Source organism: Methanosarcina sp., assembly GCF_049706645.1.
Classification (GTDB): Archaea; Halobacteriota; Methanosarcinia; order Methanosarcinales; family Methanosarcinaceae; genus Methanosarcina.
Map to the genome: position 1 here is coordinate 56,037 of NZ_JBNAKP010000003.1, position 57,671 is coordinate 113,707.

The following is a 57,671-nucleotide window of genomic DNA, read 5'->3' on the forward strand; positions in this document are numbered from 1 at the left end:
GGTGACTTTCCAGCTGTAAAGAATAGTCTGACAGCAGGCATATTTGAGGCATATAACAGAGAAGGAATCGAAATCCCGTTCCCCCAGATGGATATAAACATAAAAGAAATTAAACCGAAAGAAAGTGAAAAACACATAACAGAACAAAAGATAACGGTGCAGGTAGAAGCGCATGACGTGGAAGGAGGGCTATACTAGCAGAGCCGATCTATCCTGTGAATAATTTGCCTTTACCTGCCTGACCACCTTATCCCTGTTTATTAGCATGTTATATGGAACATTGCAGTGATCCTGCCCTCGGTTTCGTTCCAGCGTTCAACTGCCCAGGGAGTCGGAAAAAGCTCCACGCCGCACTTCTTTTCCCTGAAAAAATCTTCAGCTTCCTCCGAGAGTTTCACAAAACCTGTCTGTCCGGTTCCTATAATGATTTTCTCTGTTCCTTCCTCATAGATGTATTTTGCTTCCTCAAGCGAAACTTTATGAGAGGTTCCATATAGTTCCTTTGACAGTTCTTTCTCTCTTTTTTCTACCTGCCCATTGAGGCGAATAAGTATGTCATATTTATAGGTCTCCCCATCTACAGTAATCGAACCAAAACTGGTGGAATCAATCTTCGGTTGCATGATTTACCTCTTAAATTAAAACTGAGAATGAGATTTCATATTGTACAATTGTCCCACATACTTCATATATACGTATGTCTTGAGCAAACTTACGTCAAGCAGGTAGGCATTCATTACATGTTAGATTATGATATGCTTAGATATAAGATGTTTAGACTATCCGGAATTACTTAACCTGAGAAAAGACATCAGTTTAAAGGCCGTAGATGCCTCTGAATTAAATTAAAAAGGAAATAAAAGAGCAGATAGAAAAGTAAATTAGAGAATAAATTAAGAAATAATTAAGAAATAATTAAGAAATAAATTAAGAATAAATTAAAAAGACAGTTATTCTATTACGATCTGCCAAAAACGCTCTTAAGAGTCTCATTCACCAGTCCTACTGCACTGCAAGTTGCAGGTGTACCGACAAGTGGGTTCAGCATCACGAAATCGTGTATCGTTCCCAGATATCTAACGACTGTAACATTGACACCTGCCTGGATCAGCTTATGGGCATATGCTTCACCCTCATCGCGAAGAACATCATTCTCATCAGTAATGATGAGAGCTGGCGGCTGTCCTTTGAGCTGCTCAATCGAAGCCTGCAGCGGAGATGCTGTCGGCTGCTTGCGTGTTTCCTCGTCGGGCAAATAGTTATTCCAGAACCACTTCATTGCTTCACGGGTGAGCCAGATACCGGTTGCAAACTGTTGATATGAAGGGGTATCGAAATTCGCATCCGTAACAGGATAAAACAGCACCTGATAGGCAATTCTCGGGCCACTTCTCTCCTTTGCCAGCAGGAGAACAGCCGCAGCCATGTTTGCGCCTACGCTATCGCCAGCCAGAATTAATTTTGAACTGTCCAGGTTAAAATCTTTCCCGTTCTCTGCGATGTATTTTGTTGCTGCATATGCCTCTTCGATCGGTGTCGGATATTGCGCTTCCGGAGATGGCGTGAAATTGACAAATATAACCGCAACATTGGCTCCGATGGCAATTTCCCGAATTAATCGATCATGTGTATTTTTGTCCCCTAGCACCCAGCCGCCGCCGTGAAAGTACATCACAGCTGGCAGGTTTTCTTTACTTCCTTCTGGCCTTACTATCCTGATCGAAACCTGTCCGCCAGGACCAACCGGAATGCTGAGGTCTTCAATGTCTGCGGGTAATTTTGCTACCTCAGCCGCCTGCAAATCGGAAAGAACCTTACGGGCGTCTTTCGGAGAGAGTTCGTAAATTGGGATTCCACCCTGCTTGTTTACATTTTCTACAAATGCTCTGGTCGCTGGTTCAAGTAAGTTAATGGTCTGATTGGTCTGAGTCATACTGAAGTCCTCCTGGCTTGCTTTAAACCTGTATTTAATCACTGGCGCTAACAGATAACGTAAAAACAATGATACAGGTTGTCTATTAACATATAACCGATATTATATATTTGAGCCAATATTTATGAACCTAATGGGAAAAATGAGCACAAGAATCAGATTTTAGTGATGTTACCCTTCTTGTTTTTATCAGCGCAAACTTTCGAGAAAAGTTTGATCAAAAACCCCGATAAGCGGAGTGATCAACCGACGAAACGCAATCTTTTCAAAAAAGGCTTGATCGCAAACCTTTTCAAAAAAGGTTTGATCGAAAACGGCGAAAGCTTGTGATTGAGAAATACTTCTAATCCCCAATCCCTATCCGGCGTGATCAAACGGCCCAGCGGTTGCGGCCCAGCGGTTGCGGCCCAACGTTTGTGGCTCAACGGTTGTGATCCAACCTTATGAGGAAGTCTATTTCCAGGCGAGACCTGAAAATAATACCTTCCTGGAAGTTTTCTTTAAAAATAAGATTAGGGGTTCAGAGGCCTGAGCTTGAAGCCTCATTCCCGCTTGGTGCCGAGATTCGCGATTTCTCGCTCTTTGCGCATTCCATTGCTTCTTCTACGGCTTCCCTTATGATATATCCAGCCTTGTGAAGGATAGTGTCCCCAATCTGGGGATCTTTGTCCATGCTGGCAGTACAGGGGTAGGAGTGATGAGCCCCTGAGATAGTTTCTTTATACCCTGAAATGTCAGTCCAGCCGAGTTTCTTTGCCACAAACCAGGTGGAACCGCAGGGTGCGTCCCTGATAACGCCTGCGCCTATAAACATCTTTCCATCTGGACTCGTTTCGATCCTGAGTACAGGCCTTCCGAAACCAAGGTCAACGAATGAATCTATAACGGGTTTCCCGGTCTTCTCAAGTGAACAGAAAGGCCTTGGCCCTTCAAACTCAACTCCAATGGCTTCAAGCTCTTTTCTGAGCTGTTCAAGGACACCTGCAGGAGTTTTCTTTGAATCTTCAGCAGGTGCAATTACGGCTTTAGCCTTCGTCTTCTGTACAACGTCCGGAAGGGCTATAAGAAGGTCGGGATGGATGCCAATGGCAAGTATCAAGTCGCATTCCGGCAGTTTTTGAGGCATGTACTGACCGGGCTCTTCTATAAATGTGGGCAGGTCTTCGGGAAATTCATGAATACCTACGATCAGGTTCGCATATGACTTCCTGGCCTGTCTGCAGTGGTTGCAGAGCTCCCCGCAGGACACGCAGAAATTTCCCGGGTTGATCAGGTTCTGGATAACTTTTCTCCCAAGTTCGCCTGAATAGAGTACAAGAATCTTCATAACTTACTCCGATTTTTAAATACTTTAAAGGTTAGTTTGTAATTTTCGGTTCCTTTTTGTAAAAAATAATGTTCTGGACTACTTCGCCCCCCCATAATGGAAAAAACAGGGAACGTAAACCTGTATGCAAATCATTGAGAATTGCATGAGAAATCGCAATGTCCAGTTCTGTCAGCACCTATCCTTTAATGCTTATCCCGTTTTTTGCTATACTACCTTATAATTATTTGTTTCAATGTATAAATAATGAGAGTTTCGAAATAGAAATTAGTATCCAGAACTAAATCTCATATATAAATTAAAGGGAACAAAAAGCACCGGAGACGAGAGAAAACAGAAAAAGAATTAAAAATAAAGAAAAAGTTAAGGAAAAAGTGAGAGAGTAAGAAGAGTAAAAAAAGGGTAAGAAAAAGCAGAGAAAAGCAAAGAAAAAGGAATAAAAAGAGGAAACTCGGAAAACCCGGAAAAAGTAAAAAATTGTCAGGAAAAGATTTCGTGATCGAGTCTTCCCTTTGATCATTCTCCCAGTTTCAAAGCCCCATGCGGGCACATTTTGATGCACACGCCGCACTGGATACACTTCTTTTCATCTACCAGGACACTCCAGGAATTATCAAAAGAATAGACATTCATGGGGCAGACCGAAATACAGGCTCCGCACTCGATACATTCTTCTTCATCCCTGTGAATGGGTCTATCCAGAATAGAAACTATCGCCCCTCTGGATTCCAGAGCTCTTTTGATTTTATCGAACCTGAAATCGCTCACATCCGCAATTAATTCCCCGTAGGTTGAGTCGATATTTGCGACCATAATATTAATCAGAATTCCAGTTTCGACTATGGACTCGGAGATGATCGGGTCATGGATTCTTTCGGTAGGGATGGTGATCTTTATTTTCATGCTCAATACCTCCTTGCAAAGAGCTTGCTTATGTTGTCACTTGTTATTATCCCGAGAACCCGCCTCTGAGTGTCGATCACAGGCATTGCAGATACCCCGTACCGGTCCAGTCGCCTAGCTGCAAGGTCCACAGGTTCGTTCGGAGCGCAGGTCAGGACCTTTCTCGTCATAACGCTTTCTACCGAATCAAAACAGTTCTCTGCAACAGCCTTGGAAATGTCCCAGGCAGTCAGGATCCCGACCAGCTCGCCAGTATCGGAAATCACAGCCAGATGGTTAAAAGAATTCTCCCAGATCTTCTTGGCTGCATCCTGGACAGTTTGATCTTTTTTGATAGTCACAATAAAACTGGACATCACGTCTTTTACAAGAGGTACGGCCAGGGTCTGCTTCATGGGTCTGGCAAGCCCTTTAACTTGCAGTCTTTCCACAGGCATGCTGACAAAGAATCTTCCGTGCTTAACCCATTCCTTTAGCTCATTTGCAATTTTTCTCGCGTTCTTGAAACTGGAAAGGGAGGAAGTGGGCACGTCTTTTCCGTTAATCTGCACCGAGCCTGACCTGAGTTCGGCATAATTTACATTTTTGATAGCAGGCTTGTCCCGGCTTCCCACAGCATAATCCTGGATGCTGGTCACGATATCCTCGTCACGGACTGCAGTTGCCGCGGCAAGCTTTTCGTTAAGGATAGGGATAGGGATCCCGATTCCCATGTAGAGGGTGGTTCCGTATCCTGTAAAGGAAGCAGCCCTCAAGTAGTCAGGACTCATTTCCTTCAGGTTACCTTTGAGCATGAGAGTTCCAAAACCGGAAGAAGGAGAATGCTGAGTTCCGCTACCTATAACATAGCCCTGGGCTCCCCCTATGAAGATTCGTGTTCCCATGCCTATAGTTTCATAGTCCGGATCATTTGAGAGAGGAGAGAGTACGCCTGATCCGGAATAGGTTACATTCCCGAAATTGGGCAGAAGCTCACCCATATAAGTGTTCAGAATCCTTTTGGAACTGTTGGTTGCGGCTGCATATTTCTGGTAGGCATTCCTCGGATTCAAAAGAACAGCTTCGTTAAGGTCCTCAATGTTAATTGTCGTATCAAGCACTTTCCTTGGATAACAGTCTGTCCCATAAGAAGTTGCATGAACATTGATTTCTTTGCCCCTTAGGAGATCCTCAATAACGTGAGCTCCACCATACTGGATTCCCCGTGTATCCGAGATCTGGGCAGCCCCCAGGTAAGCGTCTACGGCTGCTAATCCGCTATATGCTTCTACATTGTTGAACCAGATCTTCTGGATTTTAATAGGAGGCTCGGAATGCCCGAGGTTAAGCATTAAACCGGATGAACACATAGCTCCGAATGTGCCTGTCGTAACCACATCCACTTCTTTTGCAGCCCCTTCAGCGCCAAGCTCCTCAACAATTGTGACCATTTCCTCGGCTGTCACAACATTGACGCTTCCATCTTCAATTTTTCTATTAATCTCATGAACTGATTTTTTAATCATTGGGGTCTCCTCTTTTTATAAATTTATCTAAATGGAAATATTTATTAGAATTATATATTACTTGTGATAATGCCAGAGGTAACAGCTCTGCCAGAACAAGTGAAAAGCTGTTTCTGAATATGATTTATTTTCAGATTTCCAGGTGTATGCCCTGAGTTTGATAAACAATAATCATATTTGCGGGCCATATATATTACTTACGATAATTGGAAATTCTCCCATTATACGATCCGACTATAAATAGATCATAACAGTTCAGACCACATACAGTTTGAATAACCCGGGATTCTTTCTGGATCGCAGGCAGGGTTATTTTCAGTAAGTTTCTTATGCTTGCAGGATATACCCGAGGCCAGGTGATCTGTTGACACGTATACTTGCTACCGGGACTTTTGACCTTCTCCACCCCGGACATATTTATTTTTTGACCCAGGCACGAGCTCTGGGAGATGAGCTTTTCGTCATTGTTGCGAGAGATTCGAATGTGACTCACAAGCCAAAACCAATTGTGCCCGAGGAACAGCGGTTGGAGATGGTAAATGCACTCGGGATGGTCGATAAAGCGCTCCTTGGCAGCGAAAAAGATATGTTTGAACCCCTGAAGCAGATCAGGCCGGATATAATTGCTCTGGGTTACGACCAGCGCTTTGACAGCGAGCTTCTGGAAAAAGAACTTACTAAAAGAGAGCTTCCCGCAAATGTGGTCAGGATTCCACTTTCAAAGGAATGTCCACTTTGCAGTACAGGTGCAATCATAAAAGAGGTGCTTAAACGGTATGGGTAAATCTACCCCTACCGTTGCCCGACTCGATCAATACCTGTTATTCTTTATGCCTCTTTTCAGGAAGATATGTTACTATGTGTAATTTATGAAAATACCTTTTCAAGTCTTTCAAGAGCTTCCCTGATTCGGTCAATTGATGTTGCATAGGAAATCCGGATAAAATTTTCGCCAGACGAGCCAAAAGCGATTCCAGGTGTAACTGCCACCTGAGCTTCTTTTAAAAGCCTTTCTGCAACTTCAGTCCCATTTCCATACTCGCTGACATTAGCAAAAGCATAGAAAGCTCCATCGGGCTTTTTGCATTCAAGTCCCATTTTGTTCAGGCCGTCGATAAGGACATCGCGCCGTACTTTGAAACGGTCAACCATTGCTTTAACACTGTCCTGAGGTCCCTGAAGGGCCTCAAGCCCACCGTACTGAACAAATGTGGTTGCACTGCTTACTGAATGAGACTGAATCTTAAGTAGAAGTTTTAGAATTTCAGGAGGAGCAGTCAGGTAGCCAAGTCTCCAGCCTGTCATGGCATATGCCTTGGAAAAGCCATTTACGGTAATGGTTCTCTCCTGCATTCCATCAAAGCTGCCAATGCTGATATGCTCTCTATCATAGATAATTTTCTCGTAAATTTCATCTGAGACCACTGTCAGGTCGTGATCAATTGCAAGATCAGCAATGCATTGCAAAGTCTTTTTTCCGAAAACCCCACCTGTTGGATTTCCCGGACTATTTACAACAATGAGCTTGGTTTTATCAGTTATGTAATCTGCAAAATTGTCAGGAATGAAACCTCTTTCAGGGACTGTTGGAACCCAAACCGTCTCCGCCCCTGCAAAACGTATGCATGCGTCATAAGTTACCCATGAGGGGTCAAACAGAAGAGCCTGGTCTCCATCATCAAGGACACCCATCATTATCTCAAAAATTCCCTGTTTTGCTCCGGGAGTGACAAGCACGCCTGTCTCGGTTACGTCGAGGTTATTTTCCGTCCTCAGTTTTTCGGCAATGGCTGCCCTTAGTTCCGGGATACCTCCAGACGGGGCATAGTGGGTTTTTCCCTCATACATGGCCTTTGCCGCAGCATCGCAGATATTTTTCGGGGTATTGAAATCAGGTTCACCAAGGCTGAAATTGATGACGTCTGTACCCTCTTTAATCATTCTGGTTGCAATGTTGGAGATCCTTATCGTTGCGGATTCTTCTACACGCTTGAGCCTTGCGGATGTCATAGGGATGGTCCTGGTTTGTTAAATTTTGGTAGCTTATTTAAGAGATTATAGAAAGTCACAGCCGCCGCACCAGCTTTACTGCAGCTTCAACTGCCCGTTTTGCATAGTCCACACGTTCATGAGCCGCCATGCGAGTCATGCCTGGGCCAGGAATTCCGAGAGTTACAGGCTTATTGAACTCAAGAGAAAGATCCATGATCTTCCTTGCAGCATGCTGCATAACCACCTGGTCATGATCAGTCTCACCTTCGATTACAGATCCTATAGTAACCACGGCATCGATGTCATCCCTCTGGCAAAGCTTCTTGATTGCAAGGGGCATGTCAAAGACCCCTGGAACAAGAATGGTCTCTTTAACGGTTGCCCCCAGGAACTCTGCGTGTTCTCTTCCTAGCAGTTCCATCTGATAGGTCAGATCCCTGTTAAATTCAGCTACAACAAATCCTAGGCTGATAGTCATCTAATAAGGTCTCCAGTCTTTGTTTTTACTTAAATTGCTTCACATTCTCAATGGGCCTGCATCCTCAAAGCCCTGCCTCTGACCGGTACCGGCCTCTCGAATTAGCTTTTCAGGCTTGAAGAGCAGTTTTATCACGTTTAAGGCGTGCTCACGGGTCCTTCTATCCATAAGGAAAGCAAGTTCCTTCTCATCCTGTCCCTCATTTTCATGGACAAAGACCTCGATAATATGGGTATTGGTCATGAGCTGGGCCATAATAAGGCCCTGAGAAGCTTCATGAGCACATATTTTATCCTGTTCCTTAGCTCCGGGCATACCAAGAGCCATAACGATATCGCACCCATCTTCTTCGATAAGTTTCTTGGCTGCGACCGGAAGGTCTTTTATCCCGGGCACGGTTACTCTTTTAATTTTCACAGATACATTTTTCTGTATCTCGTCAATTGCCGCACGCCCCATATTATAGCGTGCGAATGTGGTATCTGCAATTCCTATTGTGGGCATGTGAATCCGATCGGAATTTGAAGATTAAAATCTTTTTCCGGGTTTTCCTGAAGAGGTCTGGTAGATTTATGGTTTTATCCGGTAAATCTATGATTTTATCCTGTTCAGGCCCTGTCAATAATCCTGGTTGCAGCTTCTGTACCTGCTCCAAGGCAGTCAATGTAACCACGTCTACTCAGTATGATTTCCAGCTGCTGGATGGTTGAGAGCACATCCCTTGCGGTGACATTTCCCATACATCCTATTCTGAAAATCTTGCTTTTAAGGCGTTCCTGGCCGCCTGCAATAATTACGCCTCGCTTCTTCATATCGTTCTTTATATCCTCCCCATCAATGCCTGCTGGAGCTTTCATAGCAGAGATAGTATTGGAGTAATGGCTGTACTCGTTAAGCTGCGGGAACATCTCAATGTTCAGTTCGGCAACTGCCGCTCTTACGGCTTCGGAAAGGGTCCTGTGCCTCTTAATTCTTGCCTCCATTCCTTCCTCTTTTACGATATGAAGAGCTTCCTGAAGTGCGTAGAAAAGAGGAATTGCAGGAGTATAAGGTGTTTCCGGTCTGGGTTTATCCCCACTCTTTTTATATGCCAGGAGATCGTTGTAGTAGGGTTTTTTTGATACTCCCTTCATAGCCTCAAAGGCCTTTTCACTTACGGAAACGACTGAAAGTCCAGGAGGGGCTGCAAGGCACTTCTGTGAACCTACAACTGCAACGTCAACTCCCCATTCATCGACTTTGACATCGTCTCCTCCAAGAGAGGTTACGCCGTCCATGATAAAGAGGGCATCGTGCTTCTTGGCAAGTTTGCCAATTTCTGCGGCCGGGTTAAGAATGCCTGCAGAAGTCTCGTTGTGAACGAGGGTGATAGCCTTTGCTCCTTCTTCGAGTTTTTCCTTGACAATTTCAAGGTCAATCGGAAAACCCCATTCGAATACAACGGGAACAACTTCCGCATAGAGAGCTGCAATATCTTTAAAGCGCTCTCCAAACTTTCCGTTTTCTATGGCAATAACTTTGTCCCCGTTTCCAGCCAGAGACCCGACAGCAGCTTCCATTCCTGCCGTTCCCGAACCACTGAGTAAGAGGATATCATTCTTTGTCTGGAAAACGCTGGAAAGGATTTCCCTGCAATCGGTATAAATTCCGGCAAATTCCGCACTCCGGTGGTTGATCATCGGTTTTGACATGGCTCTAAGGACTCTGGGTGCAACAGGTACGGGACCAGGCATCATTAGAAGGGTATCTTCCAGATCCATATATATTATGCTCCACATTTTCAAAGATTTAATCAATTTTTGTTTTTTATTTGTTTGAACGGGTTTGTACTAATAATTCCGTAGTTTTAAATCCTGCAGGTCTGAAATAATTCAGAGTTATATTATCGTGATACGGTGTGCCTGAAAGGCTCTGCAGTATCTATATCCTGGGATTTCTCAACAGGATTTATTAAGTTAATTTACCTGGAGAGGTTAAGCGTTAAATTCCATTTAGAGTTCAGGTTTAATTGAATCCTAGTATATAATTGATGTGCTTTCCATGCCTGGCCACGGACGCCGCCCTGTCAGGAGAATGGATTCCGATTATTGACCCTGGAGGAGCCTCATCACGTCGTGTTTTGTTACGACGCCGACAACTGTTCCTTTTTCTACTACCAGCACGGCAGGATTTCCTTCCAGTATATGTGAGACGACCGAGATAGAAATGCCTGGAGATACTGCTGGGAAGGACTCTCCCATTATCTCGGAAACTTTTAACTGGGAAATTGATTTTTTCTTACTTTCGGCCATCAATTTCACTATCATGTCTTCCGAAACACTTCCAACCGGGATGCCCCCATCAAGCACAGGAACCTGTGAGAAACCATGAGTATGCATAAGGTTTACTACTTCTTCCACGGAATCATCTGGAGAAACATGAATCACAGGGGAATGCATCAGATCTCTTATAATAATCTGCTGTTCCTTCTCAACTTCCTCAAAAGCATCAAAGATTTTCCTGACAGTCGAAAGCCTGGGGTCCACATCTCCCGATTCAATACGAGCTATAAGGGGCTGGCTCACTCCTGCCCTTTTAGCCAGGTCGCTCTGGGTAAGCCCGAGTTCATTTCTTCTTTTTTTAAGATCTTCGGGTGTTGGAAGCTGCATATATATTACCGATAGTAATTATGATATTTAATATCATTGGTTAACATAATTTTCGAAGTTTAAATATAAATGAATACTTAATTCAGATAATCGTTCTCGGAAAAACTCTACAATATAGCCGGGTAAAAAAGAGAGATATTTAAAACCCGGTCGACTTTAAAGTTTAGTTAATACAAAAACAGTATTTAAAAAATTTCAGAGATTATAAGAAAAATAAGCTAGTAAATAAACAAAAAGCTAAACTAATAGATAAAAAAGAAAAAATAAGTTGAAGAATAAACAGAAAAAAGTAAGAAGAATATAAACCTGCATTCTACCTTTCGTACTCAGATGTAAGAGGGGTTCTCTATTTCTTTGGATTTCCTTGTCCTGAGCTCGCCTTTTATAGCTTCGTAATATTTCATCGTATCCGGAGTAACTGAAGGGCCGGTTTCTGCGATTGCTTTAAGGAAGTGCCTCTGCTTGACATTTTTTGCATGAAGATCCTCACGCAGAGCAAGCCTTCCTGCCTTCTTGCATACAGCTGCAATGTCTGCACCTGTATACTGATCGGTCATGGAAACGAGTTTTTCAATATCGACGTCCTCTGCAAGCGCCATTTTTCCGGTATGGACTTTGAAAATTTCCCTGCGAGCTCCCTCATCAGGGATCGGAACGAGAATCAGCTCATCAAAACGCCCTGGCCGAATAAGTGCAGGATCGATGACATCAGGGCGATTGGTTGCGCCAATTACAACTACAGCCCTGAGTTCTTCAAGTCCGTCCATTTCGGAAAGCAGCTGATTAAGGATTCTCGCCGTAACCTGAGGCTCCCCTATAGAAGCCCCGCGAATGGGCGCAAGCGAGTCAAGTTCGTCCAGAAAAATAATCGATGGAGCAACCTGCCTTGCCCGCGTGAAAACCTCAGCAATTCTCTTTTCGGATTCCCCGTACCATTTGGAAAGCAGGTCGCTTCCCTTGGCTGTGATAAAATTAGCATCAGATTCATGGGCTATTGCCTTTGCAAGCAGGGTCTTTCCCGTACCGGGAGGGCCATAGAGCAGGACACCTTTAGGAGCTTCAACCCCTATATCCCTGTAAGATTCCGGATTCTTGAGGGGCCATTCCACTACCTCTTTCAGGAGCCTTTTTACTTCTTCCAGGCCTCCGACATCGTCCCAGCTAACAGTGGGCACTTCAATAAGGATTTCCCTTATTGCTGATGGCTGGACGTCCTTAAGAGCATTTTCAAAATCTTCCCTTATTACCTGAAGGGAGTCCAGGATTTCAGCCGGGATTTCGGGTTCATTGAGATTGATTTTCGGCAGAACCCGCCTCAAAGAACTCATAGCCGCCTCCCTGCACAGGGCAGCAATATCGGCTCCAACGAACCCGTATGTTATTTGGGCAAAGTCCATCAGGTTTATATCTTCGGCAAGAGGCATTCCCCTGGTATGGATCTGGAAAATCTCTAACCTTCCGTCAGTATCCGGGACTCTGAGTTCAATTTCCCTGTCAAACCTGCCCGGGCGGCGGAGTGCAACATCCAGGGCTTCAGGACGGTTGGTTGACCCGATAACGATTACATTTTTGCGAGCCTTAAGCCCATCCATAAGGGAGAGAAGCTGAGCAACTACTCTTCTTTCGACTTCTCCGGTTACCTCGGCCCGCTTGGGGGCAATTGAATCGATCTCGTCCAGGAAAATAATCGCAGGAGCATTCTTTTCTGCATCCTCGAAAATTTCCCTTATAGCTCTTTCGGATTCCCCGTAATATTTGGACATAATTTCCGGGCCGTTGATAGAAATGAAGTAGGCATCAGACTCGTTGGCAACTGCTTTTGCAAGCATCGTCTTGCCTGTTCCGGGCGGGCCGTGGAGCAGTACTCCTTTTGGGGCATCAATCCCCAGCCTGTCAAAGAGCTCAGGATGCTTCAAAGGCAGCTCTATCATTTCCCTTACTTTCCCAATGGCCTCTCTTACCCCACCCAGGTCTTCATACATAACAGAAGGAATATTCTGCTCAGGGGTTACTTCAGTCGCTTCAGGCAGAAGCTCTACCTGCGTTAAATCTGTGATCTTTACTATCCCTGACGGAGAAGTCGAAACTACCTGCAGTTTTATTTCCCCAAGCCCGAAAGATGGTCCGAAGCCCTGGCCAAAAAAGTCCTGGAAGAAATCCTCGAACATTACTCCTTTACCCAGGGCTTCTCTCTCCCTCGATTTCCTTAAGCTTGTAGTTGAAATAAAGTCTCCTTTTGAAACCGTACGGTTCATGAATACGGCTTTAAGGGTTTCACTTGGAGCATAGATCTGCATGCCTTTGGCTACAGGCGCAAGAGTCACATTTTTTGCTTCTTTCCAATCGGCTTTGCGAATCTCGACATATTCCCCTATACTGGTTTTTGCATTGGTGCGGATAAGCCCATCCATACGTATGATGTCAAGTCCCGAATCACTCGGATACGGGCGTCCTATCAGAGCTGAAGTCGATTTCCCCCCTTTGAGTTCCACAACATCGAAAGGCTTGAGGCCCAGCTTTTCCCGGAAGCTTTCATCTATCCGGACAATGCCTTTTCCTACATCCCGTTGATCGGCTTCCGCAACTTTCAATTTTACTGTTGTTTTATCCCTATCAGTCAAATTAATACCCCCCCATCTCATCAGTAAAAGTGTTCAGGACTTCTGTTAAAAAATCAGCAGCTTTCAGGCTGGTCAGCATCAATCGCTTACCTTCTTTGCCTCCTCATCAAGTTTCTTTAAGTTGGTAGGGATAGGGTTTTTTCTGAGCAACTCTGCAAAATATACGAGATTGTGCGCCATATATCTGGCTGTACGATTTGTATAGAGATGCCTGTCTCCTCCAGCTTCTATGTAACTTGGACCCGGTCCTGCATCACCAACCCAGTAACAGTCTGCATTTGGAGGAACGGTGCAGCCCAGATGGGTAAGGTTAAAGAGTAAGGTTGAACAGACATCATGCGCCCCATCCTCATTTCCGGTAACGATAACTCCTGCGGCCTTCCCATAAAGTGGGTACTGACCGGTTTCGGGATCTCCTTCCATGTAAGTCCCATCCAGCCTTTCAATTACCATTTTCGCCACAGAGGAGAGGACTCCAAACCAGATGGGAGTCGCTATAACAATGATATCACAGGCTTTTATCTTTGTAAGGATTGAGGGCCATTCATCTTCTCCCCCTTCATCTGAAGAGACCCCGAAAGCTACGTTATGATCCACAACCCTTATCACTTCACTTTCAACACCAAGCTCATTAAAGATAGCTGCCGCCTTGTCAATAAGAGCGCGAGTGTTCGATACCCGAGGCGATTTTTTCAACGTGCAGTTCAAAAAAAGTACCTTCATCGCCATAGTATATATGTTTCCAAACTGCTTTTATATATACGGGGGCGCATTATAATTCAGAAATAATATTCCTTAACTACTCGCCGGGCACTTATTCTCAACGGATTCCTGACTGAGATTTGCAACGGAGTAACTCAAGAAGAAGGATGAAAATCGAGAAAAGTCAACTTAAAATGTAGTGGAACCAGAAGAGCGGAAAAAAGAAAAAGATGGGAAAAATTAATAAAAATTAAAAAGAAATGAAAATCCGCTTAGAGCTTGAGTTCCTTAGCCATTTCCTGAAAGACTTTTCCTTTGTCAGTGGTGATGAAAAGTCCATTTTCATGCCTGATAAGCTCTTTTTCTTTCAACATTTCAAGGTATTTCTGGGCAATATTAAAGTTTAGATTAACTTCATATACAATATGAGTTTTCTTTGCCCCGTTCATTGCTACTCTTAAAATATCTACTGCAATATCAGTCCTGCTCCTTCTTTTAATACTGACTCCTCCCCCACGGTAGATTTCAAAATAATCTTTGCAAGAAGTTACGCTCTAAAAATATTAAAGCATATCTTTTTGTAGGTAACAAAGATTCTAAATCTTTATCGTTTTCCTTTCTATATAACCATATCAGTGTTATATATAATGTCAAGTTATAAAGAAAAAAGATTTAAACGGACAGATTCCCATTTGAGGCTAGAAAAAACGGGAAATTGCCAGAGAAAAAAAATAGAAAACAACTCTCGCTTAATCATTCTAAAACAAAAATTAGTGTTAACAAAGAATATGCACTAAAAATATAAAAAAGAAAAACTGAAAATATGAGCAAAAGTATATGCATACTATTACACTGCTTAAAAAATATGAAAAATTCATAATTAATTTACTGAAAAGAGTGTGATGGAAAAGTATTATGGGCCCGCTGAGATTCGAACTCAGGATCCCCGCCGTGTAAAGGCGATGTCATGACCGACTAGACCACGAGCCCATTTTGCTTACATTTACAGAATCGCTCTAAGTGCAAGACCAAAATGTCACTAGTTATATATATCTCTTTTGTTAGGAGAGAACTTCGGGGCTTATCTGGGAAACAGTTATTGCACTAAATTGGGACTCTTAATTATTGGATAAAACTCTTATTGCACTAAATGAGACTGTTTTTAAACTGAATGAGAAAACTCTTACTACACTAAATGAGACTCTTATTGCAATAACTGGGGGATTCCTACTACACCAAAACCTTTACCGCACCAGATGAGATTGTTAGCACGCCAGATGAAACTTTAACTATACTAAGTGAGAAACTCTTATCAGACTAAATGAGACTCTCACTACACTAAAGGAGTCAAATACATCATCTTAGCATCATCCTTAGAGCCCACTTTTTTCCATAAAGGAAACACAGAAAGCGGAAATAAAATTCACTTATTTTCGATGTTATTTTAGACTCGAAACTATCCCTTTTACAGGCAAGCCAGGGATAGTTCTGAATGGAAAACCGTTAAGCAAAATATATTTATATTAGATTAGCATGTTGTAACTTGTGAGCGGGTCCCTCTTTTAGATAACCCCAACCCCCAACACCCCAATTCATACTCCCAAACCCGCTCATTCTGTTCTAATCAAAAACCGAAATATATATATAGGTACTAATCTGCCTATTAAGTATCGGGTTAGATTTCAGGAAGCAGAATTCCAAGTTAAAGAGATTAACCTGAAATTATAGGTCATGATTTATAAAACATAAAATATAAAATGAAAAGCTATTTATAATATGAATAGATATTCATGTCGAGTGAGCGGGTCTCTTTTCCATAGTATAACCCCAAACCCATATCCCCCAACTATTTCCCCCCAACTATTCCCCAAACTCTCCAACCCGCTCACAAACTTTTCTTTGCTTGTTTTTACCGGTTTTCTGAAGATCAGAAAACTTTTTTGTAAAATTGTATTATTTTGTAAGTGTATTTTAATATTTCATCTCAGCCTTGTTTAATTTTTCATATCAGTTCCCTTCTCATCAGTTCTACATAGTCTGAAAAAGCCTTCTTATTATAATGAATTTGAAGAAAAAAATGGTTAAATTAGGTCATATTTAAACAATATGGGAGAAAATTAAAAGGAAACTTACAAAGCTAAGCGAAGCAAGAAAATTAAAACCGAAAACGAGAAAAATTAGAAGTCCAAAAGGGTTTTTTGAGTTTTCGACTCGGTTTTTTTAGGAGGCTCATTGGCCTCGGTTTCAGGATTTACAGGCTTATCAGGACGTTTTTTGATATCTCGCACGCGGTTTGCAGGCTCCTGCGGCTCTGGAAGTTCAGGAGAGGTGGTGTCCCCTATCAATTCATGGACAGGAAAGGCTTCTTTCTCAAAGGATTCAGGCGAAGAGAAGGGACTCTTAATCTTAAGATTTTCAGGTTCTGATGGACTGAACGCGAGGCTGTCAGGTGCAGACCCGATTCCGTCAACTGCTGCCCGGTACTTCTCCGATGTAAAGACGGAAGTAAAAATATCAGGCATGAGAGTACCTGAGGTACTATCAGGCATGAGAGTACCTGAGGTACTATCAGGCGTGAGGGTACCTGAGATAAGATTACGAGATAGAATGGCAGAATTATTATTTCCCGAATTCGCAATTTCTCGGGAAATCTCCGGCAAAATATCAAAGCCAAATTTAAGGGTTTTCTGCCCGCCCTGAGAAGTCCTGGAATCGGGAACTTCAGGTTTCTCAGGAGGTTTTCCGACTTCTTCCTCAGCAGTTTTAACTGCGCAGCCAGAAGACGCCTCTTTATTATTGCCTGAGGGAGCGGGAGCCCTGAAAAACTCCGTCCCATCGGGTTCTTCTTTTCCTTCCAGAAGAAGTTCCTGCGCCCTGTCGTAGATTTTCTGTAACTTTTTGCTGGCTTTTGTGCTTCCTGAGAGATATATCAATTCCTCAAGTTCAAGCCCGAGACCCGCAGTAATTTCAATCGCGGATTCTTCCTCTTTTAACATGCGAGAATAAATTTCCAGCAGGTAATTTCTGGAATAGCGCATTGATTCGAAGCTGCGTTCTCCAACTTTAGAAGCTATATTATCCCTCAGGTCTCGCCTGGAACGTATCTGCCCCATCCTTTTCCAGAGAGAAGGTGACTGGTACTTGATAAATCCGGGATAGGGCCTTGTTTTTGAGATTGCAGCTCCGCAGACCATCAACATGCTGGCGTACCTCCACATCCCATAGTTCTGGCGTTTCTTTACACGCCCCAGGTAGAGATCAGCCCGCGAAAGATAACCAAAGCCGGTCCTGATATCTCCCAGATCCCCGTCCTTAGAGGCATACTGGACAGGCAGGTTTTCATCGATCCAGTGTACAAGGTCTTCAGGACTTTCATCAAGCCCGCGAGCGGCTTCCAGGGCCTTTTTACAGTCTGTGCTCTTGAAAATTCTCTGCATTGCCTTGAAGATATTTTCCTTGACGTCCCTGCCTGAAGTGCTGATGTCCTCGACTTCCAGCACTTTCCTCCCGCTGGCCGCAGCCTGAAGGTCGTTAATTGCGCTCCTGAGATCGCCCCCTGCACCTTCAGCAATCTGCTGGATTGCGTCCAGGCTGCATGAAATCTCCTCGCTCTCGCATACTTTCTTCAAAGCAGGAACCATCGAGCGGCTCTGCACGGACCCGAACTTTATTTCCAGACAGAGATTCCGGATAGCAGGAGTCAACCCATAAACATCGTTTGCAATTAGCACTATGGGCTGATGCGTATTCTTTATAATCCCTGTAATAGCCCGCATTCCACCCCGGTCTGCAGTTCCGTGAAGGTTGTCCGCTTCGTCCAGAATGATCAGGCGCTTTCCTCCAAAGAGAGTATTCATTGAAGCTGCCGATCCCGCAATTTTCTCGATAACACCTGCAGTTCTCTGGTCGCTTGCATTGAGTTCGATTACTTCCCAGCCCAGATCGCGGGCAAGAGCGTGGGCAGTCGAGGTTTTCCCTACCCCTGCAGGCCCGTGAAGGATTACTGCCCTTATATCGGGAATGGCTGAAAGCCACTTCTCAGCCCAGGTTCGCAAATCCTGCACCGCCTTCTTGTTCCCCACGATCTCCTTCAGGGTCTGGGGGCGGTATTTCTCAGCCCATTCAATTGCCAACGTCATCTTAAACCATACCAATAAAAAAAGAACTCATTCTTAATTCTATACATTTTAATCTTTTTACCAGTAGAAAGTCTTTATTCCTACCATCCTCTGATACTGATTTTTTAACTGACAACACTAAATTTACATTTCCATATGTATTAAAGTCTTTTTGCTATCATAAAAATACTTCCAACTGCCGGAACAAGATTAGATAGAAAAAGGGCAATATAAATAGCCCTTTTGAACGAGTCGAAAATGATTCTACTTAACCCATAAGCTACTTCTCCTAGATTAAGTTCGGTAACTTTATTTGTTAGTCCGCTTGAGTAGAGGTTGTTATTACTTACCTCTAAATAAGCCCTCTTGAGCGAACGGAGTGAGTGAAAAGGGCCGTGTACTCCCGAGGCGCAATTCGGGTGCGAAAAGGGCCCCATGCTCCCGAAGCGGAACTAGGGAGGGACAAAATTAATTAATGATCGTGTTTGTACTTCTTTGAACTACTTAAAATCTTACACAACAGTTAGGATGGATATGGAAAAGAATAGCATGGATGCTCTCCTTGAGGCTATCGAAATTCGGGCCAGGGCAAACAGGGCCAGAGTAGCTATGGGAATAAGGGATCCGAATCCCAAAATGCTCGAGAGCGCCTGGAAAGCCCAGGAACTGGGGTATGCACAGGTCGTCCTTGTGGGAATTAAGAAAGAAATCGATGAAATCGGCACAGATCTTGAGGTAGTAGATACGGATGAGCCCGAAAAGGCTCTTGCAGAACTTATGGTTTCAAGAAAAGTCGATGCAGCCATCAGGGGCACGGCAAAGGCATCGGGAGCCCTTGCCCACCTCAAAGAAGCGCTTGGAAAGAAAAGAATCTGCCGGCTTGCCCTGCTCCTCACAGTTGATGGGACACCTTTCTTTCTCGCCCCTGTAGGAATCGATGAGGGGAACACGATTGGAGATAAGCTCAGGATGATAACACTTGGTGCCGAACATATAAGGAGGTTCGGGATAGAGCCTGCTGTCGGCGTGCTTTCCGGAGGCAGAATTGGAGACGTAGGAAGGAACAGACGTGTAGACAGGACACTTGCGGATGGAGAATTCGTTACAAGGCGAGCTGTGGAACTCGGGATCAATGCTAAGCATTACACAATTCTGATTGAAGATGCCATAAAAGAATCGAATTTTATCGTTGCTCCTGACGGGATCTCCGGAAACCTGATATTCAGGACAATTGCTTTCCTGGGTGGGGGTGATGGGCTCGGAGCTCCGGTACTGATGGACGATTTCGTGTTTGTAGACACATCAAGGGTAGGCGGACATTTTACGAAAGCCATAATGCTTGCAAGTGCACTGTCTCACCTGAATAAGGAAAGACAAAAGGTGATTAATTGAAAACCATTGCAGAGAGATGGCCGATAGTCAAAGGCGACTACACGGTAGGAAATCCGAAATCCCGGATCGCGGTAGTAACTCTTGCGAGCCAGATAAAACCCTCGCCTGAAGCGGCTCTCTGGGGAAGTTCAAAAACAGAAAATCTGGGAGTGGAAAAGATAATCGTAAATGTCATCTCAAATTCCAATATAAGGTATATTCTTGTCTGCGGGACGGAATCAAGGGGGCATCTGGCAGGCCATTCCCTGCTCGCGATTCACGCAAACGGAATTGACGAGAAAGGCAGGATTATTGGCTCTGAGGGAGCAATCCCTTTTATAGAAAATATTTCCAGGGAGGCAGTCAAACGCTTCCAGCAGCAAGTGGTGCTTCTTGACAGGATAGGACTGACTGACCTTGCTGAAATAATGAAAATTGTGAGAAAATATAAGTACCGGGGGGAAGCTTATCCGGATGAGCCTATTGTTACAGTTTCTCAGAAGAAAAGGCAGTCTAATTTCGCAGTCCCTCTGTCAGGCGATATAATAATTTCCGAAGAGCTTGTTATGGACGCAGCTGCAGGAATCATCTCCCAGGCAAAAGATTTCTAGTTTCCGTCAGGAAACTTACTTCGAGCGTACGCGTGATTGTTGAAACAAAATACTAGCCTGTAGATTTTGAGGGTATAAGAATGTTTAAGTTCCAGAAAGAACAGGAAATAGTTAATATTGCAGGAGTGAAGATCGGGGGACAACCAGGAGAGCTCCCGACCGTGCTCGCAGGGACTATATTTTATGATAAACATGAAATCGTAGGAAACGTTGCAAAAGGCCTGTTTGATCGGGCTGCTGCCGAAAAACTGATAAATCTGCAGGAATCAAGTGCGGAAGAAACAGGAAATCCACACATGGTCCATGTTTTCGGTACTACCCCTGAAAGCATTATCCGTTATATTGACTTTGTGTCAGAAATTTCAGAAGCTCCCTTTCTTATCGACTCCCCCGTAGGAGCCGTGCGTTCCCATGCCGCAGAATATGTCAGCGAGGTAGGGCTTGCAGACAAAGCAATCTACAATTCTATAAATATGAGCATAAATGCTTCGGAGATCGAAGCTCTTGCCCTATCCGATATTGACAGTTCAATAATACTTGGCTTCAACGCTATGGACTCATCTCTTGAGGGCAGGATGGAATTGCTGGAAAACGGAGCGGGCCTTCTAGAAGAAGGATTGCTTTCAGTTGCTGACAGATGCGGAATAGTTAACAAGCTTATAGATCCGAGCATTACCCCTATGGGAAATGGGGCAGGTGTAGCCCTCAGGATGACAATTACTGCAAAAGCAAAATGGGGGCACCCAACCGGCTCGGGAATCCATAATGCACCCTCAGCCTGGAACTGGCTGAATAAGAAGAGAGAAAAAGACCCTATCCTCTATAAAATTTGCGACGTCGGTTCAACCTGCTTGCAGCAGGCAGCGGCCGGAAATTTCATCCTTTATGGGCCTATCGAATATGCTCCATACGTATTTCCAATGGCTGCCATGAGCGATATAATGATTTCTGAAGCTGTGGCTGACCTTGATATAGAACCTGCTGCCCGGCATCCCGTAAATTTGCTTGTATAATTTACCACCAGAGTCCCGTCTCGCCCGAATTGCGCCTCGGCAGAGTTGCGGCTCTGCAGTGCGCTACCCTTTTCACTCACTTCGTTCGCTCAAGAGGGCTAATTTATAATAAAGATACTGAAGTGAGCTCAAGAGGGCGGATTTAGGAGTAAGTAATAGTAAGCTTTGCCAAGCGAACTGGATTTATGAGTCCAGAAAGAGTTCCTTTATTTATTTGATTATTTTTCATTTAAGTATCCGGCTATTTTCAGAGACGGGTATGATACCTGTCCTGCCGCTGACACACCTGTTGCAGATATGCTGTTTATGACCCATACACTGGCTGCATATGGTTTTTCCGCATGATGAGCAGGTATAGAGTTTAGCCGGAAGTCCACAGATTGCACATAAGCCTCTTACTTCCAAAGTTTCTACCCCTTAATGGTTTCAATAAAGCTTTTCACGGAATTTTCCGAAATTTTCAGAATAGTAGGTTTTCGGTCTGGAAAAAGTTTAAAAAAGAGAGGGATGAGTCCCTCTGAAAACAAAAATTTTTAAATTATCATCAAGAGTTCAGTCCACTATTCCGCCTGTATTTGCAGAGTGGACGGAACGCTGGTACCTGGCAAGGTAACCTGTAACTTCCTTTTTCGGAGGTACGAAGACAGCCTTCCGCTGCTTAAGCTCTTCTTCTGAAACTTTCAGGTTCAGGATTCTTTCAGGAATATTGATTTCTATCATATCCCCATCTTTTACCAGGGCAATTGGCCCTCCTTCACTGGCTTCGGGAGAGACGTGTCCTATACACGGTCCGCGGGTGCCTCCGGAAAAGCGTCCATCAGTTACCAGAGCCACAGACTCCAGCAGGCCCATGCCTCCGATTGCAGCTGTAGATGCAAGCATTTCCCGCATTCCAGGGCCGCCTTTCGGACCTTCGTAGCGAATGACTACAATATCTCCGGGTTTTACATTGCCTGCAAGAATACTTTCCATAGCGTCTTCTTCACAGTCATAAACCCGCGCAGGGCCCGTATGGATGCGCATTTTTGGATCAACAGCTGCCTGCTTCACAACCGAACCGTCAGGGGCGAGGCTGCCTTTAAGGATTGCGATTCCTCCCTCGGCATGGATAGGCTCTTCGAGAGTTGCAATTATCTCTTTATTGAGCTTCGGGTTAACAATTTCAAATTCGTTCAGGTTTTCCCCGATAGTTTTGCCGTTTACTGTAAGCAGATCCAGGTGAATTTTGGAGGACAGCCTCTGCATAACTGCCTGAACTCCGCCTGCTCTGTCAAAGTGAAGCATGAAATTCGGGCCGCCAGGACGAAGGGAAATCAGATGGGGCGTTGTCCTGCTCAGTTCATCAAATTTCTCAAGAGGCAGATTCAGCCCGAATTCATGGGCAAGGGCAGGAAGGTGCAGAGTGGTATTTGTGCTCCCCCCAATTGCCATATCCACCATTATGGCATTTTCAAGGGATTTGAAATTGACAATCTTTCTGGGAGTCAGGTTCTCCCGGATCATCTCAACTATGCGCTCACCGGATTCCTTGGCAATGCGAGCCTTTTTTGCATCCACCGCGTGGGCAGTTGCACAGCCCGGAAGGCTCATTCCCAGGGCTTCGGTCATGCAGGCCATAGTGTTTGCGGTGAACATCCCTGCACAGGACCCAGCTCCTGCACAGGAAAGATTTTCAAGCCTTTTAAGGTCGGTCTCTGAGAGTTTGCCTGCCCTGTAAGCTCCCACCCCTTCGAAAACCGAGATAAGGTCCGTGTATTTATCATCCGCATAACCTGGAAGCATAGGCCCTCCGGTTACAACAATTGCAGGGATATCAAGTCTGCCTGCTGCCATAAGGTGGCCTGGCACGATCTTGTCGCAGGAAGGGATAAGAACAATGCCGTCAAACTGATGGGCTTTAACCATAAGCTCGATTGTGTCCTCAATAACCTCTCTGCTGGGGAGGGAATATTTCATACCCTCATGTCCCATTGCGATTCCATCGCAGACCCCTATAGTATGGAATTCAAAAGGGACTCCGCCGGCGTTCCTGATTCCGGCTTTCACAGCCTCTGCAAGTTTATTCAGATGGATATGGCCGGGAATTATATCGTTCCAGGAATTGACGACTGCGATGAACGGCTTCCTCATCTCGGAATCTGTGACCCCGGTAGCTTTCAGAAGTGAACGGTTGGGAGCACGTTCCGGTCCTTCTTTGATAATAGCGCTTCTCATTGCAAATCTCCTTTAAGTTTATGGTGAGAGTTAAGTATAATGTATAGGTAGGAAAAAACCTCATAGTATAAACAGGTTGGGGAAGAAAAAGTTATGAAAAAGGAAGGAGAAATACTGAGAATTTCGGAGAAAAAGGACAGGAAAACCGGTTGGAAAAATAGTTAATAAATTAATTGCAGTGCCGCTGGAATAGAAAGAATTGCAATACCGATTGAATGGAAACTGATCTGGGAAACGCAAGTAAAGAATTTAATGGAAAAAGAAACTTAATTTCGAATAATATAGGCCAGAGTAGGATAAAAATCCTTTTTTGAGCCCTAAAAACTTTCATATTTTGCACAAAAAGGCAATGAAATATAATATTGCCCAAATATTTATATAACCAATCCGGGCTTTGAATCAATAGCATAGTGAACGGGCCTGCTCTGGACCACATCTACAAGATCACACCCGAAAAAAAGAATACACCACAAAAAATTAACCATGACAGGATTACACCCGTTCACAGTTTATTCTATTTTTAGTACATCTTAATATTTTCTACATAAATTTTTAATTTAGTGTTTGTCTTAATAAATACGTATCTTAACATTTTTACATAATGTATTTCTCGAAATCAGCTAATTCATTCAGGAATTAGAAACATATTCACAGCAGGTTGATTTTTTAAACTATTAGAAACGGAGTCTAGTGCTTTATTTCCCCCGGAAAAACGCTGGACTTTTTGCAAAAGTTTCATTTAAAAGAGCCAAAGGAACTGCAGCAAGATTTCCCTCAATCTTACCACAGGCCTTTTTATGGAGGTTTTATGTTGGTTCAGACTTTTGCCATTTTTGATTTTTAGACTTTTGCCATTTCTGGTTTTTAGATTTTTGCCATTTTCCTTTATTGTATTCCGTATTTACCGGCCTACTGAATTACTGTATTGCCTTCCATAAATCCGCTTTAGCTTCACGCTTGCCGACAAAAAGCCGCTTTATGAGATATTTAACTCTCATATGTTTAGTTCTCATTTATCGGGTTAATAATGGGGTTCATGATAGGCATTCAGCTTTTAGAGACTATATCCAGCCGATATTCTCTGGTGAGATATAACGGAAGTATAACTCCAGAGTTCCTCTTGCTGGCAAATGTACACCTGCAATACGGATTGCGGATTCTTATTACCCATATGATATCATATATAACTTTCGTTGTGGCACAGAAATATAATTAGATACTTGAAGCCGGGTATCCGGAAACTAAAAAACCAACTGATTTACAGTTATCGATTTTTTAACATTCGTAAAAACATGAAAATAAACCCAATAACCAAAAAAACTGATATTTGATAGAAACATAATTATATAAATGAAATATAGATGAAAAGAACAAAGGAGCAAAGGGGATATTAGAGAGCCCTGTGCAGGTGGTTGTAAAATGAATGAGGGTTTGGAGGATAAGGGAGCTTTAAATGTGGACGCTCAGACCGCAGGCAGTAGAAATAACGTGAGAGGAGAGGCTCTCCAGGCAGCTCTGGAAAAAGAAGAAACTCTGAGAATCATGATCAATAACAGCCACGTAGTGCTCTTTCTCTGGAAAAAGGAAGATAAATGGCCTGTAGAGTTTGTCTCCGAAAATGTGGCAAAATTCGGATACGCGCCCGAAGACTTCACTTCTGGCAGGGTGATGTATAAAGATATAATATACTCCGACGATCTCGAAAAGGTTGAACAGGAATTTGAGAAAAAAGTAAAAAGCGGGGCTTCCGCAGTCAGCATGGAGTTCAGGATTGTTACGAAAGCAGGAGATTTGCGATGGATAAACGAAAGGACCTTTATCCAGAGAAATACAGTCGGAGAGGCGACACACTTCCAGGCAGTAGTGCTCGATATCACCAAGCGAAAGAAAAGCGAAGAAGAACTGGAAAAAACTCTTAAGATGCAAAAAGTGCTGACTACAGCAATTAATAACAGCCCTGCAGTGATATTTCTCTGGAAGAACGAGAAGTACTGGCCTGCGATTTTTGCCTCAGAGAATGTGGTACAGTTCGGATATACAGTTGATGATTTTTTATCACAGACAATTCAGTACGGGAGAATCATACATCCTGATGACCTGAAAAGAGTAGAAGAGGAGCTTGACAGAAGTATCCAGAAAGGAGAGGTAAGCTTCAATTCGGAATACAGGATTTTTACAAAAGCCGGAGATATGCTATGGGTAAACGAGAGAACCTTTATCCAGAGAGAAAGGGATGGGAAAGTAGCTTGCTTTCAGGGAATAGTACTGGATATAACCCATAGAAAGAAAGTTGAAAGAGCCCTGAGGAAATCACTTGAAATGCAGAAAATGCTGAAAACCATAATTGACAAGAGTTCGGCAGTAGCATTTCTATGGAAAAATGTAGAAAACTGGCCTGTAGAATTTGTTTCTGAAAATGTAACGCAGTTCGGGTACTCAGTGGAAGACTTCCTTTCCGGGAATGTACTTTATGGAAACATAATTCACAGAGAGGATATACAGGCAGTCGTTGAAAGTCTGGCACGTTCTGTCAGAGAAGGATATGACTCTTTCGAGATGGAATATAGAATTTTTACAGGAAAGGGAAGTATACGCTGGATTGAAGAGCGAACGTTTATCCAGCGAGATGATAAAGGCGAAGTTACTCACCTTCAGGGAATAGTTATCGATGTTACTGATAGAAAAGAGGCACAGAAAATGCTCGATATCCAGAGGGAGCTGGGGGTATCACTCAGTACTACCTGGAACCTTCAAACTATGCTTAACCAGATCCTTGATGCCTGCCTGAAGATAGAAGAGATAGATGCCGCAGGCATTTATTTGAAAGACGAACTCCTGGACCAGATCAATCTGGTTGCACACAGGGGGCTTTCTTCCGAGTTCGTGAAAAGTATTTTGACATATGGGGCAGATTCTCCTGAGGCGAGGCAGATCTGGACTGAAAAGCCTGTCTACAGAATGGATTTTTATGCAGACAAAATGGCAGATTTAATCAGGAAGGAAAAAATCACTGCGGTAGCGGTAATTCCTATGAAGCACCGGGGAGAAATCATAGGTAGCCTTAACTTTGCCTCTCACACTACAGACCGAATTCCCCAGAACGTACGCAATTTTCTTGAGAGTATAGCCCTCCAGACAGTGAACTATATAGCTCCCATCCGTATTGTGGCAGACCTTGCATAACATTTATTCGTACCGAAGTTAACCTGACCCTGGACGAAATCCTTATTTAAAATAATTTTTATAATTAATGCTGGATTGAAAAATGAGAAAATCTCAGGTCTCGCCTTCTTTCCCCGAACTGTGGGAAAATGTGCAAGCCTATTTTTGCTCACTTTTTGTCCATTACTGGCGTTAATATAAGATCTTACGCAGGATGGGGGATAAGATTGAAAGCGATAGTAGTTTATCTCAGTACCTCTGGGAATACGAAAATTATGGCCGAAGCAATAGCTAGCGGAATTGAATCAAAACATGTGGATGCAAAAGCTGTTAGCTTTTATGACGTAAAGATTGAAGATCTTAATGAAGCCGACGCAATCGCAGTCGGCTCCTCGACCTTTTATTATAGAATGCTGCAGCCCATGGAAAAATTCATGGATGAAACTCTTGCTTCCACAAACCCGAAAGGGAAGTTAGGAGCTGCTTTCGGGTCGTATGGGTGGAGCGGAGAAGCACCTATATTGATAGCCGAAAAGATGCGAGAGATGGGAATGACCGTCATAGATCCCGTACTCAGGATCCTTCACAGACCCACAGATAAGGACGTGCAGGAATGCAAAAGGCTCGGCATCGATATTGCCGAAAAGCTAAAGCACAGAAGCAGCCCACAGCCAGAGGGAGCGCCGAGTTAACCGTATTTCGAACGCAATAAGAACTTAATATATACAGCTCTTACTTCAAGTCCCTTAAACACGAAAAGACAAACTGGCCGGAAAAACAATTCAGACTGTATGAGTCACCGAAAAGACGGAAAGCACCGAAAAACTATGCCCCTGTTACCCGTACTTCGGGGTTTCTAGCTCCCGAATTCCGCTTCGGAAGACGGGGCCCTTTCCGGCAGGATTGCGGTTCTGCAGCCCGAGTCCCGTCTCGGGAGTACGCACCGAATTGCGCCTCGCCCGAATTGCGCCTCGGGAGTACGCCGCCCTTTTCGCTCGCTTCGTTCGCTCAAGAGGGCTAATTTATAGATAAAGATACTGAAGTGAGCTCAAGAGGGATGATTTGCAAAAACTCAAAGTAAAGTGTGACTCGGGCGGCAGAATTCGTGATTACTGATTTTCGATTTCGATTTTTGATTCTGATTGTTAATTTATTCAATTGGGATTTGAGTAATCCGGGTAGAATTCCTGAGCAATTCGTCAAAAAGCTCATTTCCGAACTCAAGAGCTGAGGGCTCATAACTTATCAGGCTTTCCCTATCGAAATGCTTCTGATTTTTTGGGAAAAGGGAAATCATGACAAATCTGTCGGTTACGGTAAGATTCGCGATCCTGAGTTCTCCTGAATACAGGAAAAATTTTATGTTCTCAAGGGCCAGCATACTTCGGAAGTCTTTGAGGTAATCCTTGGAATAGCGCTGAAAAACGGGTCCGGACATAAGAAAAGAAAACTCGACTCCACCTTTTGCAAGTTCCTGGCACATAGAAATAAGCGAAGGATCAAAATAGGCTATGCATTCAAGAATACGACTTGATTTAGAGAGGTTCTCAACAATCTCAGGATCAAGCTCGAACATTCGATCCAGATCGGGTTGAATCAACTTACACTTCCTGAGCTCTCCAAGCCGCTTTCGGAAAGCAGGGGGAATTCCCTGAAGATTTCTTTCAGCCCAGTAGTCAAAATTGTCCTCAAAGACGTCAATTATGCTGACAAAGGGCTGCATTTTTTCAACAAGGACTTTTCCTATAAGCGAGAGTTTGTAGTTTTTGTCTTCCTGAACAACCAGGGATTTTTCTTTTAATTTTTTTATCTGAGGCAAAATCGCAGTGGATGTTACATCGAGGGCTTCCTTGATTTCATCCATATTTTTTGGCCCGTCTTTCAGAAAGAGCAATAACTGCTTTCGCTTGTCGGAAAGAAAAATCAGCTCTAGAAGTTCTAATTGCAACCCTTCAGTCTCCTCTCGAGTTTTATGTGGCTAAAGAGATTAGAGCCATCAAAGGTATATAAGTTACTACTGTTTCCTACTTTTTGTTTAAATAGACTGAAGATACTTTTTTTCCATATTATACTTTGATACAGGGAATGGAGCAGGAAATAGGCAGGAAATAAAAAATTACTTATCATATAAAAGAAACAGGACAAAACGGTTTACAATTAAAAAACATGCGGAGTCTCCCTGCCCTGGATAGCTCACGCTACTGTCCAGGGTCAGGGAGCCTTCTAAGGCTCCTTAAGTTTAATGTTTAAGCTGGAATCTGGATAATAGAGATATTCTCAAAGATTGGATACTATTTGTATGGTTTTACCTGCACTCAGGAGTGTAGTGGAAATCCTGGCCTGAGACATATTCAGGCAGAAGCTTCCTTGGTCAGGATATAAGCAACCATTTCAGGGTTAAGTTTGCTTTCCCTTGAGACCTTTTCTTCAATTCTCTCAGCAGGTGTACCCTCCGATTTCAGTTCCCTTATTTTCTCAATCACTGAGGAAGGAATACTGTAATATTCGTTAATATCCTTCCTGTGCCCCCAGACGTCGCCTTCGATAAGCTGGATTCTCTGCATTTCAAGAAACATTTCTATTGATTTTGAAACCGTGCGCCTGTAAGATTTGGGCAACTGAATTACCTCAATTTTCGGACAGGTTTCAACCAGTGCAAAGATGTCCTTGTTCGAAGGCCTGAAGGCCAGATGAACAACACGTTCATTAGGATTGAGAGTGAAAATTTCCTCTCTGGAACTAACTACTCTAATTTTCATTTATGTGATTCCCCCACTGTAAAGTTCTTATGTTTTTACCTCAATATAAACTACTTATACTTATTATAAATATTTATCTGCCCGCGCTTTTATTTTTTACACAGTACTTCAGTTTTCGATCTCTTATCCGATCCTCTTAAATGCTGGAAAAAACCTGGAAAGGACAAAACCTGCAGAAATAATCATAACTCAGAAATTTTAGTCACCACGGGAACTTTCTCGGTAAAGAAATCAAGGAAAGAAAGAATCAGGGTAAGAACCTGTAGAATTTTAGTAGGCTATTATTCTGTAATCGGCTTTTTTCGGACCTTTTTCCGGAGTTCACCTTTTAATCTGCAATAAGTCTTATAAAGTGCCAGATCTCAGAGAAAACTTCTGGCAGTCAAGTGAGAGATTGATTAGAAAGAGTTTACTGCAGTATCTTTAACGCCCTGACAGACCACAACACTCTGAATTCCATACTGAATACCAGATATCTCAGGAGTTTTACAAAAGTAAACCTGCTCCAAATACATATATACTGAACTGAGGAAGTTTCAGAGAGAAGCTGGCAATACACGCCAGTAGTATAACCTTCAATACCATAAAGCTGAAAAGAAAAAGCTACCCTGCTAAATATAATACTTGATTTCAGACCTTCTGGCAGCTTCGCACTTTAGAGGGAGCCAGAGGAATTCAGAAACTAAAAGCAAGGGGTGGGAAATAATTTTGAGAGATATTCTTTAAGACATGAAATTATCCCGAAAAGGAAAAACTAAGGACCTGGAATTAGCCCATGATGGGAAAAATCAAAGGATGAGCCTGCTGCAAGTGTCCCTTTTCAGTTCGTTATTAACATAGACTTTGAAAGAAATTCAATATTTCTCGCCCTTTTTCACTGAAAAATTTCTTAAAGATCTTATATTATCCTGTGTCCAGTCGATTGAATATATAAGCCTTTTAGAACTCCAATCTAGGGAACAGTGATTTTCCCTACTTTGTTTTTTGAAGCACTCCATGCCCCATTCTTTACAGGTTTTTCCAGCCCAGGGGACACATACATACCACTCAAACCCGAAGTAAAGCATTATAAACTGCTGTCTAAACATCCATTATATCTGTTATTATATCTGTTATGTCTCCTGCGATATTATCTATCCTGAGAAAACCGTGCTGCTAAGAATACTGTAGCCCTTACCGGGTCTATGTCCTGCCATATAGAAAAGAAGAAAGGTTGAATAACGTTTCAACCCGAAAAAATTGTTTTTGAAATTTAAATTGTGCTGAACAATAACTCAGGCAAACGGGTGTTTAGCAGAATCTTTTTTAGCGAGAGCTTCTTCGACGGTCGGCCTGCCTTCCATAGCCCTTGCTATTGCAAGCTTTGTTGCTTCGTAGTTATATTCGTAAACTTTGTCCTTTTCTTTTGCGTCCCATTCGATAAACACGGAAACGATGATAAAAGTGTCATCAACCTGTTCTTGAGGGAGCACGCCGTCAGCTACGGAATCCATAACCGCCTTTGCGACCGCGGCCTGAGCCGGCCCGAACATAAGGGCAGCTTGCAATACATTCTTTATTGTTACCTTGTTTACGAGCAGGGTTACAGGTTTGGGCTGGAGATTCGGTTCAAGGGCTGCAAGAAGTGGGGTATGACCCTGCCTGGGCATTGCAAGCGAGTTCATAAACGCTGCTTCGACTGGCCCTCCTCGGGGCCCGATAACCAGGTCTATGTGTGCAATTTCCGGACCAGAACCTATGAGAGCTTCTCCTACCATACTTTTCAGAATATTTTTGACCAGATTGAACACCTCAGTTTATTTTACAACAGAAAACCCAATACCCGGAATCGCCGGAAAGAAAGGAATTGATCTACATATCCATCAATGAACAAGATAGCGATTCAGGTATTAAACGTAATTATTTTTGTTATGGAGAATGGTTAGCCTGTAATACTTATACACACATAAATAATTTACCGGCTGTGTTTATAACAGTACAGCGAAGTTACTCAGGATCAGGGAGGGCAAAAAAAGCATACGCAAAAAAGGATAAGAAAATTCCATAGAAAAATCGGTAGTACTCTAACAGAGTTTCCAAAGGCAAAGTTATGCCAATAAAGTTATTGAATAGAATAACTGGACTCTTAAACCCACTATTTAAAAGGAAATGCCCGAAAGAATCTCAAGTCTTTTGCTCCAGTGATCCAGCCCTTTTTTTGCTGCATACCAATCGAAAAAACTGCTTTCTTTGTTTATATTTGCAGTTTCGAGCTTTGTCCGGAGTTCAGCAGAACTGAACCCGAATTTCGCTTCGAAATCCCTGCAGATTGAAGAATAACTTTTGACCTTGTATCTGGCAACGTGCTTTTCGTGCTCTAGAGCCGAGCGGATAGCCTCAGTCACTTCCTGAGGCGAGAAATCAGTTTCGATGTTAAGCGTAAAACTCATACCTATCCCCACTAATATTAGACTTTTATTCCATTAAATGGTTATTGTAAGCAATTAATTGGGCAGGTTTGATACCGGAAAGTCTATGCTTATGTTTTGAGCTTTCCTGAAAACCCTTATATGTCAATCTTTCCTATTTTCAATCTTTCCTGTTTTCAAGCCTTCATGAGTATATTATTTTATTTTTTCTCTTACAGCGAGACCTATAAAGAGTATTAGCATTAATCCGATAAAGGGTCCTATTGCACTCGAGAACCCTGGCCAGTCTTCCTCAGAGATAAGTCCTTTAGTGAAAAGATTTTCAGATTTGTCAACCGACTTATTCTCCACTGGAGAACCGGGGCTTTCCTGCGTACTTTCATTTACTTCTTGAGGCTCAATTATTGTTGTCCTGCCGAAGGTGATTGCAAAAGGAGAAAAACCCGGAGTTCTGGCCTGGAAGTAGATATATCGATCATCTTCTCCCGTTTTCTGGGTGTCTAAGGCGTTCCATCCTCCGTTTGAATACCTCTGAAGGAAAACGGTTGAATTCTCGGTTTCATTCACCGGAATTTCAGCCTTGCTGATTCTGAAACCTACAACGGCATTTTCTATATTTTCTGGGCTTGCAAAACCTTTGTTTCCTACCCAGATATTCATATACCTGTAAACGGTCCCTCCGGGCTCGACTGGAGCCAGGACTGACCTTCCCTTGAGCTGTTCAACGATTGTTGTTGTCTTTCCAAGAGTCCTTTTTGCATCAAACTCCACGAAATCAATGCTGGTAGCATCCTGTATAAAATCGAACCTTATTCGGTTTCCAGCTGTAACGAATTTTTGCGTCAGTACACTGGTATGAACATTACTGGATGGCTCAGGAGAACCCCCTCCGCCAGTAGCGGGGCCTGTCTCACCAAAACCCCAGCCTTCTGTACCCGAGCCTCCGGTGTTGCCTTCATTACTCTCGCCTTCTTCAGTGACAGTTATATAATCTGTCCAGGCGAACGAATTATATTCATACTCGTTACTGACGTTAAGAGTTACGGAGTATTTACCTATTTCATAATACGTGTGAATCGGGTTCTGGAAAGTAGAGATATTGCCATCTCCAAAGTCCCACATCCATGAGGTGACGTTGCCTGTAGACATATCAGTGAACTTAACGGTCAGAGGGACCTGTCCTTCTATTGGAAAAGCCGTAAAACCGGCCTGAAAGTCATTTCCGACTGTGATATAATTGGTTTTTGTAATATTGCCCCAGGAAGTGCCGTTGCCTGCTCTGAGGGTAATGCTATAGGTTCCTGAGTCTCTGAATTCATAAACAGGATTCTTTTCGTTTGAGTCTACCTGTCCGTCCGAGTTAAAATCCCACTCCCAGGCTACCGGATTTCCACCTGAATTGTCTTCAAACTGGACCTTAAGAGGATCTTTGCCTGAGGTTACGTTGGATTTAAAATCGACTCCCAATATATCTTCCACCGGAAAATCGATTACCGGAGGAGCGACTGGATCGACAGGATCAACTGGATCAACTGGATCGACGGGGGGATTAACTGGAGGATTAACTGGGGGATCGACGGGGGGATTAACTGGAGGATCGACGGGGGGATCGACGGGGGGATCGACGGGGGGATTAACTGGAGGATCGACGGGGGGATCGACGGGGGGATCGACGGGGGGATTAACTGGGGGATTAACTGGGGGATTAACTGGGGGATTAACTGGGGGATTAACTGGGGGATTAACTGGAGGATCAACCACCGGATCAGTACTGGGCAGAACATTGACTGAAGAGGGAACTTCCAGGGCATTCGATCTCGAACCATCTGTTACTGTCAGCTTCACTGTATAAGTTCCGGCTTTAGAATAGGTGTGACTGGGGTTTTGCGAAGTCGAAGTAAACCCATCTCCAAACTCCCAGGACCAGGCAGTTGCGCCCCCTGTGGAAGTATCAGTGAACTGAACGGCCAATGGGGCCTTTCCATCCCTGGGAGAATGCGTGAAATCGGCCAGGAGGTCGGCGCCTCCAACGGTAATGTAATTGTCCTTTTTAGTACTGCTCCACCCATTCTCGTTGCCTGTTCTCAGGGTAACGGTATAGGTCCCAGGGGTTTTAAACTCATAAACAGGGTTTCGTTCGTTTGAATCTACTTTTCCGTCAGAATTGAAATCCCACTGCCAGGCTGCCGGGCTGCCTGTACTGAGATCACTGAATTGAACTTTAAGCGGAGCTTTGCCCGAGGTTACATCTGCTTTGAAGTCGACAACGGGAGCAGGGCTGGAGCTTACATTAATAAAAATAGGATTCTCTGGAGTGTCGGAACCGAAAGCGTTTGATACTGTCAGGCTCACTTCATAGATCCCGGCTTTTACATACTTATGTCCTGGACTCCGGGATGCTGACGTCTCGCCGTCTCCAAAATCCCACTGCCAGGAGGTTACGTTGCCAGTAGAAGTGTCAGTGAACTGGACGGCTAGAGGAGCTTTTCCTTCTGTCGGGGAGGCAGTAAAACCGGCTTCTGGCATCTCTCCGACTGTAATATAATTCGGTTTTGTGATATCGCCCTGTACGATGCCGTTGCCCGCCCTCAGAGTAATATCATAATTCCCAGGGCTAGAAAATTCATATACCGGATTTTTTTCGCGTGAGTCGATCTCTCCGTCCGAATCAAAATCCCATTCCCAGGTTGTAGCATCGCTGCCTGACTTATCCTGAAAATTCACTGTTAGAGGAGCGATCCCTGATACCGGGAGAGCTGTAAAATCCGCAGTAAACGTAGCGTTTTCATCTTCTGCAGTACCCGGATCTGCGGGCTCTTCGGACAGGTTTGTGGAATTTGTGCCTGAATCCTCAGATGGGCTTGCATAAACCGAAGCCGAAGCCAGGAATACTAAGCACAGAAGTATTAATATTGTAATTATTTTTTTCAATTCATACACCCTGCTTATCTTCTGCTTTTTTGCTGAAATCTCGCTCCCCCATGTAAGATTCCGGCTTCCTTTTCAGGCTCGCTTAGCCGGATGTCTGAAAGAACGTTTTTTAAGATTATTCAACTGTGATTACTAATTATTTCTGCGTTTTTAACTTCGGATGAAGGTAAATCTCGACAAATTATTAAACTCGCTTATGTTAAATTCATTTATGTGTAAAGGTTGTAAGGTTTATGGAAAAAGATAATGTCTTCTTCCTCTGTAACTTATTATCAATATTTCCTTCCCTGAATGGACTATAACTGTAAAAGGGAATTGCAATAGGAAATATTAAACTTTTTGATTTGATAAAATTCGGAAAAATTCTTCCCGGGATATAAAACCTTAAGTTCTGCTGAAGTTCTTCCTTTATAAAGGAATCTCACGCGAGTAGTTTTTGTTTTATCCTGAAATAATTTCGCTTTGAAATTTACAGTGTCTTCAGGCTGGAGCGCTGAGAAATTCGGATTTAAAAAAGGATCGATGAAAGCGTTTAAAGTCAGGAATTTAAATCTCTTTTACCTGAACGGCTTCCTTTTGTAGATGAGAAAAAAGGTCTGTGCCCCATTTGAGGGCTTGAGGCTCGGAGCTGAACAAGCTTTCGTGTTCAAAAAATTTTATCTGGGGAAGAACGGTGAACAGGAAGAACCTGTCCGTAACTGTAAAGCCTGCAAGCTTCGGGTCTTTCGGGAAAAGCGACAGGTTGACGTGCTCAAACTCAATCAGGGCTTGCAAATCTTCGAGGTAATCGGTTTTAAACCTTTTTAACACGGGTTCGGTAAGCATTATAGAAATTTCAGCCTCTTTTTTTGCAATTTCCAGGTAGAGAGGAATAAATGAGGGATGGAAATAGGAACTGAAGCCGAAAACCCGTCTTGAAAGGAGAAGGTTTTCCACATACTCAGGGTCCAGTTCAAACATATGACTCAGGTCCGGACGGATAAGTTTACAGTTTTTTAACTCTCCGATTCGACTTCGCAAAACCTGGGGGATTCCTTCAAGATTTCGCCGTGACCAGTAATCGAAGTTATCTTCGAGCACTTCCAAGGTGTCCAGAAGCGGCGGCATTCTATCTACAATCGTCTTCCCCATAACAGAGAGCTCATAAGTGTGATCCTTCTGTATGACCAGTTTCCTGTCCTTCAGTTTTTTGAGCTGGGGGAGAATAGAGACGGAATCTACATGTAGATGTTCCTGGATTTCATCTATGGATCTGGGCTTATCCTTGAGATAAATCAGGAGATCCCTTCGTTTTTCAGACCGAAAGATCAGTTCCATTAACCCGATTTTTGCGCCCATCCGAATACCACCAAAAAAAGTTTATAATGAAAAGATAGCACGGCAGTTATAAATACATTTCCATTAATTTTACGTATTTGTGAGGCTATTTTTAGGAATAAAATAAGTCTTATCGGCATGTAGATGCTAAATTAACCTCAAAATAGCCTAAGAATACATTATAATAATTTTATGCTAGTATTAGAATGGTATCAGGATAATATTAGAATAACCTGAACGGTATATTTTAAAAAGAGGTTGAGAGTGGGAAGGATTTTTCAAGCAGTTTTTCGATTAATTTTTAGATTACTATTTTAAATTACTATTTAGACTAGTATTCAGGTCAGTATCTAAATTAGTATTTAAATCAGTATTTAAATTCATATTTAAATTAGTATTTAAATTCATATTTAAATTAGTTTTTTCGAGAAGGCACAGCCTGAGCAGTCAGAACCTGACGCCCTTGAGGAGAGCCAGCCTTTTCTTCCAGTGGTCAAGCCCTCGCTTTGCAGCATACCACTCAAAATAGTTATCATCGCCAATAAGTTCACCGGCTTCGAATTTTAGTATGAATTCGGTAGAGATCAGGTCGTACTGATCTTCAAACTCATCACAGATCATGGAATAGCGATCTATCTTGTATTTTGCAAGATGTTTCTCATGTTCCAGAGCCGAGCGAATGATCTCGCTTGCTTCCTGAAGCGAGTAATCGGTATCAATCTGCAAGGTCAAATCCATGTTTATCCCGTAGAAAAGTTATTGGTGGTACTAAAAAATAATCATATATGTCTTTTTCTATTTGTAGATAAGAATTTTTTTTCGGTCCGACGAACTCAATTAATTCTTTTTTTCGAGTCCGGAGCTTATTTGCACCCTATGTTTTCACAAATTAATAACCTTTTACCTCCTTTGAGAGAAAATCCCATTAAAAGTTTTGCATTAGTCTTTTTTTTAAATCGAAATCAATAAAACGCAAAGAAAGGCAAAAAACAGCAAAGAATAGCAGATAACAGCAAAAGATAGCAAATAACAGCCAGGTGTGAAGGGGATAGAAGAAGCATAATAATTCGGGAAAATAAGGGAATAGAGAAAATCGAGGGGAATAGAGGAAAATAGCAGCAATAGAAGGAACAGAAGAAGATAAAAGAAATAAGAAAATAAGAAAAAGGGAAAAAAATTCAGAACAGATAGTTTCTGTAGAAGGTGTGGAGCTTTAAATCAAAGCCACGCAGTCATCAGTTCTCGGCTGCTACAACGGGAATTTTCCCTGAATTCTCCAGGTTCTTGTATACGAACGCTGAAGAGTAAGCAAGCAGCATGAATTTAAAGCCCTGGGCAAAATCCAGTTCGATAAACCTTAAAATCATGTATACGAAGAACGCAAATTGTACTGCACACAGGACCATTCCGGCTACTGTGAGCAATTTCTGATGGCTGCTACTATCACTACTGTCTGGATCATCGGATTCTTCTGACATTTTGTTTCAAACCTCGCAAATAAAGGTGCTAAAGGTGCTCTTTATTTAGCTTGTTTTTAGCTGTTTTTAACTTATTTTATTTTTATTCTAATCTGTTTTTGTGTTTTATCAATCAGGCTTTATTGTCGTCAGTTTTCAACCTGCCCAAAAATTAAATGGAGTCCCCCGCCAGAGCGTGGAGGCTGGCTGTTATGGTGCTCTTAAAATGAGACAAAAAGCTGAAAACTTCAATGGATGCATCTGAAGGTTCAGTTCAACATTGATCCCCTGGTGTAGCATTATTTGAAAAAACACTCTCCGAATTAGAGACTTTTATACAGTACCTTATTTATGAGGCATGGTATATATAGTTTGCGAAGGAAGGAGGGGTAATGAGGGGGATGATAGTGATTTCTAGTTTGTGGTTTTGGGTTAGATGCTGATTACCGAGATAATTTTCGTAACTGAAGATAAACATAACTCAATTTAATAAAACCGGAGAAACAGGTTAGGTAGAAAAGACTGCAGCTTTTAAAGAAGATCCAGAGTGTAATGATTCTTACGGCATGAAGCGACCTCAACAGCAGATGGTGAAACCTACCTGATTAGCAATTTTGAAAGCTTTGAAGATGCCAAGGAATTCCTTGAATGGGAGTTGAACCACTTTGAAACACTTAAGCCAAGATAATCAGGCACACTGAGAGGAAAAACATGGAAGCGATATTCACAAACCGCATAGAAGATTTCTTTATTACAATCAGCCTTCTTGGGACTCTCAGATATGACAGTTTAGGATGCTTAGGATTCCTGCAGTGTCGTAATACATTTAGGTAAACTGGCCATATGTTCTGAAGATGGCGTACGCAGAAAGGTGAAAAAATGACAGTGATTGCCTGATTAATTTAATCTACTATCTTTATTGAACTTTCACATTGATTAAGTATTTCCAAAATAGGTTTTATCTTTTGTACCTGATCTTTTTTTGGAGAAATATTCCTGAATGACATTTTTTGAACCCTTTTTAGAAGGGAAATCTGTTCATCTGAAAATTTTCCGGAATCCTTCATATCTCTGATTATTTTAGTCCATCTCTGCGGTGTAAGGCTTTTAATCATCTTTTCATAGTCTGGAGATTCAACTTTATCAAATTTATCTATGTCATTCTCACTCTCTAGAATCTTGTCATTACTAGATTCTTTTGACATATTGGCCTTTTCGAAGGTCCTGATATCCCTCATTTTTACAACTTCTTCACTAACCAGTTCTGTCTTTAATGCCAAAGGTATGTCAACTTTTAACTTTAAGAGTGAGTTCCAGCACTCTTCTTTTTTGCACCATTCAGTAATATTTTTTCCACCATCAGGATTGGTTATATGACCGCGAACTATCTGAGAAAGGTAAATAATAGACTCTTCAATAGCTGGTGAAATATCTTGAGTTTTCCAGATCCCTTCAAGATCTACACACTTTTCTGTCAGTTTGGATAATAAAGCTAATGTATAAGTAACAACATTGGCTTTATATCCCCCTAAGTCTAAATTCTTTACGATGTTATCCGTCTTTCTGAATAGAATAGCCTTCGCAATAAGAAGGTGGAAATAATTTATATCAGGCTTAAATTCTCCTTCTTCTTTATATTGGAGTATAAATTCGCGATAATTTTTATCTCCACCAAGACTTACAAAATATGGTAATTGATCCCAGGAGTTTTCGTATTTTGCCAAGTCTACTTTAGTAAACCTTTGAGATGTAGGATTTTTATCTCCAAAAAGGCGCTTTAGCTTAGGAGTATTTTCCCTCTCTTTATCGGTTTGGTACTGCCCACGAAAGCGCTCATAGTACCAATGTGTTTCTTGCTGGTTACATTTTTTTACAGGCGCCCAAATAGATCTGGAAAGTTTTTGAATCTGAACGTGGAAAGGATCGTTAGATGTAAAATCAGCAGCGTTAATTTTATTCTGGCTATTAGCATATTCTGATATCTTTGGAGCAATTCTATCAAAATCTTCTTCGTTTTTCAGGACTGTGAGTTTTACCTGAACATAGATATTGGACACATCCCGCTTATCTTTCACACAGGTATGATAGATTGAAGCGGTAGTTTGACCTCCGTTAACAATCTGAAAATCACGTATTTTTTTTATTGCTGGAACTCTGTTAGGCAGTTCTTCAATTTCAACACTTTCCGCAGTTGCTGAAATGCCATTGTTATAGGCAAGAAACATATCAGGCTCATTGCGAATTGTGTTCCTTATACTTTTGTTTATGTTTCCTCTCATCTGTAAAAAAGCACGTACATTTCTCTCGAGAAGGCGAGACCCATACTAAAGATCAGAAAGAGTCTTTCCAGAGAGAATGGCCAAGTATGTTATATATTTCGAGTTTTCTTCTGGCATTGGAAGACAGGGAATTGTGTTTCCAAAATCATTGTTAAAGTTAATTTCAATAGGCTCGGGTCGATTACCAGAGCTATATAATCTGAAGAGTCTTTGCATATCCCATAAATGATGCGAAATTTTATATTGACCGTACTTTTCATCCTCAATAGCATCTATATTTACAGCAATACCATCAGTTATAACAAAAAGGCGAACGTTTATAAGGTTCTCACGAAGCTGAAAAACTTTATCAGCAAGATCAAAAGCAGGTGAGGATTCTTCCATTGTGATGTACTTTTGCCTCACAGATCGATCAAAAAAGGCTCTGAGCCTTTTGAAATAATTTATAATTTCGCTCTTTGATACTTTAACCGGTGAACTTTCCCCATTAAAAAAAGTCACAAATAGATCAAGAAACTCATCATTATTATTGAAATCATAACCATTAACTTTAACTCCCCGAGCTTGATAAGAACATAGTTGGAAACCTTCAATCTCACCAGCATCAGCAAGGTATTCCAACATCTCTTCTGTGAACTGTTCTTCAGCAAAAGACTCTGAACTACTATCTCGAGATTTTAATCTTACATCTTCTTGAAAATTCGAAATAAATTGTTCAAACCCAGGATCAATGCTCATTGAGATTCCTCTTTATAGATGACCTGAATTCTTCTTCACTCAAAGAAAACGGAATACATGAAGACAAATTTATAGAATACCGAACATCTCCAACTCCACTAATAAGCTGACTTTCAGTAACTCTAGGAAAACCACTATTTACAAGAAATATATGTGAAGAACGATCTGCATAACCTCTATTTTCATATATGTTCCGGTAATCGTCCAAGTATCCTGCATGGAAAAGTAGTTCGTTGAAGGTGGAAGTAACTCCTGTACATGAATCACAGATTTTTCTAATAATGTCAATTATGGCAGGGAGTGTCTCTCCATTATCATTGAGTTCCTTGAGTGAGAGATAATACAAATAAAGTGCGTTTAACCCTGAATTGTCAAGTTGTTGTTCACTTGATATCTGTATTTTTTGAGGTAGTTTCCCAGTACCCGTCTTAACCTCAACAGCTATTCCCGAAGTCTGGAAATCCTGTTGTGCTTTATATGGGCCTGCCCAAGCTGAAACTGCTTTTTCTACACCAATGAGAGGAATCAGGAAATCGCGTAAAAATCGAAGTTCTCCATAAAGACCCCTCTGGGATACAGTACTCAAACCTTCAACCCCGTATTGCTCCAGAAACTGCTGCCATTGCTCAAGACGAGATATGAATGAACGAATCATCTCTTTCTCACTATTCTCACGAGTACAACGATTAACAATATCCTCTGAAAGTATGGTGAAAATATCTTGGTATTGGTTCTCAATCAAGATAAGTTCAATCGTTACAGAGTGATCTCTATCTTCAAAGAGAACAGTTTGGTGCAACTCTACACCCCTTGATCTTGGAAATGAATGTGTATTAAGTATGTTTTCCTTTGAGATTTTAATTTGAATCATTCTCCTGTTACCCGGTTTTTCAAAACCTAAATATATATCATAAGGTGAGTCGGGTAAGATTCTGCGGGTTAAAATACCTGGTTTAATTTCATTCCCAGTTTTCTCTTCAAGAATTTTCCATATTTCTTCAAAACTTTCAACTGTCAAACTCTTGCTCCCGGTATGTATTGTTAACTGTATATTGTACTTTTTCCGCATTTCTGCTTCCTGGAATGCTGAATGCAAGACCAATTACGGGTAAACCTTTTTCAAATCCTTTAATTTCCAAATCTAAAGGATATATTATCAAAAGGCCTTTCTCCGGAGAACGCACTTCTCTTATATAGGGTCCACTAGGATCTGTAGGTTCCTTTGAAGTCCTTGATTTTCTATAAGGATCGCTTTTCATCCGACGTAAAGCTTCATCAAATTCCTCTTGAGTGAGATCAACATATTCGTCTTTACGATCAATCATTCGCCCATTACTAAGAGAATGATTTCGTTCTGGCATACCTATTTCATTAGGTTTAAACAGTTCAAAAGGGTATGTATGTTTGGCATTTTTTTTATTAATTAAAGCAATTGTCCAAGATTTTAGTTCTCCTTTAACCATTTGCTTTTCTATATATTCTTTAAGAGGCTTTGGAGCTACCTTTCTTGAGTCTGGATGAACAATATATTCGTCTAAAAGCTGTAAAATTTGTTGAGAAGGGACATCTCTCCATAAGATCTTATTTCCATTAGTTGTGAATTTCGGACCGAGATTAAATATAAATTGATCAATTACATCTAAATTATTTTTGAGCTCATTTTCTTCTTGAGGAAAAATAACTGTCTCTACAATAGAGTTTGCGTACGAAATATCCATAACAGTCCCATTTCTCATTTTATTTACTGCTGTGATCAACAAATTATCTGGATGAGTTCTTACTCTAAGACCATATTGAGAAGGTGTTGAATTGTAAGCCGCCATATAATCAAATTCACTTCTAAGCTCTTCAGATGCGAGAGCAATATATTTGTACCATTTTACAAGATCTGGGGACGTGTAGAGACGGCAAAGATCGATATATCCAGGACGGAACCCAAACCAACGTCCCATTTGCATTAACGTATCGTACATACGTGAAGCTCGAAGGAAATAACTTACAGTAAGCCCTTCCAATGTAAGTCCACGGGAGAGTTTATCGCCACCAATAGCAATTACACTCAAACCCTTGGGATGTTTGCTATAATCTAGAGCAGCATCCTTTGCGGTTCCATTTATTAGTTTAATCTTAATTCTTGAGACTGCTTCAAAGAGGAAGTATTTCACCTCTTCCCATGAAATTTCCTTTATTAGTAAGTCTTTAATTTGTTCTTTCACGTCTTTCGTCGTTTCTGGATAATCTAGATAAGACTTGGCCCAAAAATTAGACTTCGAACAATACCACAGTTTTTCTAAATCTTTGTAAACACCTTCTGGGTCATTTTGATCTGTATATTCCATTTGACGTCTTAGAAATTGGACCTCTTCGCTGACTAATTGCCCAATTTTTTCTTGAACAGCAGTATAACGAGTAACATGGATTAACATAGAATTATGATTATTTTGCTCACCACGAGCCATACGAGCTGCACTAGCAATAACAAATGATTTTATGGCTTCTTTTAGTGAATTCGGTATTTTTTCGGGAACATGGTACTTCTTATGCTTGTCAGGAATATCCTTTTCATAATCACTGGTTTTTATTTCTCTTATTATTTGGAGACCTTTCTCATCCTTATTCTCGTCGAACCCTAGCTCATTTTCAGATGGAAAACCAAACAATTTCACTGGACCTATGTAATTTGGAGGTGTTGGTAAGTTGACAATAAAATCACGTGGAAATAAATCTTCTCCGTGGGCTAATGTTTCACCTTCAGGATATATGAAAATGTTTGCAAACGGTGTCGCTGTATATCCTACATATGCACTCTTCTCAAAGTGATTCAGTAGCTTTCGAATTTTGCCATTAATAGCGGTAACGTCATAATCTTCAAGAGGAATCCCATTTTCATCAAATGGGACCAGATTTGTATTTACTGAAGCATTATCTGCTTCATCGTCAATTAAAAGTAGAGGAATGTTACGAACCACTTTTCTTCCGGTTTTAGGATCTTTTATTCCGTGGAAACTGATAGCCCAGTTAATTACATTTGTAAGAACAGATTTATTTTTTTTGACAATCAGTATGACGGGATCGTTTCCTCCTAATATTACTCCCATGTGTGACACAATCTTACGATTAAAGTCCCCATTTTCATTTTCATCACTACAGGTCAGAGAATAGGGAGGCGAGATATTCTCATCAAAGAACTCTCCTACGCCAACACGGCGATTTTTTTCTTCTGAAGACCAGCTAATCTTTTCATATCCAATGAATTCTTTTTCTAAGCGTTTTTGTGTCTGATTTCTCAGACTTTCATGCATTCCTGCGAGAACAATAATTAACTCGTATCCTGCATCAGCCGCTTTGCATATCAAACCCGTATAATGTGATGTTTTTCCAGACTGTACCTGTCCAACGACCATTCCTCTTCTATCCCATGAGCCTTCTTTTAATGGATACTCAAGATGTTCTAGAGCACTATCCGTGAGCTCATCGAAGTGCATGACATATTGTTCTGAGCGTCCCTCAACTTCCATAAGATACCTTTCATATCTCTTCCAAAATTTCCATTTAATCTGAGTTTTATAATACGGAAGCCAGACCTCATGATTATTTTTGTCTTTAAGAACAGTTGCTTTTTCTTTCCAGATTTCACAGCGGGACTCGATATCTCTAATTAGACGATCCTCGTCAACTTTTTCTAAATTTCCCTCTGCTCTTAACATGTCAAGGACTAGTTTGACTTTCTGAGGAATAATTTCTGGAGTTGGATTAGGAATTCCTCTGAGCATTAGCATAACAAGTTGGAGAGCTCTTTCATACTGATTAATTTTCATTCCTCTTTCTCTTCTTCTATGAATGATAAAATCTGTTCGGGATAATCACAAAATGGTTCCATGTTCAGTAATTTGTTCTTGGCGTCAACTGATGCTACTCCAGCTTTATTCAAGGAATCCCATATTTCTCGCACGACTAACTTTAATTCTTCAGATGGTGTGTGTTCAAAAGGCACAGGTAAATTATCCGGTTTTTCAGAACTATTCAGAGTGATTAATGGAACAGGAACGGTTTCTTCGATAAGACGTAGCATCGCAGAAATTTTTCCTTTCTGATCCCCCGCATTCCTAAGAACGTCGTCAACAAGCGGGTGTTTTCTATTTATAGAATAGAAGTATTTTTCGTGAATGAGTTTTGTTTCCCAGGGAAACACAAAATCTTCAGCATTTCTACGTTGAATTATCTTTCCACGGTGACGATATACCGAAATTGCACGTTCAATTGTAAGTCTTGCAAGGCGCTTAAAATCATCTCTAAGCTGGGCAGGAGGTTTAGCTGTTGATTTCTTTACATCAATTTTCCATTCGTCATCCAGAGAGTTGGGTATATCAACTGAAATTCGAGCAAGTTTTGTATGATCTTCCTTCTTGAATCCCATACCCAACCAGTCACCTGCAACGATAAGTCGGTTATTTCGATAGATATAGAATCCCTGTCTTGCATTCCAGCCTCCTGGACCTGCAGCAAGCTCATAAGTTTCATTGTCCATTTTAGAACGATGAGGAAGAATATAAGGTTGAACAACCACCTTTTTCCCGTAGACATATAGAGGCTCTTTAGGCAGCTGTTGAGTGGAAGGATGATTTCTTAAAAATGGATCCCACGGTTTTAAGGCCCTTCCATTTATGTATATTTTGAAATTTCCAGTGCTTTCAAGATACCTATGGAAGACCATTTCAAGGTGACTTTTTACAGAATCAATACTTTCGTAAAATATGTTTTGATGTTTGGGATTGTCGATATCTGATCCTTTTACAACTCTATCAATCTGTTCCCATAATACAACTGTTCCACTTTTAATGTTCTCAAGACTGGTGAAAAAACCTTCCAAATAATATTTATCTACATTAAGCAGGCGCCATTCCCCACACTTGTTTACATAATCAAGATCCCAAGACCGAACAAAAACCATCTCTTTCTCTTTTTTTGAACCTACAGTGAGTTTTCTGCATTGTGAAAAAGAAGCCGTTTTCAACCCCAGTCCAAATCTTCCCAGATCATGAATGTCTCGTTCTTCAAGAGGATTCTTACTTCCTGCACGTAAGGAGTTTATAAGTGTCTCTTCATTCATCCCACATCCATCGTCTTTTATTGAAATGGTTGATTTTTCTCCTTTCCAATCAAATTTAAGCCAGACATTCTTCGAGCCTGCAGTTATGCTGTTATCTATAAGATCTGCTATTGCAGCTTCTAAACTGTACCCAAAAGCACGTAATGACTCGATCATAGCCCCCGGTTCGGGTGGAACTAAATCGTAAGCTTCAACATCCGTTCTGCTGCTATCAGATTCAGACAAAAGAACACACAACCATAGCTTGATCAGAGAATTAAAAAGACAAAGATTAAATGAAAGAGTTGCGAAACTAAAGTGGACAGTTAAACTGTAAAATAAAAATTGATTTATTACATATATTATCTTTTCTCTGTTATCCACTCTGCGGGTTTAAAAATTAATTAAAACTAAACAAGAGAGCTTGAAAAAAATATGGATACTATTGTTTGAAAAGATTAATTTTATTATAGATACAAATATCTCTAAGATTACAAATATCACATCTGGGTTTTTCTCCCGCAATACAAACTGCATTTGCAAAATCAATTAACGCGAAAGAGACTGTTCTGGGATCCCAGAAATTAACAAGATCGTACATAACATCATAGAATAGTTTGCTTCTCCGAGAGGAATCAGTAATCTTCAATCCAAAAATTCTTCCAAGAACACGCACAGTATTAGTATCTAGTACTGGTTCAGGAAGGTTGTATCCAAAACATAGAATGGCCGCTGAGATATAATTCCCTACCCCTGGCATTGCCATTAATTTTTCTCGGTCAATAGGTAATTTTCCACCATACTTTTCAATTACTTCGACAGCCATATCATAAAGTAAATCTGCACGCCAGAAAAGACCAAGAGATTTCAAATCATTTTTTATTGCTTCACGTCCAGCTTCAACAATCGATTCAAAATCAGGATACTTAAGGATAAATTCTTCATAGATATTGCTTACCTGATCAGCTTTTGTTCTGTGAAGCATCACTTCAGCAATCAGAATTTTATAAGGGTCAGAAGTTTCTCTCCAGGGAAATTTTCTGAGATTTTGCTCTCCCCATATTAGAAGCTCAGTACGAATTATCTTTATTTTTCTGAAATAATCTTTGTCTCTGTTGATACTCTTCATAAAATCTCTTTAAGCATTTTTTCGATTTCAATTGCAATACCCCTGGCCATGAGTGGGGGTACAGCATTGCCAACCTGAGCATACTGCGATGTTCTGTGTCCTTCGAATTTATAGTTATCAGGAAACGATTGTATTCTTGCTGCCTCTCTAACTGTAAGGGATCTTAATTGATTTATATCTGGATGTATAAAATGATGTCCATCTTTAGCAATATGAGCGAGTATAGCATGAGAATAACTTTTTCCGTCAACAACTTTGAATCTATCAAGAAACGAACTTTTGTTCCTGTGTGTTTGAAAGTCTGGATCTAATTCACTATATTTTAGACGCCTTTTTTCACAATTCCATTTATTTATAACCTGCCTGTAGATCTCAAGATCTGTCTTGTTATGAATTCTTGCTTTATGCTGAATGAGAACGTCATTTTTCTCTCTAATCTTAAACATTCGGAGGTATTTTGATGATCTTGAGAATGACTTGGAATACTTAGTAGCTTGTTCAGTACCTTCTCCAGCCTGTAAAAAGGGCAAATCTTTAAAAAGCGTTGAGACAGAAAACTTTCTAGATAGATTTTCTGGAAACTCAGGATAAGAAAGATTATGTTCATTCTTCCACCCTATGAATATTATTCTTCTCCTATCCTGAAGTACAGAGAAATTTTTAGCATTAAGTATATGAGCTTCTGTTTTATATCCAAGCTTTGCTACTTCTTCATTTAAATTTGAATAGACTGTTCCATCTATTGCGCTTCTTAATCCAAGAACGTTTTCAAAAACAAAAACTTCTGGCTTAAAAGTCTCCAAGAAAGAGGTATAACGTCTATATAAATAGTTGCGTGGATCATCTTTCATCTGTTTTGGTTTTCTACCCCTACCAGCAACAGAGTATGCCTGACATGGTGGCCCACCTATGATCACATCAACTGAATCACTATCAATAACATCCAAATGTGTTTTGATCTCTTTCATTACAGCTTCTTCATTTGACTCGGATATTTCTCCCTGGAATAGTCCTGTAGGTGGCAGGTCCAGTTCGTTGTATCTTTGGATAAATTCTTTTCTGCTGAAACTTCCAAAAATGTAATCCCTATAAATTTCTTCATTATTGGAATTTCTCAATGCATGATAGATAGCTCTGGTTTCGAGGGAGTTTCTGGCATGAGTATCTTTCTCTACATGAGAAACAAACTTAAATCCTCGCTGAAAAAAGCCTTCTGAGAGCCCTCCTGCTCCAGAGAACATATCAAGAACTGTGTATTTAGATTTCATCCAGAAATTCACCGATACTGTTTTTCTTTTTGAGTTTATTAATTCTCTAAAAGCCGACTAACACCAGACGAAGTTGAATTATATTAATATGTTGATTTGAATCATCTGATTTTAAATTTTTGAATTTCTCTTCCTCTCTCAAAACTACACCTTTAAATCCCATCCCTTCCTTTTCTATCCCATAACATAACTCTTATAACTCTACTCGGTGACCTTTTTATGGAATTGAAATGCAAGCTTTGCAAATATTATCCTGAAGATTTCGGGGAACTTACGGTTGACGTTTTGCATATGGATCTGGTGTTTGATGTTTATGATGACAGGACGAATGTGAAGTCCGTGCTCAGGGTAAGGACAAAGGATGCTCCTATTGAGAAGCTGGAATTGAACTGCAGGGACCTTGAGATTCGGGCTGTGAGCTGCATACAGTTTGAGGTTTCTTACAGATACCGGCAGGATGACGCGATTCTTGAGATTAATTTCAGGGAAGAGATTCCGCCGCATACCGAGGTTGCGGTTGTGACGGATACGGTTTGCAGGCCGACAAAACATACCCTTGAAGGGCTTTATTATGACGAGACGCCGGCAGGGGCTCCCCCGCAGCAGATCACGCAGTGCCAGCAGTGGGGGTTCCAGAGGATTGTGCCGTGCATTGACGATATGACGGCAAAATGCACTTATAAGACTGCCATTATTGCGGATTCGCGGTATACGAACCTCATCACGAATGGGGACGTCGTGGTTGAGAGGCATACCGTAAAGCCGGGGCGGGACAGGATCGTTTATGACAACTCGGTCACGCCTATGGCGACCTATCTCTTTTTCCTTGGGGTGGGGACTTATGCGACTTTCAAGAGGGAATTTGAGTATCCTGACGGAGGCACTTTTATGCTGGAGCTGCTCGCACCGCCGGTATCCGAGGCAGCCGCAGCCGAAAAAGCGCTTGATATCCTGCACGATGCGGTTATGTGGGTTTACCTCTTCACGGGGCCCGAGCAGTTCGATGAAGAGAAGCTGGCTGTCCGGAAAGAAATCTGGGAGCTTGTCCGCAGGCGGGAGAGAATGAAACTTGAGGCAAAGCCTGACACTACGCTGGAAGAACTTCAAAAGGTCAGGGGCAGGCTTGCCGAGCTTGACGGAACCATCAGTCCCGGGTACAGGTACACAGGCACCGTATACAGGGAAATCGGGATGCAGAACTCGGATTTCGGAGGCATGGAAAACGTCGGGAATACCACGATTACCACGAACAAGATAATGCCTTTCCCGCAGACGACGGATTCGGCTTATGAATATATGGTCCGGGTTAAGGCGCATGAATATTATCATAACCAGAATGGGTCCGAGGTCACGGGAAGAAGCCCGTTTGAGATCTGGTTGAATGAAGCCGTGACCGTGCATGTTGAAGAACAGCATCATGCCTTTTTCTTTGGCGAGGACTACCAGAGGCTCGCCAGGGTGCTTGAGCTGCTAGCGCCGGTCTCGGGAACATTTGCCCTGGATTCGGGTGCAGCTTCCATGCCGATCATTCCGGAAGGCTTCAACGACCCAAACGACCTGATTACTGCAGTCACTTACGTAAAGGCCCCGGAATACGTGCGCATGGTCGAGTCCCTTCTGGGACAGGAGACCTTTGTCAGGGGCCTGGACAGGTACTTCAAAAAATTCAGCCACTCCAACGCAAGCACCCTGGACTGGATCGAAGCTATGGAGGAAGCAAGCGGACAGCCCTTAAAAGAAATGTCTGAAACCTGGCTGAAACAGACAAAGTTCCCTGTAGTCGAGGTTTCAGCCGAATATGACAGGGCTGCCAGAAAATTCACGTTCTTCCTCAAACAGAAGGTTCCCGCCGGCGGTAAACCCTGGGAATTCCCGTTCAGGGCAGCCCTTGTGGACGAGAACGGAAATGACCTCGCCGAAATCCTGGAAAGGGTAAACGGGGAAACTGCCGAGCTTGCCATTGAAAATGTGGACATGCCTGCCTTCCTGTCCCTTAATAGAGGCTATTCTTTCTACGGGAAACTCGTGTACAGGGCAAGCCAGGACGAGCTCCTGATGCAGGTCAGGAGAGACAGCGATATCATAAGCAGGTTTACAGCTTTTTATACCCTGGTTGACAGAGAAAAGCTCAGGCTTCTTAAGAATTCCGATTCAAGGCCCTCTGAAGAATTTATCGAGCTTTATTACAGGCTGCTGAACGATCGGCAGCTTCTCGAAAAGGCAGGTGGACAGTTCCTGACCATTTTCGAGTCCGTGGAGGATGAAGAATTTGCCCACAGGTACCAGGCACTTTATGAAGTAAGACAAACGCTCCTGAAAGCCGTTGCCTGGAAATACAGGAACTCCGTGATCTCTGCCTACCGCTTCTTTGAAAACGCCTCGGCCCCGAGGGATTCGACACTTGAAGAGACGGCAAGGGCAATTAAGAGCAGGCAGGCTAAAAATGTCTGTCTTGGCATCCTTGCAGCCCTTGACACTCCTGACATTCATGCCATGATAAAACAGCAGTTCGAGACCGCAACCTGTGCAACGGACCGGCTGAGTGCGTTTTCTGCTTACCTTAACAGTTCGGCACCTGACAAAGTGAAAGTCCTGAGAGCCTTTGAAGCGGAATCAAAGAAAAATCTCGTTGCCTGGGAAGCTTTCCTTTCCGTAATAGGAAGCAACAGCAGCATTGACGCCGTGGAACTCGTCAGGGAAATGGAAAGGTCAGAGGCTTTCAGGATCGAGCAGACAAATGACCAGCGTGCCCTGTACGGCAGCTTTGCCCGAAACCGGAAAAAATCGCTCCAGACCGAAGAAGGCAGGGCTCTCTTTGCAGAAATCCTGAGAAAACTGACTCCTGTAAACGAATACAGCACAGTTAACCTGCTCAACGCCTTTGCAAATATAGACCTGATGGAGACAAAATACCATATTCCACTGATAAAAATCCTGGCAGACCTTCTCGGAGAACTTGACCCCCAGAAGTTCCCGAGTGTATACAACAGAATCCGAAAACTCCTGCTGGGAGCTCCGAAAGCTGTCAAAGCGTACGGAATAGAACATGGCGAAATCAAAGCCCTTCAGCCGGAAAAGAAATAAAATTTTTCGGAGAAACAGGTTACTCAGAAGCAATTCAGTTCGGAAAACCGAGAACTATAAACATGATAAGGTAATCCGGCCCGGAAGGATTCGGAAATAATTCTATCCTTCCGGAAATTTGCTTTTTTATACCTATTTATGACCTTCAGATTTTTTTGCTTCAGATTATTCCCTTCCGATCATATACGTTTCTCATGCTATGTTTCCGCAAAAAAGCAGTTCCATCTCACCTGGAGATACTTACTAAAATTAGATTGAGTTCTGAAATTATATTTGAAGGCCAGATACAGGAAGAATATTTATTCGGGGGATATTAAATGTTATTCGGAAGCTTTTTATCGGATTTCAATATCCGGCTTTAAAGGGGGCGTTAAAAGGATATTTCAATATTTTGAAGGTTTGTTGATCGAGGCATTCTCTTCTCTATTCAATATTATGGGCTCTTTTCTCATAATATACGGTGGCCTCAGGTCAATTTTAGGGGTTATCCGCATTGAAGTTTTGAAGAAATCTCATAGTTATCAGAAGGTAAGAAAAGAGCTTACAAACAAAATCGTCTTCGGGCTTGAGTTTTTCATTGCAGCCGATGTCCTGGAAACCGTACTTAATCCGTCTCAGGAAGAACTGCTCCTGCTGGGTACGGTCGTGTTGATAAGAACCGTTCTTGGTTATTTCCTTAGCAAGGAGGTTTTGGAATACCAGCTTGATTGAAACACGGTTGGAAAATTGAAATCCTGCAAAAAACCTGAGCCTCCGTGTCCTTTTTAATCCGGATGTTTTTTCCTTTCAGGTCTTTATCTCCGCAAAGTACTTCAAAAATTTTCGTACTAGATTTTCATATCTTCTCTCCACATTGCTTTGGAAACGGATGAATCTACTGTTAGATCTATCTGGTATCTCTTGCTACGGAACTATTATAAAGCCTGAATTCAGTACAATTCTAAAAAATAGTATGATTTAAAAGCAATTAAAGTGTAAAGATACAAAATATTATTAAACTCCAATATTATACTAATCCGAAATCCAGATTGTGCTGACCTGAACTCCGGGTTGTATTTAGCTTGTATTAATAAACTAACATGAAATCGGGTAGTAAATCCTAAAATATAGTTGGATGTTATTTAAAGCCCGGTATCCGAATAACTCAAAATCATCAGAAACAGGAGCAACTTAATGTATCATTTAAAATGTATCGAATGCGGTGCAGAGTATTCCAGAGATGAAGTGATCTATACGTGCAGCAAATGTGACGGGCTGCTTGATGTTATTTATGATTATTCCTCAATTGAACTTGACAGGGAAAAACTTAAGACCGAATGCCCTTCGGTCTGGAAGTACGCAAAACTTCTTCCTGTAGAAAGGGAACCTGTAACTCTCAGGGAAGGTGGGACTCCCCTCTATAAATGTGACCGTCTGGCTGAGAAGATAGGAATTAAAGAGCTCTACGTAAAGCACGAAGGCATGAACCCTACAGGCTCTTTTAAGGACAGGGGAATGACAGTAGGAGTTACGAAAGCGCTTGAGCTGGGCATGAATACCGTTGCCTGCGCGTCTACGGGAAACACCTCTGCAGCCCTTGCAATCTATGGAGCAAAAGCCGGGATTCCTGTAGTTGTGCTGTTGCCTGCAGGAAAAGTAGCTCTTGGAAAAGTAGCTCAGGCCCTTATGCACGGGGCAAAGGTTCTAAGCATTCGCGGAAATTTTGACGAAGCGCTTGCTCTTGTTCGCACTCTCTGCTCTCAGGAGAAAATTTATCTCTTAAACTCGATCAACCCCTACAGGCTTGAAGGCCAGAAAACTATCGGTTTTGAGATCGCAGACCAGCTAGGCTTCAAGGTGCCTGACAGAATTGTCCTGCCCGTAGGAAACGCAGGAAATATTACGGCTATTTATAAGGGCTTCAGGGAGTTTAAGAAGCTCGGCATAACCGATTCGCTCCCGAAGATGACCGGGATTCAGGCCGAAGGTTCCTGCCCCATTGTAAAGGCTATAAAGAATGGGGCTCCGGAAATCACCCCGGAGGATAAACCCGAGACCGTTGCAACTGCAATCCGGATAGGCAACCCTGTTAATGCGAAAAAAGCCCTGAGTGCGATCCGGGAGTCAGGCGGGACTGCGGAATCCGTCACTGACGAAGAAATCCTTGCAGCCCAGAAAGACCTTGCAAGGCTTGAGGGCATAGGTGTCGAGCCTGCGAGTGCAGCCTCGGTTGCAGGGCTTAAGAAACTGGTTGATCTGGGCGTCATAGGCAGAGACGAAACTGTTGTCTGTATCACCACAGGGCACCTGCTTAAAGACCCGCAGACTGTAATTGATATCTGCGAGGAACCGATTATTGTGGATGCCAGTATAGAAGCCATCCGGGAAGCTATCTTCGGAAAGGCAGAATAAAATCTGAAGAACGGCAACAGTCGAAGGATTGATATAACCGTGACCCGGTTGACTCGATCCTTCAGAGTTTCCTTGGATGGCTTATAGCTGCCAGAAACCATTTACTGTTATCGTTTACTTTTAATGCTTACTGTTATCGTTTCTATTCTTACGATTGTATCAAATTCAGTTAATAGTTCAAATTCTTTCAATATCAAAATAATCGATGGGCGTGAACACGAATGGAGCAGGATTATAAGCCTCACGAGATCGAAAAGAAATGGCAAAAAAAGTGGAATGAGAGCCAGATTTTCCAGGCCGAACCCGATAAGCGAGAAAAATATTTCATAACCATCCCCTACCCCTACCTGAACGGGAACCTGCATGCAGGACATACCCGGACTTTTACCATAGGGGACGTCGTTGCAAGGCACAGGCGGATGCTCGGGTACAACGTACTTTACCCTATGGGCTTTCACGTGACAGGCACGCCCATTGTGGGGCTTGCCGAATTGATTGCAAGTCGGGATCCCCAGACAATGGACGTTTATGAACGCCTTCACGGGATTCCCGGAAACATTCTACCAACGCTCGATACTCCCGAAAAGATTGTTGACTATTTCAAGCGTGAATCCGAGAAGGCCATGCGTAATATCGGGTACTCCATTGACTGGAGGCGCAAATTTACAACAACTGACCCGACTTATAAAAAGTTCATTGAATGGCAGTATATCCGGCTTGAAGAAAAGGGACTGATCGTAAAAGGTTCCCACCCGGTAAAATGGTGCCCCAACGACAATAACCCTGTAGAGGATCACGATATCCTGCACGGCGAAGAAGCTACCATCGTCGAATATACGCTAATCAAGTTCCGATATAAGGATCTGGTTCTGCCCTGTGCAACCCTCAGGCCGGAAACGACATACGGGGTGACTAACCTGTGGGTCAACCCTGACGTAACTTACGTAAAAGCAAGAGTTGCGCAGGACGGAAACGAGGAGTTCTGGGTTGTCAGCAGGGAAGCTTTCAGAAAACTGACTTTCACGGACCGGACAGTCGAATATATTGAGGACGTACCTGCAAAATCCGTAATCGGAATAAAACTTACAAATCCGGTCACAGGCGACGAAGTAATTTCCCTTCCCGCATCCTTTGTCAGGCCTGAAAACGGAAGCGGAATAGTAATGAGCGTGCCTGCCCATGCACCTTTTGACTACCTTGCCCTTCGCGACCTTTACGATGCTGACATGAGCGAATATGGGATTTCCGAAGATCTCAGGGAAATTAAGCTGGTTTCCCTTATCAAGGTGCCTGAATTCGGAGATTTTCCTGCAAAGGAAATAGTTGAGAAGATGGGAATCGCAAACCAGAAAGACCCGAGAGCCGAGGAAGCCACAAAGATCGTATACCGAAGGGAGTTCCACGGAGGGGTTCTTAAGGAGATTACAGGAAAATACGAAGGACATGCTGTCTCCAAGATAAAAGATATCCTTACCAGGGACTTCGTCAGTTCAAACGCCGGGGAGATCTTTTACGAATTCAGCGAACCTGTAGTTTGTCGCTGCGGTACGCCCTGTGTTGTAAATATGGTAAAAGGCCAGTGGTTCCTGAATTACTCAAACCCCGAATGGAAGGCAAAGGTCTATAGATGCCTTAGCGGAATGCGAATTATTCCCACAGAGTATAGGGTCGAGTTTGAGAACAAGGTTGACTGGCTTAAGGACAAAGCCTGTGCCCGCAGGAAAGGGCTTGGAACCCACCTCCCCTTTGATAAGGAATGGCTGATTGAGTCCCTTGGGGATTCGACAATTTACATGAGCTATTATATCATTGCCAGGTTTATCGAAAAAGGTGAACTGGAGCTCGAACAGCTTACCCTCTCATTCTTCGACTACATCCTGCTTGGGAAAGGCGATCTGGCAGCAGTCAGCGCGGATACCGGGCTCAGTCCGGAGCTCCTAGAGGAAATCCGCAGGCATTTCAATTACTGGTACCCGGTTGACCTGCGCTCTTCAGGAAAGGACCTGGTCCCGAACCACCTGCTCTTTTTCCTCTTCCATCACGTAGCGCTTTTTGAAGAAGAGAAGTGGCCGAAAACTCTTGCAGTAAACGGCTTTGTCTCCCTTGAGGGGCAGAAAATGAGCAAATCCAAAGGCCCGATCCTTACCATGGAAAGCGCAGTCAGCAGTTACGGCGCGGATATAACAAGAATGTACATTCTCTCCACAGCCGAGCAGACGCAGGATGCAGACTGGCAGAGGACAGGAATAGAATCGGCCAGAAGGCAGGTGGACAGGTTCTATTCCTTTGCAAAGGATGTTATAGAGAGTGGGAAACGTGCAAACCTGAGCACAGAGCTAAAGCAGATCGACAGCTGGATACTCTCGAGGATGCAGAATTATATCCGGGAGACGAATTCAGCGCTTGACTCTATCCAGACAAGGGAAGCAATCCAGAATTCTTTCTTCCTGCTGATAAATGATATCAAGTGGTACCAGAGAAGAGGCGGAGAGACCCTGCTCTACTATGTGCTGGACAACTGGGTCAGGCTTATGGCTCCCTTTACCCCGCACCTCTGTGAGGAAATCTGGGAAGCAATGGGGCATGAGGACCCGATCTCCCTTGCCCAGTACCCGCTCTATAATGAAGACCTGATAGACGACGGCGCTGAGCTTGCCGAAGAAATGATAAAGGGAACCCTGGAAGACGTTGAAGAGATTATAAGGGTGACAAAGATGACCCCGCAGACGGTTCATCTCTACACCGCGCCTGCCTGGAAAGCCGAAGCCGTTAAGTGTGCCTGCGAGATGCAGCTTGAAGGTTCCCTCGAGGTAGGCACCCTTATAAAAACATTGATGGCAAATCCCGACCTCAAACGCTTCGGCAAGGAGATCCCGAAGTTCGTGCAGAAGCTTGTCCCGGAATTCAAAAGCGGGGGAGCTGACAGGTACGAAATCTTTGCAGGTCCCGGGCTTGATGAACAGGCTCTCCTGAAAGAATCAGCTTCCTTCCTGGAAAAAGAAATCGGATGTCCTGTTGAAGTCCACAGTGCCGAATCTCCTGCCTTTGACCCTGAAAAGAAGTCAAGGTTTGCCGAGCCCCTGAGACCCGCAATTTACATCGAGCAGGCGAAGAAAGAAGAATAAAAGAAGAATAAAAAAGAAAAATTACTTAAAAAGCCGGATGTCCCTATCTAATCGGCTGATATCACACCGGGGGAACCTGAAAATAATCCCCCGAAAGTTCTTTTTTCTGCGTTTTCAATGGTTTCTAAGTTATGAAATCTAGAGTGAGTTTTCCGTACCTTCAGTGGTATAAAAGGTACGCAGAAGAAATTATGAAAAATAAGTTATGAAAAATAAGTTATGAAAAAGAAATTGTGAAAATCAATAAAGCTCAGTTCTCCTATCCTCAAAAACAGGAATAGCCTTTCGAATCTCATCTTTTCCGGACAGGTCAAGCTCACTGACAATTACACATTCATGGTCACCTGCGCTCGCTTTTACTTCGCCCCAGGCGTCGATTATCATTGAATCTCCGAAGTAGGTGCAGTCAGGAGCCGAACCCGTACGGTTGCAGGCAATGTGCGGGATCTGGTTTTCGATTGCTCTTGCTCTTGCAAGGGTCTTCCAGTGTTCAGACCTGGGATTTGGGAAAGCTGCAGATGTTACAAGAAGATCGGAACCGGCAAGGGCGAGTTTTCTTGCAACCTCGGGGAAACGAAGCTCGTAACAGATCTGGAAACCGATTTTCAGGTTCTGTCTTTTTAGAGTTATGGGTTCGATTGAATTACCCCTGGAAAAGTATCGGCTTTCACCCTTAAAAGGGTGAGTTTTCCGATAACTGCCCGCAAGAGCTCCTGATTCAAAGCAAAAGCCGAGATTATAGTAAAGCGTTGAATTACCGCCAGAAGGAGTAGAATTTTTAGAATCTACAGGTTTCCCATTGCCAGAAATATCTTCCGTAACAGCCTTTTCAATTACGGAACCCATTATAATGCAGTCATTGGCCTCGGAAAAACAGGCCAGGTTTTCAAGAATAGGGGAAGGCAAGGTTTCTGCCGCATGGTCAAAGTGCTCGTAGCAAAAGCCTGTTGAAAAGACCTCGGGAAAAACGATGAGTTCGGCTCCTTTATCCACGGCTTTTAGAGCCATATAGAGAGCTTTTTCAAGGTTTTCCTGCTTCCTGCAGTGTAGTATATCCATCTGGATACAGGCAACTTTCATATCCGAATCACCAGCCAA

The 57,671-nt window shown here is 42.5% G+C and carries 42 protein-coding genes, 1 tRNA gene and 2 pseudogenes (1 of these 45 only partly in view); 11 read left to right on the top strand and 34 right to left on the bottom strand.

Annotated elements, in window-relative coordinates:
- On the top strand, positions 1-198 hold the 3' portion of the coding sequence (locus ACPK8D_RS00865) for a mechanosensitive ion channel family protein (RefSeq protein WP_424715954.1). 699 nt of this gene lie to the left of the window's left edge; only the last 198 of its 897 coding nucleotides appear in the window; its start codon lies beyond the left edge, outside the window; the stop codon is at positions 196-198.
- Positions 199-260: 62 nt separating this feature from the next.
- Here the strand turns inward: ACPK8D_RS00865 and ACPK8D_RS00870 are convergent, their stop codons facing one another.
- From ACPK8D_RS00870 to ACPK8D_RS00890, 5 genes are all read right to left on the bottom strand, one after another.
- Positions 261-623, bottom strand: coding sequence for an Mth938-like domain-containing protein (locus ACPK8D_RS00870; protein ID WP_424715955.1), 363 nt, complete (start codon positions 621-623; stop codon positions 261-263).
- A gap of 335 nt (positions 624-958) precedes the next feature.
- Positions 959-1,933 carry an alpha/beta hydrolase gene (locus tag ACPK8D_RS00875; protein ID WP_424715956.1) on the bottom strand — a complete coding sequence of 325 codons (975 nt, stop codon included), beginning with the start codon at positions 1,931-1,933 and terminating at the stop codon, positions 959-961.
- Between the two features lie 520 nt (positions 1,934-2,453).
- Positions 2,454-3,260 (bottom strand): DUF166 domain-containing protein, encoded by an 807-nt coding sequence (locus ACPK8D_RS00880; protein ID WP_424715957.1) that lies wholly within the window; start codon positions 3,258-3,260, stop codon positions 2,454-2,456.
- A gap of 516 nt (positions 3,261-3,776) precedes the next feature.
- A complete protein-coding gene (locus ACPK8D_RS00885) occupies positions 3,777-4,163 on the bottom strand; it encodes a 4Fe-4S binding protein (RefSeq protein WP_424715958.1) in 387 nt (128 codons plus the stop codon).
- A 2-nt stretch (positions 4,164-4,165) separates the two neighbouring features.
- Positions 4,166-5,668, bottom strand: a complete 1,503-nt coding sequence (locus ACPK8D_RS00890; protein WP_424715959.1) for an L-aspartate semialdehyde sulfurtransferase — start codon at positions 5,666-5,668, stop codon at positions 4,166-4,168.
- A 329-nt stretch (positions 5,669-5,997) separates the two neighbouring features.
- Here ACPK8D_RS00890 and ACPK8D_RS00895 point away from each other — a divergent pair.
- Positions 5,998-6,452 (top strand): annotated as a pseudogene (locus ACPK8D_RS00895) (adenylyltransferase/cytidyltransferase family protein).
- 83 nt (positions 6,453-6,535) lie between these two features.
- Here ACPK8D_RS00895 and ACPK8D_RS00900 read toward each other — a convergent pair.
- The 10 genes from ACPK8D_RS00900 to ACPK8D_RS00945 form a co-directional block, all read right to left on the bottom strand.
- On the bottom strand, positions 6,536-7,678 hold the full coding sequence (locus ACPK8D_RS00900; protein WP_424715960.1) for a pyridoxal phosphate-dependent aminotransferase: 1,143 nt from the start codon (positions 7,676-7,678) through the stop codon (positions 6,536-6,538).
- A gap of 55 nt (positions 7,679-7,733) precedes the next feature.
- Complete coding sequence (ribH, locus tag ACPK8D_RS00905) at positions 7,734-8,138, bottom strand: 6,7-dimethyl-8-ribityllumazine synthase (RefSeq protein WP_048108716.1); 405 nt, start codon at positions 8,136-8,138, stop codon at positions 7,734-7,736.
- Positions 8,139-8,177: 39 nt separating this feature from the next.
- Positions 8,178-8,642, bottom strand: coding sequence for a riboflavin synthase (gene ribC / locus ACPK8D_RS00910; RefSeq protein ID WP_424715961.1), 465 nt, complete (start codon positions 8,640-8,642; stop codon positions 8,178-8,180).
- A gap of 104 nt (positions 8,643-8,746) precedes the next feature.
- The gene (locus tag ACPK8D_RS00915) at positions 8,747-9,898 is read right to left on the bottom strand and encodes a pyridoxal-phosphate-dependent aminotransferase family protein (protein WP_424715962.1); all 1,152 of its coding nucleotides are present in this window, start codon (positions 9,896-9,898) and stop codon (positions 8,747-8,749) included.
- 324 nt (positions 9,899-10,222) lie between these two features.
- A complete protein-coding gene (locus ACPK8D_RS00920; RefSeq protein ID WP_424715963.1) occupies positions 10,223-10,786 on the bottom strand; it encodes a CBS domain-containing protein in 564 nt (187 codons plus the stop codon).
- A 326-nt stretch (positions 10,787-11,112) separates the two neighbouring features.
- Entirely contained in the window at positions 11,113-13,407 is a 2,295-nt protein-coding gene (locus ACPK8D_RS00925; protein ID WP_424715964.1) for a CDC48 family AAA ATPase, read from the bottom strand.
- A gap of 78 nt (positions 13,408-13,485) precedes the next feature.
- A complete protein-coding gene (locus tag ACPK8D_RS00930) occupies positions 13,486-14,136 on the bottom strand; it encodes a flavodoxin family protein (RefSeq protein ID WP_424715965.1) in 651 nt (216 codons plus the stop codon).
- A 245-nt stretch (positions 14,137-14,381) separates the two neighbouring features.
- Positions 14,382-14,558 carry a winged helix-turn-helix domain-containing protein gene (locus ACPK8D_RS00935; protein WP_230627482.1) on the bottom strand — a complete coding sequence of 59 codons (177 nt, stop codon included), beginning with the start codon at positions 14,556-14,558 and terminating at the stop codon, positions 14,382-14,384.
- 467 nt (positions 14,559-15,025) lie between these two features.
- A tRNA-Val gene (locus tag ACPK8D_RS00940) sits at positions 15,026-15,099 on the bottom strand.
- 1,187 nt (positions 15,100-16,286) lie between these two features.
- Complete coding sequence (locus tag ACPK8D_RS00945; RefSeq protein ID WP_424715966.1) at positions 16,287-18,248, bottom strand: replication factor C large subunit; 1,962 nt, start codon at positions 18,246-18,248, stop codon at positions 16,287-16,289.
- 513 nt (positions 18,249-18,761) lie between these two features.
- Between ACPK8D_RS00945 and mtxX the strand changes: the two genes are divergently transcribed.
- The 3 genes from mtxX to mtrH all read left to right on the top strand — a co-directional run bounded on the left by mtxX (position 18,762) and on the right by mtrH (position 21,222).
- Positions 18,762-19,619 carry a methanogenesis marker protein Mmp4/MtxX gene (gene mtxX, locus ACPK8D_RS00950; RefSeq protein WP_424715967.1) on the top strand — a complete coding sequence of 286 codons (858 nt, stop codon included), beginning with the start codon at positions 18,762-18,764 and terminating at the stop codon, positions 19,617-19,619.
- A complete protein-coding gene (locus tag ACPK8D_RS00955) occupies positions 19,616-20,209 on the top strand; it encodes a tetrahydromethanopterin S-methyltransferase subunit A (protein WP_424715968.1) in 594 nt (197 codons plus the stop codon). The genes mtxX and ACPK8D_RS00955 overlap by 4 nt, the downstream gene beginning before the upstream one ends.
- A gap of 80 nt (positions 20,210-20,289) precedes the next feature.
- A complete protein-coding gene (gene mtrH, locus ACPK8D_RS00960; protein ID WP_424715969.1) occupies positions 20,290-21,222 on the top strand; it encodes a tetrahydromethanopterin S-methyltransferase subunit H in 933 nt (310 codons plus the stop codon).
- Positions 21,223-21,447: 225 nt separating this feature from the next.
- On the opposite strand, the gene ACPK8D_RS00965 is transcribed toward mtrH, so the two are convergent.
- On the bottom strand, positions 21,448-21,627 hold the full coding sequence (locus ACPK8D_RS00965) for a hypothetical protein (RefSeq protein WP_424715970.1): 180 nt from the start codon (positions 21,625-21,627) through the stop codon (positions 21,448-21,450).
- A gap of 147 nt (positions 21,628-21,774) precedes the next feature.
- Positions 21,775-23,436, bottom strand: coding sequence for a dihydroxy-acid dehydratase (gene ilvD / locus ACPK8D_RS00970; protein WP_424715971.1), 1,662 nt, complete (start codon positions 23,434-23,436; stop codon positions 21,775-21,777).
- A 1,419-nt stretch (positions 23,437-24,855) separates the two neighbouring features.
- On the opposite strand from ilvD, the gene ACPK8D_RS00975 reads away from it, so the two are divergent.
- Entirely contained in the window at positions 24,856-26,619 is a 1,764-nt protein-coding gene (locus ACPK8D_RS00975) for a PAS domain-containing protein (RefSeq protein WP_424715972.1), read from the top strand.
- 206 nt (positions 26,620-26,825) lie between these two features.
- A complete protein-coding gene (locus ACPK8D_RS00980; RefSeq protein WP_424715973.1) occupies positions 26,826-27,290 on the top strand; it encodes a flavodoxin domain-containing protein in 465 nt (154 codons plus the stop codon).
- A gap of 164 nt (positions 27,291-27,454) precedes the next feature.
- Here the strand turns inward: ACPK8D_RS00980 and ACPK8D_RS00985 are convergent, their stop codons facing one another.
- From ACPK8D_RS00985 to ACPK8D_RS01060, 16 genes and pseudogenes are all read right to left on the bottom strand, one after another.
- Entirely contained in the window at positions 27,455-27,610 is a 156-nt protein-coding gene (locus tag ACPK8D_RS00985) for a hypothetical protein (protein WP_424715974.1), read from the bottom strand.
- A 138-nt stretch (positions 27,611-27,748) separates the two neighbouring features.
- Positions 27,749-28,462: a helix-turn-helix transcriptional regulator gene (locus tag ACPK8D_RS00990; protein WP_424715975.1), complete on the bottom strand. Its 714-nt coding sequence runs from the start codon at positions 28,460-28,462 to the stop codon at positions 27,749-27,751.
- A 487-nt stretch (positions 28,463-28,949) separates the two neighbouring features.
- On the bottom strand, positions 28,950-29,357 hold the full coding sequence (locus ACPK8D_RS00995; RefSeq protein WP_095644032.1) for a DUF1699 family protein: 408 nt from the start codon (positions 29,355-29,357) through the stop codon (positions 28,950-28,952).
- Between the two features lie 1,274 nt (positions 29,358-30,631).
- Complete coding sequence (gene fae, locus ACPK8D_RS01000; protein WP_424715976.1) at positions 30,632-31,114, bottom strand: formaldehyde-activating enzyme; 483 nt, start codon at positions 31,112-31,114, stop codon at positions 30,632-30,634.
- A 381-nt stretch (positions 31,115-31,495) separates the two neighbouring features.
- Entirely contained in the window at positions 31,496-31,786 is a 291-nt protein-coding gene (locus ACPK8D_RS01005) for a hypothetical protein (RefSeq protein ID WP_424715977.1), read from the bottom strand.
- 174 nt (positions 31,787-31,960) lie between these two features.
- Positions 31,961-34,696, bottom strand: coding sequence for a PKD domain-containing protein (locus ACPK8D_RS01010; protein WP_424715978.1), 2,736 nt, complete (start codon positions 34,694-34,696; stop codon positions 31,961-31,963).
- Positions 34,697-35,242: 546 nt separating this feature from the next.
- Entirely contained in the window at positions 35,243-36,034 is a 792-nt protein-coding gene (locus ACPK8D_RS01015) for a helix-turn-helix transcriptional regulator (protein WP_424715979.1), read from the bottom strand.
- A gap of 426 nt (positions 36,035-36,460) precedes the next feature.
- Positions 36,461-36,751: a hypothetical protein gene (locus tag ACPK8D_RS01020; protein ID WP_424715980.1), complete on the bottom strand. Its 291-nt coding sequence runs from the start codon at positions 36,749-36,751 to the stop codon at positions 36,461-36,463.
- A 497-nt stretch (positions 36,752-37,248) separates the two neighbouring features.
- Positions 37,249-37,491 (bottom strand): hypothetical protein, encoded by a 243-nt coding sequence (locus tag ACPK8D_RS01025; RefSeq protein ID WP_424715981.1) that lies wholly within the window; start codon positions 37,489-37,491, stop codon positions 37,249-37,251.
- 881 nt (positions 37,492-38,372) lie between these two features.
- Positions 38,373-39,767 (bottom strand): annotated as a pseudogene (locus ACPK8D_RS01030) (AIPR family protein); the annotation flags it as partial.
- A gap of 27 nt (positions 39,768-39,794) precedes the next feature.
- Positions 39,795-40,487: a hypothetical protein gene (locus ACPK8D_RS01035; RefSeq protein ID WP_424715982.1), complete on the bottom strand. Its 693-nt coding sequence runs from the start codon at positions 40,485-40,487 to the stop codon at positions 39,795-39,797.
- Positions 40,477-41,505: a PD-(D/E)XK motif protein gene (locus ACPK8D_RS01040; RefSeq protein WP_424715983.1), complete on the bottom strand. Its 1,029-nt coding sequence runs from the start codon at positions 41,503-41,505 to the stop codon at positions 40,477-40,479. Before ACPK8D_RS01040 ends, ACPK8D_RS01035 begins: the two co-directional genes overlap by 11 nt.
- Positions 41,495-44,305, bottom strand: a complete 2,811-nt coding sequence (locus ACPK8D_RS01045) for a Z1 domain-containing protein (RefSeq protein ID WP_424715984.1) — start codon at positions 44,303-44,305, stop codon at positions 41,495-41,497. Before ACPK8D_RS01045 ends, ACPK8D_RS01040 begins: the two co-directional genes overlap by 11 nt.
- Complete coding sequence (locus tag ACPK8D_RS01050; RefSeq protein WP_424715985.1) at positions 44,302-45,822, bottom strand: ATP-binding protein; 1,521 nt, start codon at positions 45,820-45,822, stop codon at positions 44,302-44,304. The genes ACPK8D_RS01045 and ACPK8D_RS01050 overlap by 4 nt, the downstream gene beginning before the upstream one ends.
- A gap of 196 nt (positions 45,823-46,018) precedes the next feature.
- Positions 46,019-46,705 (bottom strand): DNA glycosylase, encoded by a 687-nt coding sequence (locus tag ACPK8D_RS01055; RefSeq protein WP_424715986.1) that lies wholly within the window; start codon positions 46,703-46,705, stop codon positions 46,019-46,021.
- Entirely contained in the window at positions 46,702-47,973 is a 1,272-nt protein-coding gene (locus ACPK8D_RS01060) for a DNA cytosine methyltransferase (RefSeq protein ID WP_424715987.1), read from the bottom strand. The genes ACPK8D_RS01055 and ACPK8D_RS01060 overlap by 4 nt, the downstream gene beginning before the upstream one ends.
- Before the next feature lie 219 nt (positions 47,974-48,192).
- Here ACPK8D_RS01060 and ACPK8D_RS01065 point away from each other — a divergent pair, with 219 nt between their 5' ends.
- The 4 genes from ACPK8D_RS01065 (at position 48,193) to leuS (ending at position 56,573) form a co-directional block, all read left to right on the top strand.
- Complete coding sequence (locus ACPK8D_RS01065; protein WP_424715988.1) at positions 48,193-51,057, top strand: DUF3458 domain-containing protein; 2,865 nt, start codon at positions 48,193-48,195, stop codon at positions 51,055-51,057.
- A 402-nt stretch (positions 51,058-51,459) separates the two neighbouring features.
- Positions 51,460-51,768, top strand: a complete 309-nt coding sequence (locus tag ACPK8D_RS01070) for a DUF1622 domain-containing protein (RefSeq protein WP_424715989.1) — start codon at positions 51,460-51,462, stop codon at positions 51,766-51,768.
- A gap of 462 nt (positions 51,769-52,230) precedes the next feature.
- The gene (thrC, locus tag ACPK8D_RS01075) at positions 52,231-53,448 is read left to right on the top strand and encodes a threonine synthase (RefSeq protein ID WP_424715990.1); all 1,218 of its coding nucleotides are present in this window, start codon (positions 52,231-52,233) and stop codon (positions 53,446-53,448) included.
- Between the two features lie 221 nt (positions 53,449-53,669).
- Positions 53,670-56,573: a leucine--tRNA ligase gene (gene leuS, locus ACPK8D_RS01080; RefSeq protein ID WP_424715991.1), complete on the top strand. Its 2,904-nt coding sequence runs from the start codon at positions 53,670-53,672 to the stop codon at positions 56,571-56,573.
- A 240-nt stretch (positions 56,574-56,813) separates the two neighbouring features.
- Here the strand turns inward: leuS and ACPK8D_RS01085 are convergent, their stop codons facing one another.
- Complete coding sequence (locus ACPK8D_RS01085) at positions 56,814-57,653, bottom strand: carbon-nitrogen family hydrolase (protein ID WP_424715992.1); 840 nt, start codon at positions 57,651-57,653, stop codon at positions 56,814-56,816.
- Between the last annotated feature and the right edge of the window lie 18 nt (positions 57,654-57,671).

Excerpts from the sequence above, each read along its gene's own strand:
- leuS (WP_424715991.1), top strand. The coding sequence starts at position 53,670 with ATGGAGCAGGATTATAAGCCTCACGAGATCGAAAAGAAATGGCAAAAA.
- ACPK8D_RS00975 (WP_424715972.1), top strand. The coding sequence starts at position 24,856 with ATGAATGAGGGTTTGGAGGATAAGGGAGCTTTAAATGTGGACGCTCAG.
- ACPK8D_RS01015 (WP_424715979.1), bottom strand. The coding sequence starts at position 36,034 with ATGGGCGCAAAAATCGGGTTAATGGAACTGATCTTTCGGTCTGAAAAA.
- ACPK8D_RS00885 (WP_424715958.1), bottom strand. The coding sequence starts at position 4,163 with ATGAAAATAAAGATCACCATCCCTACCGAAAGAATCCATGACCCGATC.
- ribH (WP_048108716.1), bottom strand. The coding sequence starts at position 8,138 with ATGACTATCAGCCTAGGATTTGTTGTAGCTGAATTTAACAGGGATCTG.
- thrC (WP_424715990.1), top strand. The coding sequence starts at position 52,231 with ATGTATCATTTAAAATGTATCGAATGCGGTGCAGAGTATTCCAGAGAT.
- ACPK8D_RS00900 (WP_424715960.1), bottom strand. The coding sequence starts at position 7,678 with ATGACATCCGCAAGGCTCAAGCGTGTAGAAGAATCCGCAACGATAAGG.
- ACPK8D_RS00920 (WP_424715963.1), bottom strand. The coding sequence starts at position 10,786 with ATGCAGCTTCCAACACCCGAAGATCTTAAAAAAAGAAGAAATGAACTC.
- mtrH (WP_424715969.1), top strand. The coding sequence starts at position 20,290 with ATGTTTAAGTTCCAGAAAGAACAGGAAATAGTTAATATTGCAGGAGTG.
- ACPK8D_RS00995 (WP_095644032.1), bottom strand. The coding sequence starts at position 29,357 with ATGAAAATTAGAGTAGTTAGTTCCAGAGAGGAAATTTTCACTCTCAAT.
- ACPK8D_RS00935 (WP_230627482.1), bottom strand. The coding sequence starts at position 14,558 with ATGAACGGGGCAAAGAAAACTCATATTGTATATGAAGTTAATCTAAAC.
- ACPK8D_RS00875 (WP_424715956.1), bottom strand. The coding sequence starts at position 1,933 with ATGACTCAGACCAATCAGACCATTAACTTACTTGAACCAGCGACCAGA.
- ACPK8D_RS00990 (WP_424715975.1), bottom strand. The coding sequence starts at position 28,462 with ATGGATGAAATCAAGGAAGCCCTCGATGTAACATCCACTGCGATTTTG.
- ACPK8D_RS00915 (WP_424715962.1), bottom strand. The coding sequence starts at position 9,898 with ATGGATCTGGAAGATACCCTTCTAATGATGCCTGGTCCCGTACCTGTT.
- ilvD (WP_424715971.1), bottom strand. The coding sequence starts at position 23,436 with ATGAGAAGCGCTATTATCAAAGAAGGACCGGAACGTGCTCCCAACCGT.
- ACPK8D_RS01060 (WP_424715987.1), bottom strand. The coding sequence starts at position 47,973 with ATGAAATCTAAATACACAGTTCTTGATATGTTCTCTGGAGCAGGAGGG.
- ACPK8D_RS00930 (WP_424715965.1), bottom strand. The coding sequence starts at position 14,136 with ATGGCGATGAAGGTACTTTTTTTGAACTGCACGTTGAAAAAATCGCCT.
- ACPK8D_RS01045 (WP_424715984.1), bottom strand. The coding sequence starts at position 44,305 with ATGAAAATTAATCAGTATGAAAGAGCTCTCCAACTTGTTATGCTAATG.
- ACPK8D_RS01020 (WP_424715980.1), bottom strand. The coding sequence starts at position 36,751 with ATGGATTTGACCTTGCAGATTGATACCGATTACTCGCTTCAGGAAGCA.
- mtxX (WP_424715967.1), top strand. The coding sequence starts at position 18,762 with ATGGAAAAGAATAGCATGGATGCTCTCCTTGAGGCTATCGAAATTCGG.
- ACPK8D_RS00870 (WP_424715955.1), bottom strand. The coding sequence starts at position 623 with ATGCAACCGAAGATTGATTCCACCAGTTTTGGTTCGATTACTGTAGAT.
- ACPK8D_RS01085 (WP_424715992.1), bottom strand. The coding sequence starts at position 57,653 with ATGAAAGTTGCCTGTATCCAGATGGATATACTACACTGCAGGAAGCAG.
- ACPK8D_RS01005 (WP_424715977.1), bottom strand. The coding sequence starts at position 31,786 with ATGAGTTTTACGCTTAACATCGAAACTGATTTCTCGCCTCAGGAAGTG.
- ACPK8D_RS00890 (WP_424715959.1), bottom strand. The coding sequence starts at position 5,668 with ATGATTAAAAAATCAGTTCATGAGATTAATAGAAAAATTGAAGATGGA.
- ACPK8D_RS00945 (WP_424715966.1), bottom strand. The coding sequence starts at position 18,248 with ATGACGTTGGCAATTGAATGGGCTGAGAAATACCGCCCCCAGACCCTG.
- fae (WP_424715976.1), bottom strand. The coding sequence starts at position 31,114 with ATGGTAGGAGAAGCTCTCATAGGTTCTGGTCCGGAAATTGCACACATA.
- ACPK8D_RS01055 (WP_424715986.1), bottom strand. The coding sequence starts at position 46,705 with ATGAAGAGTATCAACAGAGACAAAGATTATTTCAGAAAAATAAAGATA.
- ribC (WP_424715961.1), bottom strand. The coding sequence starts at position 8,642 with ATGCCCACAATAGGAATTGCAGATACCACATTCGCACGCTATAATATG.
- ACPK8D_RS01065 (WP_424715988.1), top strand. The coding sequence starts at position 48,193 with ATGGAATTGAAATGCAAGCTTTGCAAATATTATCCTGAAGATTTCGGG.
- ACPK8D_RS01035 (WP_424715982.1), bottom strand. The coding sequence starts at position 40,487 with ATGAGCATTGATCCTGGGTTTGAACAATTTATTTCGAATTTTCAAGAA.
- ACPK8D_RS00880 (WP_424715957.1), bottom strand. The coding sequence starts at position 3,260 with ATGAAGATTCTTGTACTCTATTCAGGCGAACTTGGGAGAAAAGTTATC.
- ACPK8D_RS01025 (WP_424715981.1), bottom strand. The coding sequence starts at position 37,491 with ATGTCAGAAGAATCCGATGATCCAGACAGTAGTGATAGTAGCAGCCAT.